The sequence below is a fragment of the Acinetobacter sp. YH12040 genome, from assembly GCF_013420005.1.
In the GTDB taxonomy this organism is placed as follows: Bacteria; Pseudomonadota; Gammaproteobacteria; order Pseudomonadales; family Moraxellaceae; genus Acinetobacter; species Acinetobacter amyesii.
In genome coordinates this window covers 114937-172607 of sequence record NZ_VOZB01000001.1, presented here as the reverse complement: position 1 = coordinate 172607, position 57671 = coordinate 114937, and the positions used below count along the sequence as shown (strand labels likewise).

The 57671-nt window shown below is 40.2% G+C and carries 47 protein-coding genes, 1 tRNA gene and 2 pseudogenes (1 of these 50 running past the window's edge); 34 read left to right on the top strand and 16 right to left on the bottom strand.

The window, feature by feature from the left end:
- The 3 genes from FTT99_RS00820 to FTT99_RS00810 form a co-directional block, all read left to right on the top strand.
- A protein-coding gene (locus FTT99_RS00820) for a DUF58 domain-containing protein (RefSeq protein ID WP_180130352.1) crosses the window boundary here: on the top strand, positions 1 to 632 show its 3' portion. The gene continues 274 nt to the left of window position 1, outside the view; 632 of the gene's 906 nt are visible here — the last part of the coding sequence; its start codon lies off the left edge, out of view; the stop codon is at positions 630 to 632.
- 3 nt (positions 633 to 635) lie between these two features.
- A complete protein-coding gene (locus FTT99_RS00815; protein WP_180130354.1) occupies positions 636 to 2648 on the top strand; it encodes a DUF3488 and transglutaminase-like domain-containing protein in 2013 nt (670 codons plus the stop codon).
- Between the two features lie 31 nt (positions 2649 to 2679).
- Positions 2680 to 2756, top strand: a tRNA-Val gene (locus tag FTT99_RS00810).
- 85 nt (positions 2757 to 2841) lie between these two features.
- On the opposite strand, the gene FTT99_RS00805 is transcribed toward FTT99_RS00810, so the two are convergent.
- Both FTT99_RS00805 and FTT99_RS00800 read right to left on the bottom strand, forming a co-directional pair.
- Positions 2842 to 3589, bottom strand: a protein-coding gene (locus FTT99_RS00805; protein ID WP_180161157.1) for an IS5 family transposase whose coding sequence is annotated in 2 segments (ribosomal slippage) — positions 2842 to 3015 and positions 3017 to 3589 — 747 coding nt in all. Because the reading frame shifts where the segments join, the coding sequence is not laid out codon by codon here.
- 404 nt (positions 3590 to 3993) lie between these two features.
- Complete coding sequence (locus tag FTT99_RS00800) at positions 3994 to 4422, bottom strand: OsmC family protein (protein WP_078191820.1); 429 nt, start codon at positions 4420 to 4422, stop codon at positions 3994 to 3996.
- A gap of 148 nt (positions 4423 to 4570) precedes the next feature.
- Here FTT99_RS00800 and crp point away from each other — a divergent pair, with 148 nt between their 5' ends.
- From crp to FTT99_RS00760, 8 genes are all read left to right on the top strand, one after another.
- A complete protein-coding gene (gene crp, locus FTT99_RS00795) occupies positions 4571 to 5281 on the top strand; it encodes a cAMP-activated global transcriptional regulator CRP (protein ID WP_078191819.1) in 711 nt (236 codons plus the stop codon).
- Positions 5282 to 5484: 203 nt separating this feature from the next.
- Positions 5485 to 6534: an NADP(H)-dependent aldo-keto reductase gene (locus FTT99_RS00790; protein ID WP_180130356.1), complete on the top strand. Its 1050-nt coding sequence runs from the start codon at positions 5485 to 5487 to the stop codon at positions 6532 to 6534.
- Positions 6535 to 6881: 347 nt separating this feature from the next.
- A complete protein-coding gene (clpB, locus tag FTT99_RS00785; protein WP_180023472.1) occupies positions 6882 to 9461 on the top strand; it encodes an ATP-dependent chaperone ClpB in 2580 nt (859 codons plus the stop codon).
- A 225-nt stretch (positions 9462 to 9686) separates the two neighbouring features.
- Complete coding sequence (locus FTT99_RS00780) at positions 9687 to 10523, top strand: hypothetical protein (RefSeq protein ID WP_306441826.1); 837 nt, start codon at positions 9687 to 9689, stop codon at positions 10521 to 10523.
- Positions 10523 to 12073: a GH3 auxin-responsive promoter family protein gene (locus tag FTT99_RS00775; protein WP_180161156.1), complete on the top strand. Its 1551-nt coding sequence runs from the start codon at positions 10523 to 10525 to the stop codon at positions 12071 to 12073. The genes FTT99_RS00780 and FTT99_RS00775 overlap by 1 nt, the downstream gene beginning before the upstream one ends.
- A gap of 1 nt (position 12074) precedes the next feature.
- Positions 12075 to 13241, top strand: a complete 1167-nt coding sequence (locus FTT99_RS00770; RefSeq protein WP_180130360.1) for a GNAT family N-acetyltransferase — start codon at positions 12075 to 12077, stop codon at positions 13239 to 13241.
- Between the two features lie 128 nt (positions 13242 to 13369).
- Entirely contained in the window at positions 13370 to 14671 is a 1302-nt protein-coding gene (locus FTT99_RS00765; RefSeq protein ID WP_180130362.1) for a DUF945 family protein, read from the top strand.
- Positions 14672 to 14860: 189 nt separating this feature from the next.
- Complete coding sequence (locus FTT99_RS00760; RefSeq protein ID WP_180130364.1) at positions 14861 to 15328, top strand: hypothetical protein; 468 nt, start codon at positions 14861 to 14863, stop codon at positions 15326 to 15328.
- A 41-nt stretch (positions 15329 to 15369) separates the two neighbouring features.
- On the opposite strand, the gene rlmKL is transcribed toward FTT99_RS00760, so the two are convergent.
- Positions 15370 to 17574, bottom strand: a complete 2205-nt coding sequence (gene rlmKL, locus FTT99_RS00755) for a bifunctional 23S rRNA (guanine(2069)-N(7))-methyltransferase RlmK/23S rRNA (guanine(2445)-N(2))-methyltransferase RlmL (protein WP_111884254.1) — start codon at positions 17572 to 17574, stop codon at positions 15370 to 15372.
- A 221-nt stretch (positions 17575 to 17795) separates the two neighbouring features.
- Between rlmKL and FTT99_RS00750 the strand changes: the two genes are divergently transcribed.
- The 5 genes from FTT99_RS00750 to FTT99_RS00730 all read left to right on the top strand — a co-directional run bounded on the left by FTT99_RS00750 (position 17796) and on the right by FTT99_RS00730 (position 23628).
- Complete coding sequence (locus tag FTT99_RS00750; RefSeq protein ID WP_180122292.1) at positions 17796 to 18152, top strand: hypothetical protein; 357 nt, start codon at positions 17796 to 17798, stop codon at positions 18150 to 18152.
- 367 nt (positions 18153 to 18519) lie between these two features.
- Entirely contained in the window at positions 18520 to 19536 is a 1017-nt protein-coding gene (locus FTT99_RS00745; RefSeq protein ID WP_180130366.1) for an aspartate carbamoyltransferase catalytic subunit, read from the top strand.
- A 9-nt stretch (positions 19537 to 19545) separates the two neighbouring features.
- Positions 19546 to 20781 carry a dihydroorotase gene (locus FTT99_RS00740; RefSeq protein WP_180035299.1) on the top strand — a complete coding sequence of 412 codons (1236 nt, stop codon included), beginning with the start codon at positions 19546 to 19548 and terminating at the stop codon, positions 20779 to 20781.
- Between the two features lie 221 nt (positions 20782 to 21002).
- A complete protein-coding gene (locus FTT99_RS00735; protein WP_180130368.1) occupies positions 21003 to 22478 on the top strand; it encodes an OmpA family protein in 1476 nt (491 codons plus the stop codon).
- 121 nt (positions 22479 to 22599) lie between these two features.
- The gene (locus tag FTT99_RS00730) at positions 22600 to 23628 is read left to right on the top strand and encodes a DUF1311 domain-containing protein (protein ID WP_180130370.1); all 1029 of its coding nucleotides are present in this window, start codon (positions 22600 to 22602) and stop codon (positions 23626 to 23628) included.
- A 49-nt stretch (positions 23629 to 23677) separates the two neighbouring features.
- Here the strand turns inward: FTT99_RS00730 and FTT99_RS00725 are convergent, their stop codons facing one another.
- Positions 23678 to 24124 (bottom strand): universal stress protein, encoded by a 447-nt coding sequence (locus tag FTT99_RS00725; RefSeq protein ID WP_078188616.1) that lies wholly within the window; start codon positions 24122 to 24124, stop codon positions 23678 to 23680.
- Between the two features lie 141 nt (positions 24125 to 24265).
- Entirely contained in the window at positions 24266 to 24709 is a 444-nt protein-coding gene (locus FTT99_RS00720) for a universal stress protein (RefSeq protein WP_078191806.1), read from the bottom strand.
- A gap of 311 nt (positions 24710 to 25020) precedes the next feature.
- Here FTT99_RS00720 and FTT99_RS00715 point away from each other — a divergent pair, with 311 nt between their 5' ends.
- The 3 genes from FTT99_RS00715 (at position 25021) to FTT99_RS00705 (ending at position 27016) form a co-directional block, all read left to right on the top strand.
- On the top strand, positions 25021 to 26028 hold the full coding sequence (locus FTT99_RS00715; protein WP_180130372.1) for an alpha/beta hydrolase: 1008 nt from the start codon (positions 25021 to 25023) through the stop codon (positions 26026 to 26028).
- Between the two features lie 81 nt (positions 26029 to 26109).
- Positions 26110 to 26454, top strand: coding sequence for an SMR family transporter (locus tag FTT99_RS00710; protein ID WP_078188613.1), 345 nt, complete (start codon positions 26110 to 26112; stop codon positions 26452 to 26454).
- A 1-nt stretch (position 26455) separates the two neighbouring features.
- Positions 26456 to 27016: a TetR/AcrR family transcriptional regulator gene (locus FTT99_RS00705; protein WP_180130375.1), complete on the top strand. Its 561-nt coding sequence runs from the start codon at positions 26456 to 26458 to the stop codon at positions 27014 to 27016.
- A gap of 344 nt (positions 27017 to 27360) precedes the next feature.
- Here FTT99_RS00705 and FTT99_RS00700 read toward each other — a convergent pair whose 3' ends face one another.
- The 4 genes from FTT99_RS00700 to FTT99_RS00685 form a co-directional block, all read right to left on the bottom strand.
- Entirely contained in the window at positions 27361 to 28530 is a 1170-nt protein-coding gene (locus FTT99_RS00700; protein WP_180130377.1) for a benzoate/H(+) symporter BenE family transporter, read from the bottom strand.
- A 256-nt stretch (positions 28531 to 28786) separates the two neighbouring features.
- Positions 28787 to 29437: a leucine efflux protein LeuE gene (gene leuE / locus FTT99_RS00695; RefSeq protein ID WP_180130379.1), complete on the bottom strand. Its 651-nt coding sequence runs from the start codon at positions 29435 to 29437 to the stop codon at positions 28787 to 28789.
- Between the two features lie 73 nt (positions 29438 to 29510).
- Entirely contained in the window at positions 29511 to 30500 is a 990-nt protein-coding gene (tal, locus tag FTT99_RS00690) for a transaldolase (protein ID WP_078191801.1), read from the bottom strand.
- Positions 30501 to 30589: 89 nt separating this feature from the next.
- On the bottom strand, positions 30590 to 31480 hold the full coding sequence (locus FTT99_RS00685) for a LysR family transcriptional regulator (RefSeq protein ID WP_111884264.1): 891 nt from the start codon (positions 31478 to 31480) through the stop codon (positions 30590 to 30592).
- Between the two features lie 115 nt (positions 31481 to 31595).
- Here FTT99_RS00685 and aceI point away from each other — a divergent pair, with 115 nt between their 5' ends.
- Positions 31596 to 32021, top strand: a complete 426-nt coding sequence (aceI, locus tag FTT99_RS00680; protein WP_168377760.1) for a chlorhexidine efflux PACE transporter AceI — start codon at positions 31596 to 31598, stop codon at positions 32019 to 32021.
- 204 nt (positions 32022 to 32225) lie between these two features.
- Positions 32226 to 33370, top strand: a pseudogene (locus FTT99_RS00670) (OmpW family protein).
- A gap of 55 nt (positions 33371 to 33425) precedes the next feature.
- Here FTT99_RS00670 and FTT99_RS00665 read toward each other — a convergent pair.
- Complete coding sequence (locus FTT99_RS00665; RefSeq protein WP_180130384.1) at positions 33426 to 34946, bottom strand: acetyl-CoA C-acetyltransferase; 1521 nt, start codon at positions 34944 to 34946, stop codon at positions 33426 to 33428.
- Positions 34947 to 35187: 241 nt separating this feature from the next.
- Between FTT99_RS00665 and FTT99_RS00660 the strand changes: the two genes are divergently transcribed.
- The 5 genes from FTT99_RS00660 (at position 35188) to dnaX (ending at position 41837) form a co-directional block, all read left to right on the top strand.
- The gene (locus tag FTT99_RS00660) at positions 35188 to 36579 is read left to right on the top strand and encodes a 3-oxoacyl-ACP reductase (protein WP_180130386.1); all 1392 of its coding nucleotides are present in this window, start codon (positions 35188 to 35190) and stop codon (positions 36577 to 36579) included.
- A 153-nt stretch (positions 36580 to 36732) separates the two neighbouring features.
- Complete coding sequence (locus tag FTT99_RS00655; RefSeq protein ID WP_180130388.1) at positions 36733 to 37587, top strand: MaoC/PaaZ C-terminal domain-containing protein; 855 nt, start codon at positions 36733 to 36735, stop codon at positions 37585 to 37587.
- Positions 37588 to 37662: 75 nt separating this feature from the next.
- Complete coding sequence (locus tag FTT99_RS00650; RefSeq protein WP_180161155.1) at positions 37663 to 38949, top strand: serine hydrolase; 1287 nt, start codon at positions 37663 to 37665, stop codon at positions 38947 to 38949.
- Positions 38950 to 39033: 84 nt separating this feature from the next.
- A complete protein-coding gene (locus FTT99_RS00645; protein ID WP_180023492.1) occupies positions 39034 to 39483 on the top strand; it encodes a copper resistance protein NlpE N-terminal domain-containing protein in 450 nt (149 codons plus the stop codon).
- Positions 39484 to 39617: 134 nt separating this feature from the next.
- Complete coding sequence (dnaX, locus tag FTT99_RS00640) at positions 39618 to 41837, top strand: DNA polymerase III subunit gamma/tau (RefSeq protein ID WP_180161154.1); 2220 nt, start codon at positions 39618 to 39620, stop codon at positions 41835 to 41837.
- A 21-nt stretch (positions 41838 to 41858) separates the two neighbouring features.
- On the opposite strand, the gene FTT99_RS00635 is transcribed toward dnaX, so the two are convergent.
- Together FTT99_RS00635 and FTT99_RS00630 are read right to left on the bottom strand one after the other, a co-directional pair.
- Positions 41859 to 42290, bottom strand: a complete 432-nt coding sequence (locus tag FTT99_RS00635) for a thioesterase family protein (protein WP_180161153.1) — start codon at positions 42288 to 42290, stop codon at positions 41859 to 41861.
- 36 nt (positions 42291 to 42326) lie between these two features.
- Entirely contained in the window at positions 42327 to 43487 is a 1161-nt protein-coding gene (locus FTT99_RS00630) for an iron-containing alcohol dehydrogenase (protein WP_180161152.1), read from the bottom strand.
- Between the two features lie 118 nt (positions 43488 to 43605).
- On the opposite strand from FTT99_RS00630, the gene FTT99_RS00625 reads away from it, so the two are divergent.
- From FTT99_RS00625 to FTT99_RS00610, 4 genes are read left to right on the top strand one after another with little or no spacing between them, the layout of a single operon-like run.
- The gene (locus FTT99_RS00625; RefSeq protein WP_111884272.1) at positions 43606 to 44121 is read left to right on the top strand and encodes a low molecular weight protein-tyrosine-phosphatase; all 516 of its coding nucleotides are present in this window, start codon (positions 43606 to 43608) and stop codon (positions 44119 to 44121) included.
- Between the two features lie 9 nt (positions 44122 to 44130).
- Complete coding sequence (gene murB / locus FTT99_RS00620) at positions 44131 to 45165, top strand: UDP-N-acetylmuramate dehydrogenase (RefSeq protein WP_180055182.1); 1035 nt, start codon at positions 44131 to 44133, stop codon at positions 45163 to 45165.
- A 22-nt stretch (positions 45166 to 45187) separates the two neighbouring features.
- Complete coding sequence (locus tag FTT99_RS00615) at positions 45188 to 46327, top strand: YdcF family protein (RefSeq protein ID WP_168377748.1); 1140 nt, start codon at positions 45188 to 45190, stop codon at positions 46325 to 46327.
- On the top strand, positions 46327 to 47370 hold the full coding sequence (locus FTT99_RS00610; protein WP_168377747.1) for an alpha/beta hydrolase: 1044 nt from the start codon (positions 46327 to 46329) through the stop codon (positions 47368 to 47370). The genes FTT99_RS00615 and FTT99_RS00610 overlap by 1 nt, the downstream gene beginning before the upstream one ends.
- A 435-nt stretch (positions 47371 to 47805) precedes the next feature.
- Here the strand turns inward: FTT99_RS00610 and FTT99_RS00605 are convergent, their stop codons facing one another.
- Both FTT99_RS00605 and FTT99_RS00600 read right to left on the bottom strand, forming a co-directional pair.
- The gene (locus FTT99_RS00605) at positions 47806 to 49476 is read right to left on the bottom strand and encodes an FMN-binding glutamate synthase family protein (protein ID WP_078188593.1); all 1671 of its coding nucleotides are present in this window, start codon (positions 49474 to 49476) and stop codon (positions 47806 to 47808) included.
- A gap of 579 nt (positions 49477 to 50055) precedes the next feature.
- Complete coding sequence (locus FTT99_RS00600) at positions 50056 to 51054, bottom strand: YafY family protein (RefSeq protein ID WP_078193976.1); 999 nt, start codon at positions 51052 to 51054, stop codon at positions 50056 to 50058.
- A gap of 374 nt (positions 51055 to 51428) precedes the next feature.
- Here FTT99_RS00600 and FTT99_RS00595 point away from each other — a divergent pair.
- The 4 genes and pseudogenes from FTT99_RS00595 to FTT99_RS00580 all read left to right on the top strand — a co-directional run.
- Positions 51429 to 52862 (top strand): annotated as a pseudogene (locus tag FTT99_RS00595) (circularly permuted type 2 ATP-grasp protein); the annotation flags it as partial.
- A 22-nt stretch (positions 52863 to 52884) separates the two neighbouring features.
- On the top strand, positions 52885 to 53487 hold the full coding sequence (locus FTT99_RS00590) for a hypothetical protein (RefSeq protein ID WP_078193974.1): 603 nt from the start codon (positions 52885 to 52887) through the stop codon (positions 53485 to 53487).
- A complete protein-coding gene (locus tag FTT99_RS00585; RefSeq protein ID WP_180130405.1) occupies positions 53484 to 54263 on the top strand; it encodes a transglutaminase family protein in 780 nt (259 codons plus the stop codon). The genes FTT99_RS00590 and FTT99_RS00585 overlap by 4 nt, the downstream gene beginning before the upstream one ends.
- 17 nt (positions 54264 to 54280) lie before the next feature.
- On the top strand, positions 54281 to 55015 hold the full coding sequence (locus tag FTT99_RS00580; RefSeq protein WP_180130407.1) for a proteasome-type protease: 735 nt from the start codon (positions 54281 to 54283) through the stop codon (positions 55013 to 55015).
- A gap of 94 nt (positions 55016 to 55109) precedes the next feature.
- Here the strand turns inward: FTT99_RS00580 and alr are convergent, their stop codons facing one another.
- Entirely contained in the window at positions 55110 to 56183 is a 1074-nt protein-coding gene (gene alr / locus FTT99_RS00575; protein ID WP_180130409.1) for an alanine racemase, read from the bottom strand.
- A 48-nt stretch (positions 56184 to 56231) separates the two neighbouring features.
- Positions 56232 to 57671, bottom strand: a complete 1440-nt coding sequence (gene dnaB / locus FTT99_RS00570) for a replicative DNA helicase (protein WP_180035272.1) — start codon at positions 57669 to 57671, stop codon at positions 56232 to 56234.

The following is a 57671-nucleotide window of genomic DNA, read 5'->3' as shown; positions in this document are numbered from 1 at the left end:
AAGTAGGTGAATTACTTTCGGTCGATATTTACTTTAAACAAGAGGTCGAACAGGCGCGATATTTGTGGATTAAAACAGAAAATCAATTACATAAATTATTTTTCAATACGCAACAGCATGGCTTTCAATTAAATTTTACAACCAGCCAACGCGGTGTTTTTCAGATTCCACCCATACAAATTTATAGTGTTTATCCCTTTGGCTTAGTGCGGGCCTGGACGTATTTGTACGTACAGCAACCTGCGTGGGTTGCCCCACAAGCCAGTTTGCATTCCGTTGAAAATAAGCAGCAACAGCAAAACTTTGAACCTGATCTTGATGAATTTCGCGAATTACGCAGTTTTCAGACGGGGGATTCACTTCATGCGGTGTCATGGAAACAAGCAGCACGAGGACAAGGCTTATATGTCAAAGTCTTTGAACAATATGAAGATCTAAAGAAATTAGAGATCCATTATCACCATATGCCAGCTCAAAGTCATGAAGAAAAACTTAGCCTTATGATGGGTTTGGTCGAGCAGGCTGAGCAAAATCACGATCAATATGCACTGTATTTACCTAATGCTGAGTTAGTATCAGGCACTGGAACACTGCATTTTTCCGAAGCAAAACGGTTATTGGCGCAGGCTTAAGAGATGATTGAAAATACCATACGCCGCTCCATACTACTCACGTTAGCTTTGGTGCTTATTGCGCAAATGCTTTATATACCAGTGGTGACATCATTAGTATTTTTAGTCATTTGGCTTATGTTATTACACAATACCCGCGCCAGTAAAAAACTATTTTCTAAAATTTTAACCTATGTGCTGACATTGATAGCTTTATTCAGCATTTACATAAGTCATAAAACCTTTATTGGTGTTGATGCAGGGGTTACAGTACTTAGTACATTTTTATTTGCTAAATCTTTAGAAACAAAAACACGTCGTGATGTAATTATTTTATTTAACTTTGCGATGTTTGTGATTGCCACTAGTTTTTTGTTTAGCCAGTCTTTTGCCATGGCATTGGTCATTTTGTTGGCGTTGTTGAGCTGCTTTATTGGATTATACCGTTTACAGACCTTTGGTTTTAGCCAAAACTCAGGCGGTGAAATACAAGCGATTAAACAAGATATTGGGCATGTGGGTAAATTTATTGTCTTAGCTGTTCCATTCTTTATTTTACTGTTTCTCTTTTTTCCACGCCTGCCGCCGCTATGGCATATTCCTATTCCTGAAAATAAAGCCACAACAGGAATCAGTGACAGCATGTCTCCCGGCGATATTGCTGAGTTATCAGAGTCGAGTAGTTTGGCTTTTCGTATAATCGGTGATATTCAAGCCTTGCCACCTCGTACAGAGCTGTATTGGCGGGCGATGGCTTTAGATGAGTATGATGGTTCTAAATGGACAAGTCATTTTTTTAACCAGAACGTTATACAGCTGAATCCAGACGATTTAAAACCCAAGCGGACATTGAATTATCAATATTTGGCTGCCGACCCAACTGTGATGTGGATTATGTCGTTGGAGCAATCCGTTCCCAATGAAGCACGTTTTGCTTTAGGTCAAGATGGTCGAATTACACCCTACCGATTAACAGCACGTACAGAGCCGATTCAACTGAAATGGTTAGGAAGTGCAGAGCCGCCACAAATAAAAAATGTAACTTTACTTGAAAAATTAAACACTCGCTATGTTGAAAACTTGGATGTTCAATCACAACAATTGGCCCAAACTTTATGGCAGCGAAGTCGTCAAAATCCTGAGCGTTATATTGCCGAAGTTTTGCAATGGTATAAACAAAATCGCTTTGCATATACTTTAAGCCCAGGTGTATTGGGGCAAAATCGGATAGATGATTTTTTATTTGGATCAAGACAGGGCTTTTGCGAACATTTTGCTTCAAGTTTTGCAATGTTGATGCGCTATGTTGGCGTACCGTCGCGTATTGTCGTGGGATATCAAGGTGGTCAATTAGCACCAGATGGAAAAAGTTGGGAGGTTCGTCAGCTCGATGCACATGCGTGGACAGAGGTTTATGTCAATCAACATTGGCGTCGTATTGATCCGACGGCCATGATCGCACCGCAGCGTATCGATGGGGGGATGCAGGATTATATGGAACAAGATCGGACAATTTTTGGGAGCCAGCAGTCGACTTGGGCCTATCAACAATTTTCGATGTTGAAAAAAGTCCGTGTATGGAGTGATTATGCGAGTTACCAATGGCAGAGCAAGGTGGTGGGTTATAATGCTGAATCACAACAACAATGGTTTAAAAAGCTCGGTACAAATTCTGCTTATGCAGTTGTTTTAATTCTTATTTTGAGTATTGGTGGCATTGTAGCATTATATTTTATATGGATTTTGTGGAAAAAAAGAAAAAGTTTAAGCCCTCTTGAAAGAGAAATTACCAATTTCGCAAAGAATTTACCCTTGAGCCAGCAAAAATTGACTTCTGAAAGTTTTCGGCATTGGTTACAACGTTTGGCTGAAAATGTACCTGAACATGAAAGGCGTTCATTTGAACAATCCATCAAGTTATTTGAGCAGGAAATTTACGTAGGTACTCCGCTAAGTTCTCAAGATATTCAATGTTTTAAGACTTTGCTTAAAACTTGTACGCAAAGTTTAAAAAACTCAGAAAAGGGCTTGTCATAAAAAATAAAAATGAATATGATGCTTGGACTTCAGGTGTATAGCTCAGTTGGTTAGAGCGCTACGTTGACATCGTAGAGGTCAGCAGTTCGAGTCTGCTTATACCTACCAAATTCAAAAAGCAGAATCAGAATGATTCTGCTTTTTTTATCTGAAATTATTAGGGTCTGTTGACATTTACTTTTCATAATTAACCCTATAAAGGTAGCCATAAAAATATACAGGCTAAAGCAACAGAACTTTGATAATTCCTTTTGAGCTTGTCATATCGAGTAGCTATTCCTCTAAATTGCTTTAATCTACAAAACATATTTTCAACTAAATGCCTGATTTTATATAAATACCAGTCCATATGGTCATTGTTCGATTTTGCTATTCGTTTTCCTTGGTATATTCGCTTTGGTCCTTGTTTTCCTAATCTGTTCACGCAGTGGTTCTGAATCATAGCCTTTATCTGCGCATACCACTTTTGTCTCTTTTAAATCTAATATTGATATTAAATCAGGTGCAACTTTAACATCATGTGTGGTTCCATCGATAATCATGAAATCAATAGGATTGCCATCTGCATCAACAATCAAATGTATTTTTGAGGAGTTTCCTCCTACACTTTTAGAAATAGATTGATTCGCTATGCCGGCAGAATGTTGATGAGCACGTACATGAGAGCCATCAATAAAAATCCACTCCATATAGGGGCATGAGGCTAGTAATTTGAATAATTTAAGTAACTTACCGCTGCTTGACCAACGATTAAAACGCTTGAAAATAGAGTTTGAATGACCAAAACAAGAAGGAATATCTCGCCACGGACAGCCTGTTCTAATTCTATAGAGAATAGCTTCAATAAAATTGCGTAAATTTGAGTTGTGGTGAATGGATAAATTACGCAGAATAACTTTCAACTTTTGCCAGTGTTGATCTGTCAGCATGGTACGAGGCATAGCGAATAGTAAAATTGGGTTTGGCGATTTGATTTTACTACTTCGCTATTTTTTTAAGCTAAAAGTGTCAACACACCCTAATTAAAGTGTTATCAAGAATATAGTTAAATCAAATCTGCTTATATGAAAGGTGTTCATCATGAGTCGTTACCAAACTTAATTTTCTTTTATAGACTCATATGGACTGAGTCGTAAAATCATCATGAGATGGAATTGGGTGTAAATGCATCTATGTGCAAATACATCAATTTGGATATTGGTTGATTAAGTGATTAAGCCAAACTTCTTTGGCTCATATTTCTGCATTTATGACTATATAGTAGTGCTTTATACAATGTATGCTATAGCGGATTATTTGAAACAAAAAAGCCGCATTCTATGCGGCTCTTAATTGAACAAATAAATTATGCATCTTCAGTTTCTAAAATTTCGAAGTCATGGGTAATTTCTACACCACCATCCATCAGCATTTTACTAGCAGAACAGTATTTTTCAGCAGAAAGTTCAACCGCTTTTGCAACTTGCTTTTCCTTCACGCCATGACCAGTGACTACAAAGTGCAAATGAATTTTAGTGAATACAGCAGGAATAGTGTCGGCACGTTCTGCATTTAATTCACAACGAACATCAGTAATGTCTTGGCGTGCTTTCTTTAAAATCGTCACAATATCGAAAGATGCACAACCACCAAGTCCTGTTAAAATCAGTTCCATTGGGCGCGGACCACGGTTTTCACCGCCATATTCTTGTGATCCATCCATCATAACAGTGTGACCACTTTGAGTTTTTGCTTCAAAAGCAACATTCTCTAGCCAATGAACACTAGTTTGCATTGCAAGTCCCTAAAAAAAGCTATAAATTTACGCAGTACCTGTACACTAACATAAATTGAGTTGATAAGGAATTTCAACTCTTACGTGTGACAAGTTCACTTTAGGTCTTGTGCGATCTATAAATTATCCATATTCGGAAACTGTTAGCATGACTTCAAACTTTTCACAACTTAGCACAGATGCGCTATCTCCGGGGCAGTTACCTGAGTCGGTGAAGGCATTATTAAAACGTGCATATATTAATCGTTACCCAAAACGTACAACAATCATTGATGCGGGCTCAGAATCTAAATCTTTGTATTTAATTCTTAAGGGTTCAGTATCTATCATTTTACGCGAAGATGATGAGCGTGAAATTGTGGTTGCGTACTTAAATGCGGGTGACTTTTTTGGGGAAATGGGTCTATTCGAAGCAAATGCACAGCGTACTGCAGAAGTGCGTACGCGAGATGTATGTGAAATTGCTGAGATTACCTATGAAAACTTTCATGAATTAAGTAAACAATACCCAGACTTAAGTTATGCGGTATTTGCACAGCTTGTACGCCGTCTTAAAAATACGACGCGTAAAGTAACTGACCTTGCGTTTATTGACGTATCAGGTCGAATTGCACGTTGCTTAATTGATTTATCTTCACAACCAGAGGCAATGATTTTGCCGAATGGTCGTCAGATTCGTATTACTCGTCAAGAGATTGGTCGTATCGTGGGTTGTTCCCGTGAAATGGTTGGTCGTGTTCTAAAAACACTTGAAGAGCAAGGCATGATTGAAACTGATGGTAAAGCGATTCTAATTTTTGATGCATCGCTTGAAGAGAAAAGCCAATTGGCTTCTGACGATTTCGACGACGAAGAATAATCAGTCTTCCGAATCTAAAAAAAGCAAACTCAGGGGTTTGCTTTTTTTATGTCCATTCATTTCTCACTATTATAGCGGAAGCAACCTTTCTCACATTTTTTGACAAATAAACAGAAAATTATGATTTAAACAAAGCCGATATCTTATGTAAGCTACTTCGTGACTTATATATTGATATTTAAAATAAAGAGGGAATTTGCGGCATGCAATTTAAACCATTGGCACATACAGGCATATTAGTTCCAGAAATTTGTTTAGGCACCATGACGTTTGGTGAACAAAACACCCAAGCAGAAGCTTTCGAGCAACTGGATTATGCTTTAGAGCGTGGTCTTAACTTTTGGGATACTGCAGAAATGTATCCTGTCCCGCCGAAACCTGAAACCCAAGGTTCGACTGAAACTATTATAGGTAACTGGATTGCGGCTCGCGGTGGCCGCGATAAAATAATCTTAGCTTCAAAAATTGCAGGACCGTCACAAGGCGGTAGTCATATTCGTGACGGGCAAACTAAATTTATTGCTTCGGAAATTGAGTCTGCACTGGATCATTCTCTTCAGCGCTTACAAACAGATTATCTTGACTTATACCAGTTGCATTGGCCGCAACGTCCAACCAACTTTTTCGGTAAATTGGGTTATGGCAATGCCGAAGCAAACAGTACGCAAACTATTACCAATTTAGAAGAAACATTAGTTGCTTTAAGTCATGAGGTGAAAAAAGGTCGAATTCGCTCAATTGGACTATCTAATGAAACGCCATGGGGAACGTTGAAATTCCTACAACTTGCAGAAAAGCATGGTTTAGAAAAAATTGTCAGTGTGCAAAATCCATATAGTTTGTTGAATCGTACTTATGAAATCGGTTTATCTGAAATTGCACATTACGAAGGCGTGGGCTTATTGGCATATTCACCTTTAGCATTTGGTTATCTAACAGGTAAATTCCGTCATGGTGCACGTCCTGCCAATGCTCGAGTGACACTATTTTCACGCTTTAGCCGCTATTCAAATGCGGAGAGTGAATGGGCAACAGAACAATATGCACAATTGGCTGAACAGCATGGTTTAACGTTGACACAGTTAGCACTTGCATTTATTAAGCAGCAATTTTTTGTCACCAGTACAATCATTGGTGCGACAAATCTAGATCAGTTGAAAGAAAATATTGATGCGTTTGATGTGAATTTATCAGAAGACATTTTAAAAGGGATTGACGATATTCATCGCCAGCAGCCAAATCCTGCACCTTAAGCTGAACTTTTCAGTGGATTATGTAAAAGCCTGCATGTAAATGTGGGCTTTTTTGACATTTACGTGATTTAAGCTAGTGGAAAATCATTGAATTTTATTGTCAGAAAGTCAGTTGAGTTGACAAGAAAATTGCCTAAAAATACATATGTATTTAAACAACATAATAAAGTACTAAATTCTTCAATAAATGACTTGAAAAGTATTCTATTTATACCAATATTATAATTGAGATTTATCTTTATCTTAAAATTAACTCATTGAAAAATATTTAAAAAATGTATTTGAAATTTTAAATATGACTCCCATATATGCTTCAAGTACAGAATTTGTTGTGAGGAATAACAAGAATGCGATTCGAAAAATTCACAAACCGTTTGCAGCAAGCATTATCCGATGCCCAATCTTTAGCAATGGGGAAAGACCATACAGCCATTGAAGGAATCCATATTCTTTCGACATTGCTTGAAGAGCCGTCGAACCAAAACTTGTTACAACAGGCAGGTGCTAATCTTCCTGAGTTAAAAACCAAGCTTCAGCAAGCCCTACAGGATACTGCCACCATTGCTACGCCTACAGGGGACATCAACCTAAATCCTGAAGCAGTCAAGGCGCTGAATTTAGCCGACAGTTTCGCTCAAAAAGCGGGTGATGAGTTTCTTTCTACAGATTGGGTGATTCTCGGTTTAGCTGAAACGGGTAAAACCAAAACCTTATTAAATAGTGTAGGCGTAACGACAGATAAATTACGCAATGCAATTGAACAAATACGAGGCGGTGAACAAGTCATGAGTAATAACCACGAAGATCAACGTGATTCACTCAACAAATATACCTTAGACCTCAATGCACGTGCATTAGAAGGCAAGTTAGATCCAGTTATTGGTCGTGACGAAGAGATTCGTCGTACCATTCAAGTTTTATCGCGTCGTAGTAAAAACAACCCCGTACTGATTGGTGAGCCGGGTGTGGGTAAAACTGCGATTGTAGAAGGTTTGGCACAGCGTATTGTTAATGGCGAAGTTCCTGAAAGTCTGAAAGGTAAACGTGTACTTTCACTCGACCTTGGTTCATTGCTTGCAGGTGCAAAATACCGCGGTGAATTTGAAGAACGTCTTAAAGCCGTTCTAAAAGATTTAGCCAAATATGATGGCGAGATCATTCTCTTCATTGACGAATTACATACGCTTGTTGGCGCAGGTAAAGGTGATGGTGCAATGGATGCAGGGAATATGCTTAAACCTGCATTAGCGCGTGGTGAGCTACGCTGTGTAGGTGCAACCACTTTAGATGAGTACCGCCAATATATCGAGAAAGATGCGGCTCTAGAGCGTCGTTTCCAAAAAGTGATCGTTGATGAACCGAGTGTGGAAGACACTATTGCGATTTTACGTGGTCTAAAAGACAAATATGCAACCCATCATGGTGTGCAAATTTTAGACTCTGCGATCATTGCTGCGGCAAAAATGTCGCATCGTTACATAACAGACCGTCAGTTGCCAGACAAAGCCATTGATTTGATTGATGAAGCTGCATCACGTATCAAAATGGAAATTGACTCAAAACCTGAGCCACTTGACCGTTTAGACCGCCGCTTAATTCAGTTAAAAATGCAACTTGAAGCGGTGAAAAAAGATGCAGATTCAGTCTCTAAAGCTGAAGTTGAGCACCTAGAGAAACAAATTGCTGAAGTTCAAAAAGAATATAGTGATTTGGAAGAAGTGTGGATTGCGGAAAAACGTCTGGTTGACGGAACGAATCAAGCTCAAATCGAGTTAGATAAAGCGCGTACTGCCTTTGAAAAAGCACAACGTGAAGGTGATTTAGCAGAAGCTAGCCGCTTGCAATATGGTGTTATTCCTGAGTTGCAAAAACGCTTGAATGAAGAAGAAGTTGCCGAGGTGAACGAAGAGCCAAAACTGATTCGTACCAAAGTCACTGAAAATGAAATCGCTGAAGTGGTAAGTGCGGCTACAGGTATTCCTGTTGCGAAAATGCTGCAAGGTGAACGTGAAAAACTCTTACACATGGAGGAGTTCTTACATAACCGTGTAGTTGGTCAAGATGAAGCTGTCGTAGCAGTGTCGAATGCGGTGCGTCGTTCTCGTGCAGGATTATCCGATCCAAACCGCCCAAGTGGTTCATTCTTATTCCTTGGGCCTACAGGTGTAGGTAAAACTGAGTTAACCAAAGCTTTAGGTAATTTCTTATTTGACAGTGATGATGCGATTATTCGTATCGACATGTCAGAGTTTATGGAAAAGCATTCGGTGAGCCGTTTAGTAGGTGCGCCTCCGGGCTATGTGGGTTATGAAGAAGGTGGTGTGTTAACCGAGGCTGTTCGTCGTAAACCTTATAGTGTAGTGTTGTTTGATGAGGTTGAAAAAGCACATCCAGATGTCTTTAACATCTTACTTCAAGTGTTGGATGATGGTCGATTAACAGACTCACAAGGCCGTGTGATTGATTTCAAAAACACCGTGATCGTGATGACCTCGAACTTAGGTTCAACCGATGTTCGTGAATTAGGTGAAAACCCGTCGAAAGACGAAGTTCGCGCTGTGGTTATGGCTGCGGTATCTGAACATTTCCGACCTGAATTTGTGAACCGTATTGATGAGTTGGTGGTTTTCCACTCTTTACAAAAAGCGCAAATTCGTGGTATTGCGGATATTCAGTTGGATCGCTTACGTTCACGTTTGGCAGATAAAGACATGAGTCTGGCGGTTGAAGATAGTGCCTTTGAATTACTTATCGATGCTGGTTTTGACCCTGTGTATGGCGCACGTCCTCTGAAACGTGCTATCCAACAACAAGTTGAAAATACATTGGCACAGAAAATCTTATCAGGTGCTTTCCAACCGGGAGATACGATTGTCGTTCAAGCGGAAGGAGATCATCTAACTTTTGAAAAGTTAAAACTCAACTAAAAAGCACAAATCTGCTACATCCAGTTGTAAAAACAGAAACCCGGTTTAGGCCGGGTTTTTTAATTTTACGCTTGTCGTAATTTTCGTTTAAATACGTAAAGTTCATTGCATTTCATCATTTTCACCCACTAAGATGACGTCCGCACACATCCAACGAGATGACTGTGTTCTGTAAAACAAAAACAATATCGCTCGTTCATCATGAATGAATGGCAACAGGGAATTATGATTATGATGGAATTTAAACTGCTTAGGCAGATCAAAAAAGAACCTTATAGTTTATATAAACGTACAGATGACATCACTGTTCAAGAACTCAAACGCATGTATGGTATTTACCAAAAATATTATGCCAATACCCGTTATGAAATTTTTGAACGCGACTTCTTAGAAAAAACCGGTGTTTTTTTCATTATTGAACCGAAAAATAATCAAATTGTCGGATTCTCGACGGTTATGGAGCGTGACTTTATTGTTGATGGTAAAGCCCGACATGCTTTTTTCAGTGGTGATACCATTATTGAGAAAGAGTATTGGGGGAATCGTGCATTAACTCGAGCAATGTTCCGTTATATTATTAGTTTTAAATTTCGTCATCCAAGAACCCCTGTATATTGGATTTTAATCTCTAAAGGCTTTAAAACTTATCTGCTCTTAGCCAATAACTACTACAGCTACTATCCACATTATGGTGAGAAAAATGCCCATCTCAAAGACTTTGTCGAATCGTACTGTAAAGAATATTTCTCAGAATACTATAACCATGAAACGGGTCTGCTGAATTTTGGCGAAGACTATCAACCACTCAAAGCAGATGTTGCGCCAATCACCCATGAGATGCGCGAAAACAATACCAAGATTGCTTTCTTTGAAGATAAGAACCCAACGTGGGTCGATGGAACTGAACTACCGTGCATTGGTGAATTACGTTGGAGCGATTTATACCGTTATGTAAATCGTTTCTTAACTAAGACCACCAGTGTAAGTAAACATGACAGCAAGTTACGTTATAAGTCACGTACATTACATATTGCGACAGGTTCTGACTCGAAGGTGGCCTAATGGGATTGCTTCTCACCACTGCACATCAAGTTTTGAATATTGCCTGCCGCAAAGCGTTTCAACGCTATACACAGCAGGCAAATCAGCTAGAAAATGTGCAACGTAAAAAATTAAGCCATTTTTTAAAGCAGCACATTTCGCAAAATTTAAGCTATGAGCAATTTGCCAAAAAGTATCCGCTTTCTCGTTATAGCAATTGGAAAAGCCAAATTGAACAATCCAGACAAAGTGGCAAAAATAGTTTGGGGCCTGAAAAAATTGTACGGTTTCAACCGACCAGTGGGTCGAGTGAAGCTATTAAATTCATTCCCTATACTCAGGCTTTTTTAGATGAACTGGATGAGGCTATTGGTTTATGGCTGACTAATTTATATCGGACACACCCACAACTTAAAAACTCAACGCATTATTGGTCGGTTTCATGGTTGCCTGAAAGCCAGAGAAAGCTTTTAGAAAATAGAAATTTGAATGATGACAGTGCGCTGCTTAATCTGTCGAAGCGAGTGTTGAGTAAAATTACTCAATCGGTACCGACTGAAATTGCGATGGCAAATTCAGCCGAAGATGCCATGTTTGCAACCGCGGTGTATCTCGTTGCAGATAAGCATTTAGGCATGATTTCGGTATGGAGTCCTACATTTGCATTGCAATTGCTGGATATTATTCAAGAACATCAAGCTGAAATTGTACAGGTCTTAAAAACTGGACAATGGCAACGTGAGGGTTTGAGTTTTCTGCAAGTTCCTAAATCTTGTCAACAATGCTATCGCTTACAAGACTTGGATTTAACCCAAGCAACGGCGTGGAAAAAACTGTGGCCTAAACTCAGTCTGGTTTCGAGTTGGGATACAGCGAGCGCAGAGCAATGGGCAGTACAGCTACAGCAACGAATTGCAGGGGTGGCATTTGAGGGTAAAGGTTTATGGGCAACTGAAGGCGTAGTGACGATTCCATTTGCAAACCGTTTTACCTTAAGTTATCAGTCACATTTTTATGAATTTATTTTGCAAGACAGCCAAAAAGTGGTGCCATCTTGGCAACTGAAAATAGGCGATATCGTTAGTCCTGTGATTACTACAGGTTCAGGATTAATTCGTTATGTGATTGATGATGAATTAGAAGTCACCGACTTTTATCAGCAAGTGCCATGTTTTAAATTTTTAAGTCGAAAAATGACGGTTGATTTGGTCGGAGAAAAGCTCGACCACAATGCAGCAGTTAAAGTCCTTGCAGAGTTTAAACAAGTGGATTATTTACCAATTAGTATCTTGGGTATCGAACAATGTTCGGTTAAAAAACCGCATTATGTTTTACTCAGTGAAGGCAATGTAGACAAACAACCGTCAGCTCAAGCGCTAGATCGGTTACTAAAACATAATTTTCATTATGAATTGGCACGGGATTTGGGACAACTTGATGAACCAGAAGTGGTTCATGTGCAAGATGCATGGGATTACTACAAAACACTAGCCATGAACAATGGCATGATTGAAGGGAATATTAAGCCTGAGCCGCTTAAGAAAATGAAAACAAAAATAATTGAGTATTGAGATGGATATCGATGTGTTAGATGCACCGTTCGACGAAACGGCGTTATATCATTCAAAGAATGAGACTAAGTTTGCGGTTCGAAATGCGACTGTCGAAGATGATGAGCAACTAATGAAAATTAGTGCAGAGACTATGCCAAGCAATGGCATCACATTATCTCATGCGCGTCACCCCAGTTATTTTGATGCCAGCCACGCACAGTATAATCGTCCAGATTTAAAAGTGGTTGTCCCTGTGGAAGATCCATCTATCGTGATTGCGATGATGAATTTGGGATGGCGTTATTGTTATATCAATGGTCAGCCTGACCTGATGCGTTATGTCGCCGATTTAAGAATGAATCCAGCGTATCGTGGTGCTAAAGTCATGCGCTTATTGATGGACTATCTCCATGATGAAATACCACAAGACACGATTTTTGAAAGTGTGGTTTTAAACGACAATATTGTCGCTGCCAGTATTTTACATCATGAAAGATCTGGATTTCCGCTGCCATATTTTTATGATGAAATTCGAACCTTTACCGTTTCACAGGCCGTGAAACCAAAAACTTTCAATCAATATCAATTTAAAACCCTGACTGCTGAACGTGTAGATGAAGCGAATGATTTCATTTTAAAAATGAAAGACCATTATAATTTTTTACCTAGCTATGATTTTAATGCTTTGGTTGATGGTCAAAATCCATTTTGGGCAGGCTTAAATCTGGACGATTTTTATTTGATTTATGATCAGCACAATCAGTTGGTTGGACTTTATGGCTTATGGAATCAAAAAAGTTTTAAACAAACTCGAGTGATCGATTATTCAAGGTCATTAAAGTTGATGAAGCCTTTTTATAATGCCTATGCCAGTGTGCGTGGTGTATTATCACTGCCAAAAATTCAGGGAACTTTCGATTATTTAATGCTGCATAGTCCACTATGTCATCCTGAACATCTAGATGTATTTGCAAGTTTAGTTTTTCATGCCAAGCAACAGACCAAGCGACGTGGCAAAGAAACCTATTGCATCACTCTGTCAGAGAAGGACCCACGTATAGGATGGATGAAAAATACCACCTCTCACGTGTTAAAAGCCAAGCACTATTTTCATAGTTTTAAAGGCAATCCATATGCCGCGTTTGATCGTAAACGTATAAGTTATTTTGAAGCTGGGCGTATATAGTTAAAGTGATAGCCATCAAAAAATCAATTAAAACTGCCAAATTAATCATTTAAAATCATTCTAATTGTGTACTTATGTAACTGAGTTCTTCAGTATACTGCGCAAAGAATAATCAGAATGAGAAAGACATGTCAAAATTGATGTGGGGAATTGGCAGTTTAGTGGTGCTTTCAGCAGCTGTGGTGGGAGGGAATTTATATGCAGATAAATCTCTTTCCCAATTTTATACACAGAAAAATTGGTCAGCAGCCGTACAAGATGTTGATGTGAAGTACAGCAATTATCAAATGGGCTTGATGGGCGGAACGGTCGATTGGGTATTAACTCTGAAAACAGACCCGTGTAAACCCAAAGAAGTGATCGTGTTGAAGGGTACCGATCAGATTCAACGTGGGTTGAAAGGTTATAACATCAACTCGAACTTTAAGATTGTTCAACAACAAAGTACGTCCGAATATGCCAAGCTTTTTGGTACGGACTTAACGGCAAAAACGTTGGTCAATTGGATTGGTCAAAGTAAAACAGATCTACAGATTCCTGCATTTAAAACGACTGCACAAGGTGCAACGGTACAAGCTGATGCCAGCCAATTGCAAATTCGGATCAGTAGTCTACCGGGGCAAGCCACTAAGGTATCTGAGCTTTCAATCCATTTACCTGTGGTTCGGTTGAGTGAAGGTCCAATGCAAACCATGGTGCAAAATTTTTCGATGAAGACCAATCAAGGTTTAAATCAGAAAAATCTCGAAAATGGTTTTGTTGAAATCCAAGCGGCTTCTATCAAACGTTTAGATCAAAAGTTCTCAGGCGGCATGCGTGGTATGCAATTGCGTTGGGAGATCGAACTAAATAAACATGATGTGGACTTTGAAGGCTACTTAAAAGCTGATGAGATGGATTTCCCAGGTTCACCGGTCACTAAAGATTTCGCACTGAATTTGGCATTGCATAAAGTTAATCTAGATAAAGTTCGTGCATTTAGTGAACTTTTGCATCAGGTGGAAAATTCATGTGATGCAGTGGGTGAATCAAGTGAAGAAATGATTCAAGCTTTCTTAGCTATCGCAAGCCAAGGTTTTGATTTTGAGTCTAAAGATAATTCGATCAGTATTGGTGGAGGTAAAGCCTCTGCAAATGTCGTGGGGAAAGTCATGCCGGGTCACCATGCCTCAATGGAGTCTTTTATTAAAATGGTGCCGAGCTTACTGGATTTTCAAGCAGACTTAAGTTTTGATAAAAATATGATGACTGCAATCATGAATAACTTTTTGCAATTACAGGGAAAAAGTTTGTCAGGACAGGAAGCCGAAGCCATGTTTGCAGGCTTTGAAACATCAGGGCAAGGCAAGCGCGATGGCAATAACATGGTCATGAGTATGCAATATAAGTTCGGTCAAAAGCTTTTTGGTCAAGCCATACAAAAGAAATAAGCAACCAGTAGTGAGTAGTTAAGTTTAAAAAATATAAAACCGTCATAGATTGGCGGTTTTGTATTTTTGGCTACAGAATTATGATTTTCAGTTTATCGGAACACAGCGGCCTAGCCATTGTTGAACAGTTGAAAAGTTGCTAGCGTCAATGGGCAACTAGCCAATGAAAACAACAATAGGAAAGACACCATGTCACACGATTATTTTTTTAGACGGAAACTTGTTCATTCATCCATGCCTAAATGTTCTTGGGTAAAACACAGTCTTGTTAGTAGCATTTTTTTAATTGCTGTTCAGTCTATAGCTTTTGCGGGGACGTCAATTTCAGATCAACGCTTGTCGAATGAAACGCAAGGGAAAAAAAAGTTTAGTGAAGAAACCTTAGATATTATTGAGAGTGAGGCAGCTAAACCCAAAGAAGAGCAGCAGAAAAATTCAAATCATAAATCTAATCGTAATAATAAGATCATTCAAGAGACGCAGCTTGAAGGCTCAACCATGAGTGATTATTTGCTTCAAAAGAAAAGGGCAGCGGATCAGGTCGGGTTAATACAATCTCCAGAAGTCGCACCGATTAACCGTATTGTGCTGCAAGAGCGACATGAAAATATTCGAGTAACGTATCCAGATGGAGTTGTGGTTGAAATGAAGCACTGACGTGCTTCATTTCATAGATCAGGAATTTCTAAAGTCAAACCTTAGATTTGTGGATGAGTGATTTTCCATGCACGGTGAATTTTGGTATTACGTTTAAAGTCTAGGCCAATGGTTTCATTGCTGATTTCTTCAACGTCAAACATTGCCATGATCACATCGTCCATCTCAAAACCACGGTAGTTGTTTGAGAAGTAAAGCGTTCCGTCAGTGGTTAAACGGTTCATGGCACGTTTAAGCAAAGACATATGGTCGCGTTGGACATCAAACGTACCATAGAACTTTTTAGAGTTAGAGAATGTTGGTGGGTCAATAAAGATCAGGTCATATTGCTCGTGACCTTCTTTCAACCATTCAAAACAGTCGCTAGAGAAGAACTGATGTTGTTCATCTGCATGATCTACTGTCAAACCATTCAGTACAAAGTTCTCTTTAGACCAGTTTAGGTAGGTATTTGACAAATCGACACTGGTCGTACTTGCTGCACCGCCAAGCGCTGCATGTAAGCTCGCTGTAGAGGTATAGCTGTATAAGTTGAGGAAGTGTTTACCTTTGGCTTCTTTGGCAATCCGTAGACGCATTTGACGATGGTCAAGGAACAGACCTGTATCGAGGTAGTCTGTTAGGTTCACCAAAATCTTTGCTTTGCCCTCTTGCACGATAAAACGTTTAGACGCAGTACTTTGTTTGGTGTACTGATTTTTACCTTCTTGGCGAGCACGTGTTTTAATGAAAATCGCATCACGACCTAAGCCTGTCACTGCACGAATCGCTTGAAGTGCTAAGTTAAAGCGTTTTTTGGCTTTTTCAGGGTCAATTTTTTTCGGTGGTGCATATTCTTGTACGTGTAAACGATCACCATACAAATCTACCGCGACATTAAAGTCTGGCAAATCGGCATCATATAAACGTAGGCAGAAAATATTTTCTTTAACTGCCCATTTTTTAAGATTCTGCATGTTTTTTTGCAGACGGTTAGTAAAGTCTTCTGCACCTTCAATTTTTTCAAATTGTTGAGGTTCCCAATGCTCGAGGAAAGGCTTTTGAACTGCTGCAGGTTTGACTGTACCAAAACGGACGTAAATTGGGAGCTTACCATTCATCAAACGCAAAATTTGCGGATCATTAAAGGCAAGGACATCGGCCTGTTCAACTTGTGCTGCAATAATTGCAGCTGGCTGATTTGGGAAGTTCTTTTGTAATAATGCTGATAGACCTAAATACAGTGCGCGGTTAGAGGCTTTATCACCTAAACGCTCGCCGTATGGAGGATTAGTGACAACAAAGCTTTTCTTACCTGTTGCTTGGAATTCTGGCCAGTCTGCAAGTGTACGTTCTTCAATTTTAATTTGATCAAGTACAGATTCGAAACCTGCAGCAATAATATTTTGTTTGGTCGCTTTTACCGCTTCCCAGTCTGCATCAAATGCATAGAATTGTGGGAGAGGGTTTTCAAGTGCAGCTTTATGACGCTCAGCCGCTTCGCCTTTAATTGACATCCAAAGTTCATGGTCATGACCATTCCAACCATTAAAACCAAAACGACGAACAAGGCCTGGCGCGCGGTCAGTCAAAATCATTAATGATTCAATGATAAATGTCCCTGAACCACACATTGGGTCCAAAATAATATCGGGTTGATGTTGTTTAAGTTTTGCTTTCTGTAAGATGGCAGCCGCTAGATTTTCTTTAATCGGCGCATCTGTCATGTAGCGACGGTAGCCGCGTTTATGCAGAGAATCACCTGATAAATCTAAGCAATAAGTATGTTCAGTTTTGCCAGCTAATACATACAACGTAATTTCAGGTTGCTTAATGTCAATGCTTGGACGTTTGCCCACAGCTTCCATAAAGGAATCGACCACACCATCTTTGACACGTAAAGTTGCGAACTGAGAATTGACTTTGATGTCACGTTCAATATGTAAACGAACGGCAAATGTACTTTGTGGTGCAAAAATAAGTGACCAATCAAAGTTTATTGCACCTTCATAGAGCTCTTCCGCTACATCACGTGCATCATGCGTGAACTCTAATTCATGTGTATGAATCGGGGTGAGTACACGTGAAGCCAAACGTGACCACATGCAAATACGGTATGCATCTTCAAGTGTGCCTTTGAATACAAGACGACCCGGGAACTGTTCAATATTTTGAACACCTAAACCTTCAATTTCCTCGCGGAGTAAGGTTTCCAGTCCATCTGCACAGGTAACCCAATATGTAGAAAGACGCGGTTTCGAATTCATGTAAATTTCCAAAGGCAAAAAAGCAATCGCATATTTTAACGTATTTTCGGGGATTTGGGCGGACGATATTGCGCTGAAACGGGAGAAATATCGGTAGATTTGAATGACTTTATCAAATTTATTCTGTGTACATTGTGAGAAATATCACTTAATGGTACAAAAATTGCTATAACACTGATCAAAATTCGATCTTTATAATATTGATATCATTGGGGGTATTTATGACAGGGCTGGCAATCAATAGTCAATCAAACGCATTTTCAATCGCAACCTTAATCTATGCGCGTTTACGTCGTGTGTCAGGTCGGGTTATTGACGCATTATATGTAGTTGAAAATGTCGAATATGCACGCTTTGTTTCTAATTTGGCTTTGGCAACGGCTGATCCTGAATTATCTCGTTTAGTTGCACGTTTATATAGTGAGTTGAATTTGCATGAAGTTGCAGTTTCAGTACCAGAAGAATCAATGGTTAACTCAGTATCGCATGAAACAGCAGAAATTTTAATGAGCGAACCGACTGCGGAAGACATTTGTAAAGCACAGGTTGCACATCGTTATATTGGCGCATTGCGTTAATTCAATCCTGCTGTGAGCAGTAGGCATTTTTTCTTGCTGCGCACAGCCTGATGTATAAACCAACTTCCTTATTTCAAGAGTTGTTGAACTGCGCAGAAGGCGGCTGTTTACAGCTGAACTTTATTTTTTGAAAGTATCCAATTCAATTAAAAATAAAGGTGGATTGAAGTTCTGTTTGAAGGCTTTTTGAAAGGGGAAAGGTGAAGTTTAATTTAAAACGTTTAATTTATCTAATTGAAATGATAGATAGGAATTTGAAAATTCATTTTGAATAACATCATGCGTTTGCATTGAACGTTGAAAACTTCAACTGCCATTTGCCAAGATTCTCTGTATAATGCGTTAACTTAACGATAAGGAATCTCTCATGCACTTGGCGGCATTGCATACACCGAGCCAGATTCAACTCAACCAAGATGGTAACTTAAAACATTTCCTCACCATCGAAGGCCTTTCTAAAGAAACTCTCACAAAAATATTGGACACTGCACAGTCCTTTTTTAATGACCAAAATCAGCTGATTACCAACAACCTTTTAGAAGGTCGTACGGTAATGAACCTGTTTTTTGAAAATTCAACACGTACCCGTACCACTTTTGAAGCGGCAGCAAAACGTCTGTCTGCAAACGTATTGAACATTGATATTGCACGTTCAAGTACATCAAAAGGCGAGACACTGCGTGATACCTTGTGGAATTTAGAAGCGATGGCGACCGACATTTTCGTGGTTCGTCATTCATCGTCAGGCGCGCCGCACTTTATTGCCAAAGATGTTTGTCCGCATGTGGCAATCATCAATGCAGGCGATGGCCGTCATGCGCATCCTACGCAAGCCATGTTGGATATGTTGACGATTCGCCGTGAAACCAAAAAGAATTTTGAAGACATTTCCATTGCCATCATTGGCGATATTAAGCATTCGCGTGTTGCCCGTTCAGATGTCGCTGCATTACAAACATTGGGCTGTAAAGATATTCGTGTCATTGCGCCAAATACTTTGCTGCCTTACGGTTTTGATGATTATGGCGAAGGCATTCGTCTGTTCAACAATATGGAAGACGGCATTCAAGACTGCGATGTGATTATTACTTTACGTATTCAAAATGAACGTATTGATTCTCCTGCGCTGTCATCTCAAGCCGAATTCTACAAAATGTACGGTTTGAATAAAGAGCGCTTGGCTTTGGCAACACCTGACTGCATCGTGATGCATCCGGGACCGATGAACCGCGGTGTTGAAATTGACTCGAGTATTGCCGATGGTGCTCAGTCGGTGATTTTACATCAGGTGACCAATGGTATTGCGGTACGTATGGCGGTACTGGCTTTGGCAATGCAAGGTCAGTTGCAAGAAAAAGGTTTAATTGAAGCGATTGCGGTTTAAGGGATAGTCATGAGTATTGTTAAAGTTGAAAATGTACGTGTCTTAGATCCAATCAATCAAACTGACAGCGTACAGACAGTTTATATTGAAAATGGCCGATTGGTTGCCGAAAGCAATGCCGCTGAAACCATTGATGGTCAAGGCAAATGGCTGATGCCAAGTATGGTTGACCTTTGCGCGCGTTTACGAGAGCCGGGTCAGCAGCAGCACGGCACTTTAAAGTCAGAAGGTAAGGCTGCGCGTGCGAATGGTATTTTGCATGTGTTTACCCCGCCTGACTCTAAACCGATTGTGCAAGACAATGGTGCATTGATTCATGGCCTGGTGGAAAAAGCCATGCTGGACGGCGGTATTTATCTGCAGGTGATTGGCGCGCAAACTCAAGGCTTGTTAGGCAAGCAGCCTGCGAATATGGCGGGTTTGAAAAAAGGTGGCTGTACTGCGGTATCGAATGCTAATGCGCCATTTATGGACGATGATGTGGTGATTCGTACCTTGGAATATGCTGCGGGTCTGAACATGACCGTTGTATTCTATGCCGAAGAACCGCAGATTGCCAAAGATGGCTGTGTGCATGAAGGCTTTGTCGCATCTCGTCAAGGTTTACCGATGATCCCTGCATTAGCGGAAACCGTAGCCATTGCAAAATATTTACTGATGATTGAAGCTACTAAAGTGCGTGCGCACTTTGGTCTGTTGTCATCAGGCGCATCTGTTGAATTGATTAAACATGCCAAAGCAAAAGGCTTACCGGTCACTTGCGATGTAGCCATGCACCAATTGCATTTAACTGATCAGTTGATCGACGGCTTTAATTCACTTGCGCATGTGCGTCCGCCGCTGCGTTCTGAGCAAGATAGAGACTTGCTCCGCCAAGCGGTAAAAGACGGTGTGATTGACGCGATTTGTACGCATCATGAGCCACTGAGCAGCTCTGCGAAAATGGCGCCTTTTGCTGAAACACAGCCCGGTTTTACCGCATTTGATACTTATGTGCCTTTTGGTATTCAACTGATTCAAGAAGGCCTATTAAGCCCACTGGAATGGGTTGAAAAAGTCACACTCGCACCTGCTAAAGTAGCCAATATGCAACAACGTTGGGCAGATGAAGCGGGTTGGGTGCTTGTTGATCCAGAGCTTGAGTGGACCATCAATAAAGACACGATTGTGTCAAATGGTAAGAACACACCATTAATTCAGCACACCGTTAAAGGTAAAGTGCTTCAAGCTTTTTATGCCGTTTAAGCTGAAGCTCAATATGGAAAATGTTGAGTCTTAGCATTTTAATTTGATATCTAAAAGTCAGCTTCGGCTGGCTTTTTTTATGAGGATTGAAATTTATAGATTGAAAATAGAAAAGAAATTAACGCGCTGACAAGTCCGAACAAATTATTACATTTGATCAAAAAATAAGCATATAAACTAAAGTACACATGAAAATAATGACAACCGCATGGAGTACAAATATGAATATAGACTTATTAGCGCTGATTAAGCAGCACGTCTCCTCGATTGTGCTGGACGGTGATACACAACACTTAACTGAAAAAAATTCAGCCATTAGCCAGTTTATTCCATTCCTGTTAAATATTTTTCGATCCAAACCTGAATTTATTGATGCCTTTCAAAAACAGTTAAACCCTCGTATTAGTGATATATTTTCAGCAAATCCCACATTAAAAGATCAATTTTTGCAACATCTCGGTGGCGGTACGGCCACAACGTCAGAAATAGAGCAAACCTTAAACCACTCTATAGCTCCAACTTTAGGGGCACTTGAAAATGAAGCGGGTTCATCTGATCCCGTCGCAATCACGCATTTACTTGATAATCATGCAGATAGCATTTTGGCGGCACTACCACAATGGGCAGTGCCTTTACTCGCAGGTTTAGGGGTAAACACTGCAGCTGGCCGTACGTTACACCAAGCGCCTGTTGTTGAACCAACACCTGTTATCGTTGAAGAAAAACGCTCGAATTGGTTATTGCCAATTATTGCGCTGCTTATATTATTGGGTCTGATCGCATTTTGGTTTAAGTCTTGTACTAATAAAGAAGAACCAACCACCTCTGCAACAACGGTTGCACAGCCTGCTGCATCTCAGCCAGCACATTTGCAATTTAGCACCGGTACAGATGGACAGTTAACCAACTGTCAAATTCAAACTGGTGATTCAAATTATCTTGAAATTTTGCAGCAACAAGTCAAACAGATCTTTAACTTTAATACGGGTTGTGGTGCTTCATCTGATGCCAGTTACCATACTCAATTTATTGATCAAGATACCATTCCAACGGTTCTGCAAAAACTTAAAGGTGTGCCAAATACCACTTTAACCTGGACAGAAAATCAGTTATCGATTTTGTCGCAAAATCCTGCGGATGCTCAAAGCCTTGCCAATCAAATTAAGCCTTTAGCAAAAAATATGACGGTATTGGTTCAAGAAGGTGTGAGTGAACAAACTGCAGTAGATAACAGTATTACTGATGCACAAAAAGCATTAGCGAGTATTAACCCTGAACAAGTTCGTGCTCTAGATGTTGCGACTGCGCTGAACTTACAAATTATTAATTTTGCGACAGGTTCATCTGATATTCCTGACGTGAATAAATCGATTTTGGATCAAGCGGCAGCGTTAATGCAGCGCGCTACAGAAGTACATCTGACTGTACAAGGTCATACCGATGCTGTGGGTAATGCGGAAGCGAATAAAGCTTTATCGCAAGAGCGTGCACAAGCTGTGGTGGATTACTTGGTGTCGAAAGGCGTTGATCCTGCACAGCTTCAAGCGGTGGGTTATGGTCAAGAAAAACCGGTAGCAGAAAACAGCACCAAAGAAGGTCAATTCAAAAACCGTCGTATTGAGTTTGAAGTTTTAAATACCGAGAATGGTAAAGTACGAGATGTCACCAGCGAAGGCGTAACTGAAAAGACCAATTAAAACCGTACTAAATGAGATGATATATAAAAAATCCCTGCACATGCGGGGATTTTTCTCGTCAAAGCTCTGTATTTTTGAGTAAAATACGCCCGAAGAATAAAATCATAATGGTACTTATACAATGAAAAAAATAGTCATCACGAGCCTCATGTTGTCTGCGGCATTGATATCCGGCTGTGATAATTTTAAAAATAAAAAAGATACTGAAGCCAAAACGGAAGCGCCTGCTTTGGAAGATTGGAGTTGTACTGCACAAGCCAATATTGACCAATTGCAAGATCATTTAAAAAAAGAATATCTCAAAGAATTAAACAAAGAAATACGTCAGTCAGATTATGAAGCCGATCAGCAACTCATGGATCTGATTGTAAAAAATCTAAAATTTAACATTCAAAATGTCACGACTTTAACTGAAGACCCTAATAAAGCCAAAACATTGGAATGTAGCAGTCAATTGTTGGTGGTTTTCCCGAAAGGATTACAAAAGCGTGCTGAAAACGCCTATGCTGAACGACCATGTAACGAAGGCTGTGAAGAACGTGGTAATTATACTTTGAATGATTCACTCGAAGATGGTGAGTCAGGCTTAAGCATGGACAATGATCAGCTTAAAGGGAACTTTAGCTATAGCATCACTAAAACGGACAAAGATGGTTTAAGTTTAAGTGTCCCAAGTCAAAATGACGTAATTGATAGCGTTGTAACAGTGACACGTCATGCGGTGCTATATGCGGCATATAGTGCTCAAAATAAGCGAGACGAAGAATCCTATCAGCAAGGGATGGAGAGTCAATCTCAAAAAATGAGCCTTGCACAAAAGGCGATGGATATTCGTAAGAAAGAGCTAGATCAGGATAATGCCAAAGTGGTGGACCGTCTCAATCAGACTTGGGATCGTTTTAGTGATGAACAAAAGGCGCAGTTACAGCAAGATCAAGCAGACTGGTTTGAAAAGCGTGATATCGACTGTAAAGTGCTTGCACAAAAAAGTGTTTATTCATTAAATGAAAGTGAAAAAGAGACTTATCAAAAGCATTCGCAATACTGGGATGATGCGATGAATACGCAAAATCAAGAGTTGCAATATACCAAATGTTTTAATCAGAAAACTACAGAACGAATTGTGTATTTAAATAACGTGTTTAATTGATCTAAAAGAAGAAAAGCCCTCAATTGAGGGCTTTTTTATGAATCTTAGTTTACTGCTTGATGATCAAAACAGGAATTGGGCACTGCGTTAAAATATTTTGTGCTACGCTGCCCAGCATGGCTTTTTTTAAACCTGTGCGTCCATGCGAACCCATGATGATTAAATCCGCAGAGATTTCATCAGCCACTTGTAAAATCCCTTCAGTTGGCGATACACCATGAATCAAACGAGTTTTAACTTCGATACCATCACGTACAAAGGTTTGTTTGATATCTTCTAAACGCAGCTGAGCACTTTTTTCAGCTTGCATAAAATATTCAGTGATTGCAGGTGCAACAGCATAGAAATCGACACCAACGAATGGATCAACAGCAACAACACTGACAATGGTCACTTGTGCATTTTGACTTTTAGCCAAGCTGAGCGCATGTTCAACAGCAGAATATGAAATTGGAGATTCATCCACAGGGACTAAAATTTGTTGATATTGACTCATATCTGCTTCCTTAATATTTTAAATGTTATCAATCTAATCTTGCTCTATTCACGATATTGTATGAATTAGACAAAAGGGTAAGCCTATGGGTGAAGGGTGTGCTGAATAGAAAAAAGCCCACATGATGTGGGCTTAGTCATCTTAAGCTTTTACAACCAACACAGGTAATTCAGTATTACTGAGTACATCTTGTGCGAAGCTGCCGAGTAGCATTTTCTTAAAGCCTTTACGACCATGTGAACCCATCACAATCAAATCGGCTTTGACTTCATTGGCTGCTTCTACCACACCTTCAGCAGAAACTTGGCCTTTAATGATTTTACTTTGTGCTTCTACACCCACTTCAGTTGTAATTTGCACAGCTTCTTTCAAAGCAGATTCAGCATTTGCATAAGCTTGTACGAAATATTCTTTCATGATTGATGAAGAATAATAGAAGTCTGCATCGGTAAATGGGTCTTCAGCAACAAGGCTGATTAAAGTGAGTTGGCTGTTAAACGCCTTGGCAATAATTGCAGCTTTTTTAACTGCAGAAAACGAGATTTCTGAACCATCGACAGGTACTAAAATGTTTTGATATGACATGGAACAATCTCCTGTAATTTTGCTTTTAAACCCTATAGATTATTGATAACACATTGTCGTGCATGGTTCAATTTATTAATCTAAAAAATATTGTAAATTCATAAAATTACATAAATTAATGTCGATAAGTCGTCAAATAAATCTGAGCGGAAAACTCGGACTTTGCTCAAAAAATATTAAAATAAAATCGACCAATTTTCTCGGATTTTGAGCTTAAAAGATCAATTTGAACTTTATGAAAATAAGCCTAAACTATATACAGTTTTAAATCTAAGATTTATAACAAAATTGATGCGATTGGATAGTTTGATATGTCATATAAAGCAGGGTTGGTTGTACTTAGCATGTGTTCAGTATTGCATTTGTCTGGTTGTCAAAACACGCAAAGTAGTACCAAAGTGATTGCAGGTGCTTTTAATTTATCGACACAAGTTCAAAAGACCTTCATCAACCTACATGCTCCTGACAATGTTATTGTGCAGTCAAATATTCAATATCTACAAAATCCAAATTTAAACTTGGATATCTATCAACCTGAAACTAGTATGGCGATTGCACCAAGACCAACGATTGTTTGGATCCACGGGGGCGGTTGGGTCTCAGGTTCAAAAGAGCATGCAGGTGGATATTTTAAACGGCTCGCAGCCCAAGGCTATAACGTGGTTTCTGTTCAATATCAGTTTGCACCTGAAGCCATTTATCCTGCACAGCTCAACCAAATAGATGCAGCACTGACGTTTTTGAATCTACATGCGGCACAATATGGCATTGATTCGCAAAATATGTATTTGGCAGGGGATTCTGCAGGTGCAAATATGGCCAGTCATTATGCAACTTTGGTTACAAATCCAGATTTTGCGCAAGCGTCAAAGATTCAACCTGTATTAAAGCCTTCACAGCTTAAAGGGCTGATTTTACATTGTGGTATTTATGATTTAAACAGCTTTGTAAATACTGCACCCGACGAGATTGGACTGATCGAGTGGGGCGTCTATAACTTGGTTCAGGCGTATACCGGAGACAAAAAAGATGATGCCGAGTTTTTAACGCGTATTTCAACGGCCTCAAATATTAATGCAAATTATCCGCCAGTATTTATCAGCGGTGGCAATAAAGATTTTTTAACCAAAACGCAATCTGAGCCTTTTGTAGAAAAATTGAAGGCAAATAATGTACCTGTGACGGCGGTATTTTATCCAGATTCGAAAGAATATTTGGTACATGAATATCAATTTATGATGAGTAAAAAGGCCAGCCAGCAGACCTTTGATCGCACTTTAGAATTTTTGCAACAACACGTACAGTCCGTTAAAAATTAAAAATAGGCTTAAAATGCTTGCAGAATAATCTCTAACTTAATAACATACCTACCAGTTGGTATGTTTATTTTGGAATGATTAATGAATTCGGTCACTTTAGCTTATGGCTTACTATCATTGGCGATTATCTCAGAAGTAATTGGTTCGACATTTTTGGTGAAGTCAGAAGGCTTTACCAAACTTGCGCCTTCATTGGCTGTCGCAGTTTTATTCTGTTTGGCATTTTATTTATTGTCTCAGGTGATTAAAGTCATACCACTTGGTATTGCTTATGCCATTTGGGCAGGCGTTGGTATTGTTTTAACTGCACTAATTGGCTACTTTATCTTTCGTCAAAGTTTAGACCTCCCAGCCATGTTAGGGATAGGCCTGATTGTTTCAGGTGTGGTCGTGATCAACCTGTTTTCAACTTCAGCTGGACACTAGTATGGATAATCCGCATCAGCGTAAGAAAGAGCCTCAACTGATACGCCAGAGTATTTTGCAGCATGCAATCCTTCTTGCTGCTGATAAAGGTGTTAATGGGGTGTCGATTCAAGCCGTTGCGGATTTAGTTGGGGTTACAAAAGGTGGTGTATTTCATCATTTTTCAAATAAGCAAAAGCTCTTAGAGTCCATGATTGTGATGCTTTTGGCTCAATTAGACAAGGTCGTTGACCGTTTAGTTGAAGAAGACCCTGAGCCGTACGGTCGCTTTACCCGAGCCTATATTGAAATTACTTTAGAAAAACAAATCATGGGTTTGCAACAGTCTTGGTCCGCGATTTCGATGACCATGCTGACCGATAAAACATTTAATGAATATTGGATCGACTGGATGAACTCACGTCTAGAGCGTCATCATCAGACCGATTCGGATATAGAACTGAAAATTGTTCGTTATGCAGCCGATGGTATTTGGCTCACCGCTTTTACAGAAGTGGAAGATGAGAGCGAAACCCAATTATTAAAACAAGAACTGATCGCCCGAACGTATCGAGCGAAATAGATTAAATAACTGATTTTACATACGTAAAAGTAATTACGCATTTTTAAAATGATTTTTAAGTCTATTCGACAGAGTCTTACATCTAGGGATTGAATAAAGGGATTAGCCTTCGGCTGGAGGTAGTCTTGAAATGTTGTTTCTCATTCGGCAAAATGAGAAGCGTGCTACGTAAGGAAACCATCTTGCGGAGCATTGCTCCTCACCGCAAAACTTGTTCACTAGTGTCTAATTATTCAAAGTACCGCAAAAACATTTTTGATTAGAAATAGTCCTATATCAAACACTTGCGTATGACCTTACCGCGTATCATTCTTTTATTTGAAGCAAATTATTTTACTGAGGGCTTAATTTCTTTTATATTTGAAAATAGCATGCACGACTAAACCAAAGACCAACCCCCAAAACGCGGAACCAATACCAAAAAATTGTACGCCCGATGCACTAAACAAGAAGGTGAGTAGAGCGGCGTCACGTTCACTCGCTTCTTGGAAAGCAATGACGATGTTGTGTCCAATGGTGCCTAGTAGGGCAATGCCTGCTAAAGCGGTAATAAACACCAATGGGAAAGCGGTTAAGAAACTCACCAAAGTGGCTGCAAACAGGCCCATCAAAATATAAAAGACGCCACAGGTCATACCTGCGATATAGCGCTTTTTCTCATCGGGGTGGGCTTGGTCATCTAGACTGATTGCCGCACTAATCGCAGCAATATTGACACTAAAACATCCAAATGGCGCGAGTAGTGTTTGGGCTGTCCCAGTCCAACCGATCAGTTGATTAACGTGGGGTTGATAACCATAACTTTTAATCATGGCTAAACCTGGTAAGTACTGAGAGGCCATATTGATTACAAAGAGTGGTAGCGCCAAACCCAGTATTGCTGAGATCGAAAATTCAGGTGTGACCCAAACCGGCTGTGCGAGTTCTAAATTAAGCGCCGGTAATTGAAAGCCAAGTAACAATGGACAAAGCATAATGCCAATGATCACCGTAATGACAATGCTATAACGTGGTAACAGTCGTTTACTGATGACATAAGCCGCGAGTAAACCCAGAACGAATGCCCATTCATTTTGTAAACTGACAAATAGCTCAATACCAAATTTAAGGAGTACACCCGCCAACATTGCACTAGTTAGACTTTGCGGGATATAGCGTAGTATTTTTTCAAAAATGCCTAAAAATCCAAGTATTGCTGTCAATAAGCCACAGACCAAGAAAGCACCTAGGGCGGCATTTATGCTGTAACCATTTGCAGTCGCTAAAATCAGTGCTAGTCCTGCAGTGGACCATGAAGTCGCAACGGGATATTTAAATTTCCAAGACAGAATCAGCCCGCTTAAGCCGATACCCAAACCTAGAGCCCAAAACCAAGAAGTTATTTCTGCAGTGTTGGCACCGAGCATTTGTGCAGATTGGATCACCAAAACAGCCGAGACACTGATCCCGACTAAGAACGTAATAAAACCTGCAAAAGCAGCTGGAATGGAGAAGTCTTGTAGTAGTTTTTGCATAATGATCGAGCTATGACTATTGTTGGCGCAGATTTAAGATGACATTTTTCAGGATGATACGCTCAAGTCCTGTACAGTAAAAGTGCTCATCGAGATATTATGGAAATACTTTATTTATACACAAATGACACTTTAACAAACGGCACTTTAATAGTACGAACCGACAACCTAGATTGTGGATGTTTCATCCATTCAAAATTTAAAAGCATTGTAAATTTTTATAATTTAAAAAATTGAACTATGTCTCACATGTCATTTACAACGTAGATGTCGCAAGTTTTAGACCAAATCCACAAAATAGAAGACCAACCGCTGCCACGCAGCATGCCGTAAATTTATAGCGATGGCTAAAATAGGTAGCCAGTTTTGCACCCGAAAAGATCAAAATCGTTAAATAGCTCATACTGATAATTTGCAATACGATCGCGAGTACGGTGAATGTAATCGCAGGATATGGATATGCAGGATCGACGAATTGTACAAAGAACGATAAGTAAAAAAGAATGGCTTTAGGGTTTAAAATACTGATGGTTAATGCAGTCTTAAACGGTTTCAGTTCGCTCAAACTCAGTTGTTTGGTGTCGAGTTGTTCTGGCGTTTGAACGGCATTCCAAGTTTGGTAGGCAGCCTTGAAAAGTTTGATACCTAAATAACTTAAATACAGCGCACCCACAATTTTTAATAATAAGAATAACCAAGGGAAGGCATGAAGTAAGGATGCAGCACCGAGAGCAGTGAGTAAGATTAAGATCAAATCGCCAGTATAGACACCAAAAGCGCCTAAATAGCCGACCTTAATGCCATAGCGAGAAGCAACAGACATGACATAAAGTGAATTTGGCCCGGGTAAAATCACAATTAATATCGTACCAATAATAAAGGTCGTTAAGTCTGTGATTCCAAACACTGAAGACACTCAAATAAAAAACCGAAGCTGTAGTATACAACTTCGGTTCTAGATGAAACTGAAAATTTCTAATTTATGCTTTTATTTCAGCATCTAAGCCAAAAGTTTGACGCAGTAAGCTACTCAGCTGCTCACGGGCTTTAATAAAACCATCAATACCGCCTTGTAATAGTTGGAAAGACATTAAGTCTTTTTCAACTTCAGCTTTGAAAGTTTGCTTGTCGAGCACTTGTACATCGTGTTGACAGTGTGCATGCGCATGATGATTAGACAATTGCACTTCCACGGTACGCTGATCTTTTTCCAGTTCTGCCAATAAATTCGGTGAAACCGTCAATAAATCACAACCTGCTAAACCAAGCACTTGATCAATACTACGGAAGCTAGCACCCATAATTTCAGTTTTGATGTCATGTTGTTTGTAGTAGTGGTAAATCTGCTTCACTGATAACACGCCCGGATCTTTCTCAATCGGGTAGCTATCCACATTTTCAGCTTTTTTGTACCAATCTAAAATACGACCAACAAATGGCGAAATCAGCGTGACTTGAGCATCTGCACAGGCTTGAGCTTGATGCAAACCAAACAACAGAGTCAGATTACAGTGAATGCCTTCAGCTTCAAGGGCTTTAGCGGCTTGAATACCTTCCCACGTTGAGGCAATTTTAATTAAGATACGGTTTTGATCGATACCATACTGTGCATATAAAGCCAATAACTCTTTAGCTTTTGCAATGGTGGCATCAGTATCATAGGACAAGGCTGCATCGACTTCTGTAGAGACACGTCCTTCGATCAATTTTAAAATTTCTACACCAAATTTGACCGTAAGAATATCGATGGTGCGCTCAACCAGCTCATCATTTTGATAACCTTCTTTACGCGCTTGTTCAAAAGCACTTTCAATCAGTTCTTTATTTTCAGGTTGATTTGCCGCTGCTGTAATTAAAGATGGATTTGTGGTCGCATCCAATGGACGGAATGTATTAATCGCAGCTAAATCACTGCTGTCAGCAACAATCGTTGTTAGGCTTTTTAATTGGTTTAACGCATTTTGAGTCATTTGAAATCTAGTTCTTAATGTTCTTGGTGTACATACTTTTATAACACAATCTGTTTAGAACCCAACCAAAAAACGCCTAATTAGGCAGTCTAAATCGTAGTTTTTCGTGAATTTCGGATGTGATTAATCAAAAAATGAGCAGCCGAGCCGAGAGGTTTTTCACGGTTCCAGACCAAGTCGACGAAATATTCAAATTTGGGTGTGAAATCTTGAAAGCTTAAAATTTTGAGTTGATCTTTGAGCGTCGGATTTTCATTAAACATCTCGAGGGGAAGCACACCCCAACCCAGACCTTGAATAATCATAGAACAGGCAGAGTGGTGATTATCTGTACGCCAACTGTGTTTGGAAAATAACAACTCTGGTTTGATGCTTTTATCACGACTCGCGACCACGATTTGTCGACTTTGCAAAATTTGCTCAAAACTGACTTGCTTAAATTTCGACAGGGCATGTTTTGTCGCAGCAACAGGAACCAATGCTTCACGCTTCAATTCGACAAATTGTTCATAGCTCTCAAGCTGTTCACGTTCAAACATTAGAGCAAGCTGCGCTTGACCTTGTAATAGCATCTTTTGGGCATCTTCTTGAGGCGCAGAAAAAATATTGATTTGCAAAGATGGAAAATGAGTTTCTAGCAAAGAGATATAGTCGGTCCACTGCGTATGAAGCAGTTCTGATACCACCACGATATTCAGTGAAGACTCTAAACCATGACTCAGCGCAATCGCATGCTGTTTCCACTGATTGATTTCTATCAATAATTGTTCAGTTTTTTCGTATAGGTTAAGCGCTTGAGCGGTGGGCACAGGTTCACGACCAACGCGCTCAAACAGTTTAAGGTTGAGATCAATTTCGAAATTCGCAATGGACATGCTGACTGCCGATGGCACTTTGCCGAGTTGTCTGGCGGCTGCGGAAAATGATCCTGTTTCCATGACTGTTTTAAAAATCATCAGTTGTTCTTGATTAATATTCATGTGCATATAAAAAATAAAGGAATACAACCTTTCAATAATATTGAAAGAACCTAACTCGATTAATCAATAATATAAAAATAAAATGTGATTTTTACAAATGATAGAGTGTTTCAAAATGACGATTTCCAAGAGAAGGATTATCCATGCGCTAAGCTATGAGATCATCCTATTGGTGATCATTGCTATTGCGTTAAGTTTTATTTTTAAAGTTCCGATGGAGGTGACAGGTACGCTCGGTATTGCAATGGCGGTCACTTCTGTGATTTGGAACATGATTTTTAATCATTATTTTGAAAAATTTGAAGCAAAAAGAAAGTTAAAAAGAACCTTTGGTGTACGTGTTTTACATGCAATTGGATTTGAGGGCGGTTTAATGCTTGCAACCATCCCAATGGTGGCTTATGCCATGCATATGACCTTATGGCAGGCGATTTTGCTCGATTTTAGTATGACCATGTGTATTTTAGTCTATACATTTATTTTCCAATGGTGCTATGACCAGATTGAGGCGCACTTGGGTTACCAACCACAATATCGTTAAATTTCAATAAGAAAATTACATTGGCCTGTATTGATAAGTACAGGCCTTTTTTGCTTTAAAATAGGGCAGAAGTTAACAAATAACAATATATAAAAACATAATATAACTATAAAAAATTATACTAATTACATAACTTTTAAATATAAAAACAAAGAATGTTTTTATAAGTTGATTAAAAAAATATGCAAGACAAGGAGTTAGCATATGAAATTGATAAAAATTGTCACACCTGTTGTTTTGCTTGGGCTTACACAATTTACATTTGCAGATGGTAACTTTAAACGTTTTTCTGTATCTGCGGGTTGGATGCATGTGATGCCGCAAGGGAAAGCAAATCCATTTAATATTCGTACTGCTGTATCTCCAGTGACTATAATTCCTGTTGGTACTATTCTCTAGGTTCATTACTCGGATCAATAGATGGGGATGCACAAGTTCCAGGTTTACCAGAGGGTATGACAGGCAAAGACATATTATTTCCAGTATTTGAGGAAATGCTAGACCAGCCTGATGATTGGTATGCACTGGGTTTTTTGGATGAGGATGGTAATCTAGTTGCTACAGAATCAGGAGATGCTGAAATTAGAGGGCTTGATCAATGGACTAATCAGGGTACAGGCTTAGAAGCAGATGATGTAGATACTTTAGGTTTAACATTTAATTATTATATTAATGATAATGTTTCATTACAAATGATTGGCGGGATTCCACCTAAAGTCGATATTAAAGGTGTGGGTATTATTAATGCACCATTATCTGGAATTGCAATATTGCCACCAACTTCTATATTACAGATAGCGGGTATATCTGAGTTTGAATTAGCACAAGCTATTGAAATTACCAATCTTGGGGCACGTAAAAAAGCTTCTACAGCGCGTGCTTGGACACCGGCGCTTGAAGTTCAGTATCAATTCGGAAAATCAGGTGTGAATAAGTTCCGTCCATATGTAGGGGCGGGCATTATGTATGCTTACTTTAACGAAATTAAATTAGATAAAGGCATTGAGGCAGATCTACAAGTGGCGGGTCATATGATCCAAAATATGTTAGATGGAAAAGGTGGCGCAGCTCTAGATCGTAAAGTGAGTACTGATGCGAATGGTGATGCCTATCGCATGAAAGTTGATGTAGATACCGATACGGCTATCGCACCAATTGTAACCGCTGGTTTTACCTATGACATTACGCCTAGCTGGTATGGTGTTGCATCAGTGTCATATGCAAAACTTAATAATCAGGCAACGATTAAAGTTTTGAATGAAACGACTGGGCAACAGATGATTCATTCATCTACAAAAGTGGATATTGATCCATTAATTACTTATTTGGGTGTGGGTTACCGCTTCTAATGTATAGGTATAAAAAAACCGCTCATATGAGCGGTTTTTTTATAGTGCAGATTAATTATTTTTCAATAATTGCGGTTACACCTTGACCGCCAGCAGCACAAATCGATACAAGTACACGGCCTGAACCTTTTTGGTTCAGCAATTTTGCAGCAGTTGCGATAATACGACCGCCAGTTGCAGCAAATGGGTGACCTGCAGCAAGTGACGAGCCTTTCACGTTCAATTTAGAACGATCAATTGAACCCAATGGTGCATCTAAACCTAAACGTTCTTTACAGAATTTAGGATCTTCCCATGCTTTTAGTGTAGATAATACTTGAGAAGCAAATGCTTCATGAATTTCATAGTAATCGAAATCTTGTAGCGTAATACCTGCACGTTCAAGCATACGAGGCACTGCATACGCAGGCGCCATCAATAAGCCTTCTTTTTTCTCTACAAAGTCAACCGCCGCTGTTTCTTGGAAGGTTAAATAAGCAAGCACTTCGTGACCGTTTGCTTTTGCCCATTCTTCAGAGGCAAGAAGGACACATGACGCACCATCAGTTAGTGGAGTCGAGTTACCCGCAGTCATCGTACGCGCATCGCCTTTACCAAACGCTGGTTTTAACTTCGCAAGTTTTTCTACTGATGAGTCTGCACGTAAGTTGTTGTCACGCTCTAAACCAAGGAATGGCGTAATCAGGTCATCGAAGAAACCTTCTTCGTAAGCAGCTGCCATTTTTTGATGTGAAGATGCAGCAAGTTCATCTTGCGCTTCACGTGAAATACCCCATTCAAGTGTCGTAATGGCTTGATGATCACCCATAGAAAGACCTGTACGTGGCTCACCGTTTTTCGGTGCATCCATCAAATCTTTAACATTAATTTTAGTTAATGCTTTTAGGCGGTCTTTACCCGTTTTAGCAATGTTCAATTCAAGTAAAGCTTTACGTAAACCATCACCAAAAGCGATCGGTGCATCAGAGGTTGTGTCTACACCGCCAGCAACACCCACTTCGATTTGACCCAAAGCAATTTTATTAGCAACCAAGAAAGCAGCTTGTAAACCTGTACCACATGCTTGTTGAATATCGTAAGCAGGTGTTTCAGGAGCAAGTTCGGTATTGAGTACACACTCACGGGTCATGTTAAAGTCACGACTGTGTTTTAACACGGCGCCAGCAACAACTTCACCAAGGCGTTGACCTTGAAGGTTGAAACGTTCAACAAGACCATTTAATGCAGCGGTGAACATATCGCTGTTTGATGCAGTGAAGTAAGCGCCGTTAGAACGAGCGAAAGGAATACGATTACCACCGATAATAGCAACGCGGCGAACTGTGTTTTGACTCATGGTATTATCCTGTTGAACAGACGTTTGAGTTGTTGATTTTGAAGCTGTTTTAGGGTTTGAAGCGGGTGTCTTAGTACGTGTAGATGCACGACGAGGACGGCTCGTTTTAGCGGCATCACTTGTAGACTTGGTTGCTGTGCCCGTACTTTTAGCGGTACGTGGTGTACTCTTTGATGTATTTGACACAGTTTCCGTGGTCGGAGTTTCGACTGCTGGATTTTCTTGAGTTGTTTTGCTCATAAGGCTTTTCCAAGCATGTGGATGATCTTCTTGTTGGGTACATTAGCATATTCACCAAATGGGTAAATTGACTAAAATGACATTCGCTAAAGCATTCAGGTCAAGCCATCTGCGGTTTAACTCAAGTATGATTCCATGGAAACTGATGGAACTATTGAAATATAAGTATCTGACATCATCTTGAAGTTAAAGGGATATCTTCAGATCCATCAAAAATTAATCTGTATGAGAGATAATAAACATGACTGATCAATACCAAACATTTGCAAAATCTCCTATTGGTAAATTTGTCATCAAAAATTTAGGTTTACCATCACCGACTTTTTTAGAGCGTTTTGAGTCTGCAACACCTGTAGTTAAAGGTGCGGTTTTATTCGGTGCAGCGCCTGCTTCAACATTATCTGGTGCTATTGCACAAGTCTTGGCAAATATTCATGCCAATAGCTATGCAGGCAATAATGCTGAATTACAACAAGCTGCGGCAAAATCAGGTCTAAACTTAAGCGCATTCAACGAAGGCGATAAAGAGTCTAAGTTTAAAGTTGTGGTGTTTGATGCTTCAGGTATTCAAAACTCAGAACAATTGCATGCCTTATATGCCTTTTTTAACCCAATCGCACGTCAAATTCAGGCGTCTGGTCGCGTTGTCGTTGTTGGTACAACACCAGAGACTGCGAAAACTGTGAAACAAGCCATTGCACAACGTGCATTAGAAGGTTTTGTAAAATCAGTGGGTAAAGAGTTTAAGAAAGGGATTGCAGCACAATTAGTTTATGTGGACGAAGGTGCTGAAGCAAACTTAGAATCTGCATTACGTTTTGTGATTTCACCACGTTCAGCTTATGTATCGGGTCAGGTGATTCGTGTATCTAAAGCAGATGTTGTGGATGTTGACTGGAATAAACCGCTTGCAGGCAAAACAGCTGTAGTAACAGGTGCAAGCCGTGGTATTGGTGAAGCAATTGCACATGTATTGTCACGTGATGGCGCGCATGTGATTTGTTTAGACGTTCCACAGCAGCAAGCAGACCTTGACCGTGTTGCAGGTGAAATTGGCGGTTCTACGCTAGCGATTGATATTACTGCAAGCGATGCCGGTGAAAAAATTAAAGCGGCTGCAGCTGCTCAAGGTGGTTTGGATATCATCGTGCACAACGCAGGGATTACCCGTGACAAAACTTTGGCCAATATGAAGCCTGAGCTTTGGGATTTGGTGATTAACATTAACTTGTCTGCGATTGAGCGTGTAAATGATTACCTTCTTGAAAATGATGGCTTCAATGCAAATGGTCGTATTGTTTGCGTATCTTCTATTTCAGGTATTGCAGGTAACTTAGGTCAAACCAACTATGCGGCATCGAAAGCAGGTGTGATTGGTGTAGTGAAATTCACAGCACCATTACTTAAAAATGGTGTAACCATTAATGCTGTTGCTCCAGGCTTTATTGAAACGCAAATGACTGCTGTGATTCCATTTGCAATCCGTGAAGCAGGTCGTCGTATGAACTCGATGAGTCAAGGTGGTTTACCTGTAGACGTTGCAGAAACGATTGCGATGTTTGCTTCAACTGCGTCGACTGGCTTGAACGGTAACGTGGTACGTGTGTGTGGTCAAAGCTTGTTAGGGGCTTAATGTAATCCCTCCTTTTGTAAAAGGGAGGAGAAGAGTCCCCATTTACCAAAGGGGGATTAAAATTCATTGGGAAAGTTAACCTCTCCCTAACCCTCTCCTTTAAGGAGAGGGAATTGCTTTTAAATAGATATATTTATAATTAAAAGGTTCAGTATGAATACTCGCCATTTTAGTCAACTTCCAAAGCCTTATTTAGCCTATCCAAAAGTGATTCAAGGCTTGATTTTTAAAAAGCCAAAAGGTGAAAAAGTTCTGCCGCAAGTTGAATATGTGGTGGATTCATTTAAGGTCGATCAAAAACATTTAAAAGCCTATAACGAAGTGTGTGGCTTTAAAAACAATGGTTATATCCCAGCGATTTATTTGGCTGTGCTTTCTCAAAGTTTGCAAATGCATATGATGACTACGGAAGCTTTTCCATTTGCGATCTTAGGTTTGGTACATATTCGTAACCAAGTGAAGCAATATCGCAAAGTTGGTGTGAATGAAACACTGTCATTGTCATGCAAATTTGGTGAATTACAGCCACATGATAAAGGCGTGCAATTTGACTTTATTACCACTGCAAAAGTGGGTGATGAAGTGGTTGTAGAATCATTAACCACGTATTTAGCACGTCAAAAAACAGAGAACAAAGCTGCGGCAAAATCTACCGAAACAAAGTCAGCTGAGTTGCAAGTTCAAGCTGAATGGAATGTTTCTGAAAATACCGGTCGCCGTTATGCGTTGACTTCTGGTGACTTTAACTTGATTCATATTCATGCTGTAACCGCTAAAGCGTTTGGTTTTAAACAAGCCATTGCACATGGTATGTGGAGTAAAGCCAAAGCTTTGTCGAGCTTAACTTTGCCAGATGCCTATGAAGCAGATGTATGGTTTAAATTACCAATGTACTTACCTTCGCAAGTCGAGTTCCTTACTGCACAAACGGGTAAAGATACAGAGTTTGCTATTCGAAATAGTAAGAACAAAAAGCCGCATGTCGCGGGAAGTGTAAAGGCACTTTAAGACTTAAGCCTAAATCGATATCGGTTTAGGCTTTTTTGTTTTAATCTCAAGCGATTCATATTCAAAGGAATGATGATGCAGGCGCTCAAAGAATATCTATTTGCACAGAAGAATAATTATCAAGGTACGGTTGACGAGGCGTTTCAAGATTTGGCGGCGCAATTTAGCCGTATGCAGGATGCTCGAACCCACTTAGGCGGAGCCGCCTTAGTGGTGTATTTTAAAGGTCAAAAAGTCGTGGATATTTGGACCGGTAAAAAGTCAGCCGAAGAAGCTTGGCAGTCCAATACGCCCTCGGTCTGTTATTCCACAGGTAAAGGTGTACTTGCAACGCTTGCACATATCTTAGTGAGCGAAGGCTTTCTAGATTACGATACTCCCGTTGCCGTATATTGGCCGGAGTTTGCTCAAAATGGTAAGTCGGATATCACATTAAGGCACATGCTGAGTCATCAGAGTGGTTTATACGATATCCGTAATATCATTCAAACAGCATCTGAAATGGCTGATTGGCCACATATGCTTAAAGTCATCGAACAAGCTAAGCCACGTTTTGAGCCATCAACTGATGCAGCATATCAACCGTTAACCTTCGGTTGGCAAGTCGGTGGTGTACTTGAAAAGGCCACAGGTCGACCGCTTACAGAATTGATGCAACAGTATTTGGTTGAGCCTTTGGCATTGGATCATGCATTTTTTGGCGTACCAGAGCATCAACTTAGTGAGGTTGCACGCTTGATTCCGAAAAAGAAAAAAGAAGAACGCACTATAGATGCTTCTGTTCAAGATAATACTCAAGTACAAAACCCGAAAAAAAAGACTGATACACGAAAACCATCAATCTTTGATCAGCTCCTGCAAATTTCAGGACAAAATTTGCAAGACTTTCAAGATGGTATGATTCCAAAAGGGATGCGCAAGTTTTCATTTTTTAGTGATGAGGGTTTGCAAGCCATTATTCCTGCGGCAACAGGCGTATTTAGTGCCAATAGTTTAGCGAAAATCTATGCAATGCTAGCCAATCATGGCCAGTGGCAAGGACAGACCTTAATCACAACACAAGTTTTTGATTCTTTAAGTGAAATTCAATATAAAAAACGTGATCGTATTATGCCTTTACCGATGAATTGGCGTTTGGGATATCATCGAATTTTGACTTTAGGCAAATCGAGTCAAGGTTTTGGACATATTGGTTTTAATGGTTCTGGGGCCTGGTGTGATCCGCAGCGTGATTTAAGTTTTGCGTATACACATAACTTTGCGACAGGTTCAATCACGGGCGATTATCGCTTATGGGGCCTAACTCAAGAAACTTTACGCTGTGCAGACAAAGCACTTAAAGGACGTAAGGGCTGGCTTTAAGATACTTCGGGATAGAACAGAAATTGGGAAAATGTGAAAAATATGCTATTTTCCCACGCAGTTTTAGACTGCTGTGATATCCCTATGAAAAAAGTTGTTTTGATTCCCTTAGTAGCAACATCGGCAATGTTGGGTTGTCAGGATTCAACTCAAACGAAAGCAAAAGAGATAGAAGCGATTACTGCCGAAAAACAGCAAGCTGCATGGGTCGGTGATTTTAAAGGTACCACGCCGTGTATGGGCTGTCTTTCTCGTTGTGAAGATTGTCCTGGCATGGCTGTGGCTCTAGAGCTACATGAAGACCAAACCTATACACTCACTCGTGAAAGTCTAAGTGGTCATAACGAAGTAGAAGTGCTAAAAGGTGTAATTCGTTTTAAAGATGAATCAAAGCAGCAGCTAGAACTTATGAATGTGCAAACGCGCAATCTATTGTATGTAGATTTGGATCAGCAATTGCTAGAAATTCGTGAAGACCAGACGGCGAAACGCTATCAAATGCAGAGTGATTTCCTTTTAAATAAAGCAGTTTAAGCATTCGTAATTTATATTAAATTTGCCTGATCATTGGGAGAGCCCAAGATCGGATTTTTATTGTCCAAACTCTGCCATTTATTTCACTATTAGACAAAAAAACAGTATGCTTACACCTGTAAAAAGGAGCATACATGTATCAAGTACTTGCACGAAAATACCGTCCACGAAATTTCATTGAACTCGTGGGGCAAAACCATGTGTCACGCGCACTTACCAGTGCCTTAGAACGTGGTCGGTTACATCATGCGTATTTATTTACAGGTACTCGTGGCGTGGGTAAAACCACCATTGCCCGTATTTTGGCAAAATGTCTGAACTGTGAAACAGGTGTAACCTCAACGCCTTGTGAAGTCTGCCCAACGTGTAAAGCAGTAAATGAAGGTCGTTTTATTGATTTAATTGAAATCGATGCGGCATCACGGACCAAAGTTGAAGATACCCGAGAACTTCTCGACAACGTTCCTTATGCACCAACGCAAGGTCGCTTCAAGGTTTATCTAATCGATGAAGTACATATGCTCTCTACGCATTCATTTAATGCGTTATTAAAGACTCTCGAAGAACCGCCAGAGCATGTGAAGTTCTTATTTGCAACCACAGATCCACAAAAATTACCGATTACTGTCATTTCACGTTGCTTGCAATTTACTTTGCGTCCTTTAGCCGTGGATGAAATCACATCGCATTTGACAGATATCTTACAAAAAGAACAAATTCAAGCAGAGCAAGATGCGATTTGGCAAATTGCTGAGTCGGCACAAGGCTCACTGCGTGATGCTTTGTCACTGACCGATCAGGCCATTGCCTATGGTCAAGGTTCAATTCAGCACCAAGATGTTAAAGACATGTTGGGCCTAATTGACCGTACGATCATTTATGATTTGATTTTAGCCATTCATCAAAATCAGCGTGAACGCGTGAGTGCTTTACTCATGCAATTCCGTCAACAAGCGCTGGATGTTTCGCTGGTATTAGATCAGTTGATTTCAACGTTACATGAACTGGCATTATTACAATACTTGCCAGACTTAGCGTTGAAATATAGCGCTGAGATCAATCAAAAAATTATGCAATTGTCGCAGTTGATTTCAGCTCAAGATTTGCAGTTGTATTATCAAGTCACATGCAAAGGTCGGGCAGACTTGCAGTTGGCAGTCACGCAAGAGCAAGGTTTTGAGATGTGTGTGCTACGTCTATTAGCATTCCGACCATTACAGCCAAACGAAATGTTGGTCTCTGCCGTACAGCAAGAGTCAGCCGCACAGCCACAGCTTGCTCAAAATCAGGCCGAAACAGTTCAGCCGACTCAAACACAGTCTTTGCAGAAACCCAATACCGTTGTTGAGTCTGCTGCACAGGTTGCCACTGTTGAGCAGCCTGAAGCTGTACCCGCTGTAGACACATCGCCAGCTTTCGATGATTTTGATGATTCACATTATGATGACGATGATGGCTATGTTTCTGCACCTGCAGTCGATGAACCTTCATCTGATGATTTTTTAGATGATCCTGAAGAAGACGCAATAAGCCAAACTTCTACAGCATCTACAGCAAATGGCACTCTAGATACGCAAGAGGTTGCACCGGTTGAGTCTGTATCGACACAGCAAAATGACACGCTTGTTATGGATGCCGTGGCAGAAGACACATTATTTGATTTAGATCCGACGCCGAGTACTGAAACTGAAGAAGTTGATGTGAGCGCTATAAATTTTGAAGATATTGCACCTTTAGAACCAACAGCTTTAGAGTCAAAAAGTGTAGAGCCTGAAACAGCTCAGCCACATTTGATAAATGCCATTGAACCACAACATGTGGTGAATGAATCAGTTTCGGGTGCTCAAGGCGACAATGGTTTTGATCTAGCATCACCACAAGTTACGCAAAGTTCCGTTTCTTCGGATGCTGTTCAAACGGGTTCATCTTCTACCTTGATGCCACAAGATATTTTGACTTTACAGCCTCAAAACCTAGAAGGTGAGTGGACGGTCGAAAAGTGGGAGTATTGGTTCCGTAATAGTCAACTTTCACCTGCGGTACAAGAGTTGGCGCAGCATGGAATTATGCGCGGTACGATTGACGGTGAATCGACTTTCCATATTCCAAAGCGGTACGAAGCTTTAGTGACTCAATTACAGCATGTATTGGAACAAGCGATTCATACGCAATGGTCAAAATGTCGTTTCCATATCAGCTTTGAAGATGTCGAAGAAACCACACCATATGCTTTACAACATGTCCGCAAGGAAAAGGCCTTTGCACGTGCAAATGAGTTATTACATGCAGAGCCTGTTGTGAAAGACTTACTCAAAAGCTTTGATGGTGAGTTGCAAAATATCCAGCTCAAATAAGTTTTAAGCTGGATATAAAAATTAAAGTAAAAACTGAGTTAAAGCATCTCGCATTTCATCGGGTATCGAGGTGCTTTTTCGTGTTTGGCGGTCGACAAACACATGTACGAAATGTCCTTGGGCTGCAGCCTCATTTTGTCCTTGTTTAAAAATAGCCAAGTCATAGCGCAGTGAAGAATTACCAATTTTTTCAATCGCAACTCCAACTTCAATGATTTCAGGATAGGACAGTTCCTGTAAAAAGCTGCAGGCTGAATCGACCACTAAACCGATGATCGGGGTCTTTTGCAAATCAAAACCAGCATGTTGAATCAAGAGTGCATTTGCAGCGGTATCAAAATAGCTGTAATAGGTGACATTATTGACATGGCCATACATATCGTTGTCTGCCCAACGCGTTTGGATTGGAAATAAAAATCGATAGTTTTGGTGGCGTTTAGTTTCAGGTTTCATCGTTGGTATTTTCTTTATTTCAAAAATGAGTGAACTTTAGGCATAAATTGATTGGTAAATCTGGCGAGCGTCTTCAAACTGCAGTTTTCGCGGATTATTTTGTAATAGTCGCGTTTGTAATAACGCGTCTTCTGCTAAACGATCGAGCATATTTTCAGGCACATTCAGTTGGCTGAGTTTTAGCACCAAACCACTCTGATCTAAATGATTTTGCATATGATCAATAAATAAATCACATAAACCATCGGTACAGCCCGTACTGTATGGATCTAGCCAACTCATAAGTTCTGCATAATGCTGTTTGGCCTGAGGTGCATTAAACTTTAACACTTCAGCGAGAACCAGTGCATTGGTATGACCATGCGAGAGATGAAAGTGTCCACCGAGTGGATAGGCGAGTGCATGCACCGCTGCAACTGGTGCATTAGCAAAGGCCTGACCTGCAAGCATTGAACCGACTAGCATGTGCTGACGCGCTTCGAGGTTATGTCCATCTTGTAAAACCAGTGCTAAGTTTTTATTTAATAAACGCAAAGCTTGTTTGGCGAGCATATCCGCATACGGATTTTTTTTGATTTTTGATGTATAGGCTTCAATGGCATGCACCATGGCATCGATACCGGTCGCTGCGGTAATGTGTGCGGGAAGATTTAATGTAAAGTTCGCATCGAGGATGCAGACATCGGCATACAGTACAGGGGAGACGATACCAGTTTTGGTGGTTTCACCTGTAGTGACGATAGAGATTGGTGTGACTTCAGAGCCGGTCCCTGCCGTTGTCGGGATCAAAATGAGCGGTAAGCGTGGTCGTTTTGCATTAGCAACACCATATAAATCACTGATCTGTTGTGTTTGCTTAGGATGAGCCAAGATCGCAATAATTTTAGCCACATCCATTGAACTGCCACCGCCAAAACCAATAATCAAATCCACTTTTTCATTCTTGGCAAATTGAACTGCATCCAAAACTATATGTTCTGCAGGGTCAGCTTGAATACTGGAATAAATCACATAATCTTGATGGATACTTTCTAAAATATCCAAAATGGGTAAATGTAATTGTTGTTGCAACATACCGGGGTCGGTCACAAGCATGACACGTTTGGCTTGAAAGTCGTCTAGGACCTCTCTCAGTTGGGAAATAGAGCCTAAGCCTGAAATAATATTGCTGACGGTTTGAAACTGAAATTGACTCATTGGCTTATCCCTAATTTTTTATATCCAAATAAACATTATTCTTGAGTGTTGATATAGGATTCATCCTGTAAATAACTTAACATAAGACGCTTGAAATAAAAGTAGTCTTGAGGTTGTTATGTCATCCAGCACGCCATATAAGGTGTTGTGTGTTTGTTTAGGAAATATTTGCCGTTCACCTACGGCTGAAGTGGTTCTCAGACATTTTTGTGATGAAGCGCAACTCAATATTCACGTCGACTCTGCGGGTACGAGCAATTATCATCCGGGCAAAGCGCCTGATCTTCGTAGCCAACAGCATGCAAAATTACGAGGCTATAACTTATCTGCATTACGCGCACGTCAGTTAACGGTTCATGATTTTATTGAATTTGATTTGATTTTGGCCATGGACTACGAAAATTTAGACAATATTCAAAACCTCATGCAAAAGGCGCAGCAACAATTCGGTCAACTACGTGCACAAGTGTCTTTGATGAGTCAACATGATCACCAATATCCGCAACAAGAAGTACCAGATCCGTACTATGGTGGTGATGCAGGGTTTGAACATGTATTAGATCAATGCGAATCTAGCAGTCAGGCTTGGGTCAATTATTTAAAAACTCAGTTACAAGCACAGCAAAAAAATTAAGGTTTAAGAATGCAAATTCAAACACAGGTTCAGCTTAAGCCATTTAATACATTAAGCCTCGATGCTGTAGCATCTCATTATGTACGTGTTCAATCGGTAGAAGATATCCAAGCAGCGCTCGACTTTGCCAAAGCTGAGCAATTAAATGTATTGGTACTTTCAGGAGGCAGTAATATGCTGTTGCCTGAGCAAATACATGCTTTAGTGATGCACATGGATATTCAAGGGATTGAATATGTACAAGACGATGCCGATACACAGACTTTAAAAGTGGGTGCAGGGCAAGTGTGGCATGACTTTGTGCTATGGACGACGGCACACCAGTTTTATGGCTTACAAAATTTAGCATTGATACCCGGTTTAGTCGGTGCTTCACCTGTGCAAAATATTGGAGCTTATGGTGTTGAGGCGGGTGAATTTATTGAATCTGTGCAGGTCTATGACCGAGTAACAGAACAGCAAAGTAGTATTAGCGCTGCCGATTGTCATTTTTCATATCGCCATAGTATTTTTAAAGATGAGCCAGAGCGTTTTATTATTACGCATGTGACTTTTAAACTTTTAAAACATGCCGATTTAAAATTAAATTATGGTGATTTAAAGCAGGCGGTAGGCGAAGACTTAAGTGCAGAAAACCTACAACAGCAAGTCATTCATATCCGTCAAACCAAACTTCCAGATCCGAAAGAATTTCCAAATGTCGGAAGTTTCTTTAAAAATCCTGTGATTAGCCAGCAAGCCTTTGACCAAATTGCGCTGCAATTTCCAAATTTACCCCATTATCCACAACCGAATAATGCGGTAAAACTGGCAGCTGGCTGGTTGATTGATCAAGCGGGTTGGAAAGGGAAATCTGTGGGTTCAGTGGGTATGTTCCATAAGCAAGCTTTGGTGTTGGTCAATTATCAGGACGCCACGCTGCAAGATGTACGTACAACTTACAAAGCTGTACAACATGATGTTTTTGAAAAATTTAATATTGAACTACATCCTGAGCCTGTATTATTTGATACAAATGGCTTGATTCGATCTCACGCAGATTAATAAAAACATAGGTTTTAGATTTATGCATAAAACACATTGGATGGTTCGCTTAGTACAAATTGCCGCAGTGCTATTTGTACTTTTGGGCTGTCTGATGATTTTTATCTATACGCCGTTTTATTCTAAATTGATCGTTAAAAGTTTAAATTATTTCGTTCCTGTAGAAGTCAATCAGCTCGCAGCGCAAAGTCAAAAACTCGGTGCTTTGAGTGATGATGATAATTATGAGCCGGGTTCTGACTTATGGATCGCGCGCCAAGCGTATTTAAAACTCATGGAGCAAGCCATACAGTCTGATGAGCCTCAAGACTTGACCCTTATACAAGCGCGTTATAAGGCTTTACAGCAGCTCATTGAAGAAGAACATGAAAAAGAAATAAGTGATAATCAAAAGGACATACCGAAAGTTCCTTTGCTGAATCCTTCTGCATCCGAGGCGGCATCCTCTGAAGCAATGGCGGAAAATCCTGCTCAAAAAATGAAAGAGCTGCTCGAACTCAATAGTGCGGAAAATAAAGGACTCATGACGCAATATACAGAGTTCTTAAAAACTCATGAAATTGAACAAGCTGCTTCAGAAGCGGAACCGATCGATGATGAAACCTATCTTGATCTAGCCAAAATGAAAGATAAAACCCTGAAGCAGCCAACCGCAGATCCGTATGCGATCGTGGTGTTAGGTGGTGGCTTAACTTTAGATAAAAATGATAAAGATATCGTGGTGAATGACTACACACGACTTCGACTGGAAAAAACACTCGATGTCGAACGCACACATAAGCTACCGATTGTACTGAGTGGTGTGGAAGCACCGTATATGCAAGCTTGGTTAAAGCAATATGATGTCGATGCGAAATTGCTTGAAAACCGGAGTATGAATACTTGCGAAAATTCACGCTTTAGTTCGTTACTTTTACAGAAAAAAGGCGGCGCACCGACGGTTATTTTAATCACCGACCAATATCATATGCCTCGAACACGGCGTTTATTTGCATTAAATGGTATCGAAACCGTTCCTGTTGTTGCACCTATGCCAACGACATTAACCACATGGCGACCAAGTGAAAAAAATTATGACCATAGTCGTCGTGCCAATTATGAATTATTAGCTACCTTACGTGACGTTTGGTTTGGCTCAAGTGACTGTCGGGAGGTCCCATAATGTCAGATATCCCATTTCTTAATCCTTCGATCCTTAAACAATTAGATCTTCCTGTTCCAAGTCGAGAATTAACCCCACAATTATTAGAACCGCTAAATTTAAATCGGCCGTTTGAGCCTAGTGTCGAAATACAATCTTATCGACGACTCTACGGCTTAGATGCCTTGAACTGCGAACATTGGCAAGGCTATGTAGAAATGCCTTTGTTCAAACTACATGTACAAGTGTTTCAACCGAAACTAAAGGCTGAAACAGATGTCATTAAAGGCACTGTATTTTTATTACATGGTTATTTAGAGCATAGTGGAATATATCAGCCGATTATTCGTGAGCTCTTAGATCAAGGTTTTAGTGTTTTGACCTATGATTTACCGGGGCATGGTCTAAGCAATGGCTCGCCAGCCAGTATTCAAAACTTTGACCATTACCAACAAGTTTTGGAAGCGGTATATCGTTATGTGAAACATGCAGCTCAATTACCGACACCGTGGTTAGGGATTGGGCAGAGTACGGGTGGTGCGATTTGGCTGCATCATCTGTTAGATTTTGCTGAACATCGCAAAAACCCTTATGTCGAACGGGTTTTATTATTATCTCCGCTGATTCGTCCTGCAAAAACGGCATGGTGGCATAACTCGGTTGGATTAGGCATTATTCGTCGTATTAAACGTGAAGTGCCACGTCATTTTAGACGGAATAATCACAACCCTGAGTTTTTACGTTTTGTACGTTTAAAGGATCCTCTACAACCTCGAATGATGGGGATGGATTGGATTTTGGCCATGTCAAAATGGATGCAGGAAATGGAAGAACGACCTGCGTGTCGTATTCCAGTGTGGTTAGCTCAAGGCGCACAGGATCAAACGGTGGATTGGCGTTATAACATTGAGTTTATACGTCGTAAATTCCGTTTACAGACGCTTCTCATGCTTGAAGAAGGTTCACATCAGCTGATTAATGAACGTGCCGATATTCGTGCTGCATTAACAGGTTTGATCCCGGCATTCTTGCATGCTCAATCGAATAGTAAGTCTTATTACTAACTGATGTTACGCACTAACATCAGGAGCGTAATTTGATTCAAATAAAAGTACGATACGCGGGAAGTTCATCCGCAAGTGTTTGAGACAGGACTACTTCTAATCAAAAATGTTTTTGCAATACTTTGAATAATTTGACGCTAGTGAACGAGTTTTGTCGGTGAGGTGCATTGCACCGCAAGATGGTTTCCTTGCGAAGCTTTGCTTCTCATTTTGCCGAAACAAAAGTACCTCCAGCCGAAGGGTAATCCCTTTATTTAAGCCCTAGATGTAAGACTCCGTCGAATAGGCTTAGAAATTATTTTAAAAATGCGTATTTACTTTTACGCGCGTAACATCAGTTACTAATTGACGATTGAGCACAGCCTACCTTAATCAGTGTGATGGATCTAGACGAAAAAAAGAGGCGTGGACGCCTCTTTTTTTTGGGTGGAGGAATCAGAACTTTTCTAGATGGGCCATATTCCACATACGGAAATAGAAGTTTTCTTCATCTTTATTTTCACAACTGAGCAGCTCCCCATCTTTTAACCAAAAATGTAGCTGTGCATAGTTTTTAATTTCACGGTTATTAATCCGCTGCGCTAGATGGTGCGCACGGATATCTGATGGATGTTGTAAACCTGCTGAGGCAATAAGTTCAGATAAGCCATGCAAGGTATTTTTGTGGAAATTAAAAACACGTTCTGCTTTGGTCGGAACATGGATGGCTTTTTGACGGTCTTTGTCCTGCGTTGCAACGCCAACTGGACATTGGTTGGTATGACAGCTTTGAGCTTGAATACACCCGACTGCAAACATAAAGCCACGAGCTGAGTTGACCCAATCTGCGCCAATCGCCATGGTACTGGCAATATCAAAAGCACTAATAATTTTACCACTGGCACCGACTTTAATTTTTGAACGCAAGCCTGCACCAATCAGGGTGTTATTGACAAAGAGTAGGCCTTCACGCAGTGGTGTCCCCATATTATCAATCAGTTCTATAGGTGCAGCGCCAGTCCCACCTTCAGAACCATCCACCACGATAAAATCAGGTGTGATCCCCGTATGTAACATGGCTTTTACGATACTCATAAATTGCCACGGTTGCCCGATACACAGTTTAAAACCCACAGGTTTGCCTTCTGACAGTTCGCGCAATTGCTGAATAAATTGCATCATTTCTATAGGGGTGCTAAAGGCAGGATGGCTAGATGGCGAGATACAGTCATGTTCACGGCTGACACCACGGATTTGAGCAATCTCTTCGGAAATTTTGTCTTTAGGTAAAATGCCACCATGGCCTGGTTTTGCACCTTGAGATAATTTGATCTCAATCATTTTGACTTGAGGGTGCTTGGCTTGTTCAGCAAAACGTACAGGGTCGAATTGACCATCAATCGTACGGCAGCCAAAGTAACCACTACCGAGTTCCCAGACAATGTCGCCACCATTTTCCAAGTGATACGGACTAATACTGCCTTCACCGGTGTCATGGTAGAAATTGCCCATTTTTGCGCCTAAGTTTAAGGCACGAATGGCATTGGCACTTAAACTACCAAAGCTCATCGCAGAAATGTTTAATATCGATGCGCTATACGGTTGCTTGCATTGTTCATTGCCAATGTTAATACGGAATGTTTCAGGAATGGCAGGAATGCAAGGTGACAAGGAGTGATTAATAAAGCGGTAATCATTTTGGTAAACATCAACAATTGAACCAAATGGTTTATCTGCATTTTGGTTTTTTGCACGTTGATAGACCAAACTACGCTGCATACGAGAAAAGGGCAGAGCATCTTGATCAGATTCAATAAAATATTGGCGAATTTCAGGTCGAAATTCTTCAAATAGAAAACGAAAGTGCCCCATGATGGGGTAATTTTTTAAGATCGAATGTTTGTTTTGTATGACGTCATACAAACCCAATAAGCTTAAAAGCCCAGTAATGACCCAGATACTATTCAATAAGGTTTGTGGAATAAAATATTGAATATAACGAGGGGAATAACCTAAATGAAAACTCGAAATGAGTAGGAAGATAAAAATACAAGCAAACCAAATTGAATGCCGAGAAAAAAAAGTATTTAGTAGCTTGTGGCGAATAGTTTGCGCTGGACTGGCCATATTTTGAAAAATCTTATTCAGCTCATTTGCTCATAATTTGCCGAGTTTATGCACAATGCTCAAGCTTTAATTTGTTGATTCAGTGTAGCATTTATAAAAAACAACATTGAAGTTGGATGAATTTTTCATTTAAAGCCAAATCAGATAAGAAAAGCAGGAATGTTCTTTAAGAAAATTTGTGAAAAGCAGCGCGGTTCTTGTTATTTCACAGTACGCAAAATGGAGGTTAAAGTGAGATTTTACTTTCTAAACACGAGGTGCTGAATATGACTATGAAATCTATTCGTTATAATAATGCCGACCTAGCCTGCCTATGTCAGTAATTGATTATAGCCATGAGAAATTAGCGCTATGGCATAAGGTATTCAGCAGATACTTATGCTGTAGTTCCTTTGACCTAAACAACTAAAATTACAAAAATATTCTAAGAAATTATCCAGTCCCAGCGTTGGGACTTTTTTATGTGTTGATAATTTAAGTGAAAATCTAAGCAAAAAATTATGTGCTAAATATTTATTATGAAATAAAAGTTGCTACCTCAAATTTAACATTTCAGGTAGCAGAAAGTCTGAGATCGGTTTAGTCATTGCGTTGTTGTACAACCATAGCGACTTCTTCTGGTTCGATTTTCTGAATCTTTTTACCAAAACTACGCAGCCACCAAGTTAACTGAGAGGTAAATGGTACTGTTGCACTGACTTCAACCCAGCCATCTTCGGTTTTTTGAATCACTTGATCTTTACTTAGCTGACTTTCTTCAAAATAAACCGCCTCTGCTTCAGACATGGTTAATTTGAGCTGAATCATTTCAGTCGGTTTATTAAAGTCTACACGGAAGCCAAGCGCTCCAGAGTCAATATAGGCATCGATATCAAAATCGACAGGGTGTAATGCACGTGAATTTAAGACCGTAGCTGATTTAAATCGATGTAAAGCAAAGGTTTGGATGTCTGTTTTGTCATGACGTGTGCACACCAAATAAATAATTGCACCTTTTTGGACCAAAGCGAGTGGATTTAAAATATAGGTCTTTTCTTCGCTTTGTTGTCCACGACCTTGATACAGGCATTCAAGTTGTTTGTCTTGTAGTAAGCCTTCATAAATCGATTGTTGTGCGGCTTTTTCAACTACAGGAGGAATCAATGGCTGAGTTGCTGGCACGATTCGCACTCGGTTAATCCACTGACGGACATTATTTTGCGACGACAGACTTCGACGTGCGAGGTCAAACCAAGGATTCATTTCTTCAATTAAGCTTGGTGGAAGCAAATGTTTTAGGTGTTCCTCAACCATCATAAAGGTGACCGCCTGCGAGCTGGTCATATGTGGCAAGCTTTGAATCGGTGCATCAGAACGCCAACGCCAGCCTTGCGGCGTTGTTTTACTGCTCTCAATTGGGAAACGTAGAGAAATTTGGTTTAAGTCACGCTGAATTGTGCGTAGGCTGATATCAATGCCTTCACGGTTCAGTATTTCTTGTAATTCACGCGTACCCATCCACTTACCTGTGGACAGTCGTGAAAGAATTTGCCACTGACGATAGAGGCTGTTCGACGTTTCTTTTTCTTGTGAAGACATAATCTAGTGCTTGAACTTGGACTTAAATGAATAAAATGATGCTGTGGGACACAATAAGAAATCTTCCTGCGTTAAGCAAGTCTTCATCTGAAAAAACTAAGATGATTTTAATAACGCAATTTGACACAACTTGAGCAGTTACATGCTGTACCACTTTGCAAAAATGATGCATAAATAATCAAAGAGAAGCAACATATTTATTGATGGCATATATATTGCATTATATAGTTCATAAAACATGACAAAAACATGGAGTTGCTATGCTGAAAGAAAATCGTAATACAACTTCAAATGGAATTGAGGGTTATGAGGCAAAGTTGGTCAATACTTCTGTCTCTACATTAAAAAATTTACCTCTTGCTCGAGGACATGCGCTGTTTAATCAATTTAATTCGGATTTTTTTAATGAAATGCGCGACAGCAAAACGGTAGCTAAAGAATCATGCCAACGGATAGAGCAGTGGTTATCACAGCATACACTTGATGAATTGAAGCAGCTGAATCAGGTTGCAAAACAACATTTTCTCTATGAAGGTATTACCTTTACAGTGTATGGCGAAGATGAGGGCATTGAACGCACTATTCCTTATGATCTTATTCCTCGTGTGATTGCACGAAAGGAATGGAATAATTTATCACTGGGCTGCACACAGCGCGTGAAAGCTCTCAATCTGTTTTTACATGATGTCTATCATCAACAAGATATTTTAAAAGCAGGAATTATTCCTGAACTGCAAGTCTTAATCCATGAAGCCTATTTGCCACAAATGTATATGCATGGGCTAAAAGGTAAAATTTATAGCCAAATCAGTGGCATTGATATCATACGTGATCAATCAGGCGAATTTTACGTCCTTGAGGACAATCTTAGAACACCGTCTGGTGTGTCGTATATGCTGGAAAGCCGTAAGATCAGTCAAAAACTGATGCCTGAACTTTGCCAGCAAAGCAACATCATGGGGATTGAGCAATATCCGCAGCTCTTACGTGAAATTCTTGCAGAAAATGCCTACGTCGATAACCCATTTATTGTGGTCTTAACCCCAGGGCGTTTTAACAGTGCGTATTATGAACATGCCTTTTTGGCAAGGGAGATGGATGTACCCTTAGTGACATCACGTGACCTTTATGTAGAAAACGATAAGGTTTATGTGAAAACCATCAAAGGTCGACAACAGGTTGATGTAATTTATCGTCGTGTGGATGATGCTTTCCTCGATCCATTATGTTTCAAACCTGACAGTACTTTGGGCGTAGCAGGGCTCATGTCAGCGTATATGCAACATAATGTGGTCATTGCAAATGCACCGGGAACAGGCGTAGCAGATGATAAATCGATTTATCCTTATGTGGATAAAATGATTCATTTCTACTTAGGCGAACAAGCGATTCTGAAAAATGTGCCGACCTATCAATGTCGTGAGCAGAACGACTTAGACTATGTGCTGTCGAATATCGAAAAATTGGTGGTCAAAGAAGCACAGGGTTCAGGTGGATACGGCATGTTGATCGGTCCGCAAGCCTCTTTACAAGAATTAAATAGTTTTAAAGATAAGGTGGCCGCAGCACCACATTTATATATTGCACAGCCGACTTTAAATTTATCTGTTAGCCCCACTCTAAGTGAGGCAAGTGTTTCGGAACGCCATATTGATCTGCGTCCATTTGTACTGAGCTCTCCATATCGAACTGAGATTGTACCGGGTGGCTTAACTCGTGTTGCAATGCAAGCAGGTTCATTGGTGGTGAATTCTTCGCAAGGCGGCGGGATTAAAGATACATGGGTTGTAGACGATTTACGCTCATAGCACTTCAGTGAAGGAGCAAAACATGATTTTATTAAACAGTAATGCAGAACATATTTTTTGGTTGGGACGTTATTTAGCACGCACTCAATATTTATGCAGTATTTTTCCATTTCAAGATGTCGATATGGCATTGAACTATGCACATGCTTTTTGTTTACCAGCCTTCGATGTCGACTCAATGAATGAATTGGTCTTAAATGCAGAGCAACCGGCGTCATTTTACAGCCAATTTAAATATGCGCAAAGTAATATACAGGACTTAAGGGGTGTACTTTCAGCAAAAAGTTATGCAGAACTCAGCCGTTTAATTCGCAATGCGAGTGATAACCCGGGTTATATCTGTGACGTGGTAACAGATTGCCAAGATGTTTTAGAGTCCGAATCTGAAGATGTATTTTTATTTTTTAGTTTAGGACAAGCCATAGAGCAGCTTGATCGCCAGTTACGCATGCAGCAGGAGATTCAATACACCCTAGCGAAGATTGAACATATCGTAATCGCTTTGGTTCAGTTTGGCTGGGAAAGCGTGCAAGAGGCATGGCAGGCACTAAAGCAACAACCGAATAGCCAAAATTTTTACCATTTCAGTGATCATATCCAAAATATGTTTGAGGTGGCTGTATGAGGCTCATGATCAACCATCAGACCCATTATGTTTACACTGATGTGGTTAGCAGAAGCATTCAATATATCAAAATGACCCCGTCCACCAATGCGCATCAACAGGTGCAAAATTGGGATGTGAGTGTGCCGGGGCAACGTGATATGCAATTGGATACTTTTGGTAATGTGTGGTTGACCACAACGCAGCGCGAACCGTATCTGCAAATGACCATTATGGCGCAGGGCATCGTAGAGATGAATTTGAGATCAACAGATTCAAATGCAGATGATTTAAACCCAAAATTGTTTTTACAGCCAACGCAGAGTACGCAGTGCGATATTCACATGAAAAGTTTTGCCGACTGTTATGTCCCTCGTATCAATCGTGCCAATCTGATTCGTTTGGCTGAAGCGATCTTGGCGCATATTCCCTATGTTTCTAATCAGACATCTGTACGTACTTCTGCAATAGATGCTTTTCATTATAAGCAAGGGGTATGTCAGGATCATAGTCATGTCATGATCGCAATGTGTCGCTATTTGGGTATTCCTGCACGATATATTTCTGGGTATTTATTTGTACCGAATAGTAGCCACCTTTCCAGTCACGCTTGGGTAGAAGTCTATATCGAAAATAAATGGTATTGTTTTGATGTCAGTAATCAGTTATTTACACCACAATCACATATTTATGTCGCGATTGGGCGGGATTACTGGGATGTAGCTCCTGTTCGAGGGGTTCGTGATAAAGGTGGTACTGAGTCAATGAGCTCAATTGTACAAGTGTTGAGTTGTTAATCATTTGAGGGATAAAAATGACCTATTGTTGTGCATTACGATTAAAAGATGGCATGGTGTTTATCAGTGATACACGTACAAATGCAGGAGTTGACCATATTTCAGTTTTTCGTAAACTTTATACCTTTGGTGTTGCGGGTGAGCGATTTATTACCATCCAAACCTCTGGGAATTTAGCTACTACACAAGCGGTCATCGGGCATTTACAAAACAGACTAGAAGTCAAACAAGAGCCGAATCTATATAGTGTAAATACGATGTTTGAAGTGGCAGAACTGGTCGGACATACCTTAAAAAAAGTTATCTCTGATGTCACCTCAGATATTTTAGAACAAAGTAATTATTACTGTAGTTTATTAGTAGGTGGTCAAATTGGTAGCGCTGATATGCAGCTATATAATATCTATCCGCAAGGTAATTTTATATGTGCAACACCGGATACCCCATATTTTCAAATTGGTGAAAGTAAATATGGTAAGCCGATACTTGACCGAACTTTGCGTTACGATATGCCGCTCGATGAAGCAATGCGCTGCAGTTTAATTTCTTTTGATTCAACGATACGCTCAAATGTGTCTGTAGGTATGCCATTAGATGCTTTGGTTTATAAAAAAGACAGTTTAGAAATACCTACTGGTAAACGCATTTATGAAGAAGACCCATACTTCACCATGATCAGTAAAGGCTGGTCAGAAGCATTGCGTCAGGGCTTAATCGAATTGGCAAAACCAACAGCTGACTATTTTCAATGACGATTTGATCAAAGAATAGATCAATTTAAAAAGCGAATAAAAAAGCGAGATAAAAGAAAGCCCAGATTTGATCTGGGCTTTGTAATTTGGCTAATTAAGCTAATTTACGTACAGGGCGCGCACTCATACGGCATAATAATTCATAACCAATGGTTCCGTTCGCTTCTGCAACGTCATCAACCAGACGATCTTTACCCCAAAGCTCGACTTCTGTGCCTATGGGTGCATTTATACCAGTGATATCAATCGCAATCATATCCATGGCAACACGACCAATCACACGTGTTTTCTGTCCTTGAATAGATACATAGTTTTGTTTAGGGAAGGCACGTGGATAACCGTCACCATAACCAATCGACACAATCGCAAGATCCATTTCTTGTTCTGCAACGAAAGTCGATCCATAACCCACAGATTCACCAGCTTGAATGGTATTTAAAGCAATCACTTCAGCGGTAAAGGTCATCACCGGTTTAAGATCTAAGGCTTCTACAGAACGGTCTGCGAAAGGTGTCGCGCCATATAGCATGATGCCTGGACGAACAAAATCAAAATTCAGTTCTGGCCATTTGAAAATCGCTGCTGAGTTACAGCACGAACCCATGATTGGCGCACAAGCTTCTTTTACGTGTAAAAATTGTTCACGTTGTTGGTCATTTAGTGGATGATTTTCTGCGTCTGCATTGGCAAAGTGCATCGCCAGTACGCAAGTAAAACCTTCTGCCTTTAAAGCATTAATGACATCAATAATTTCAGGCACTTTAAAACCTAAACGGTTCATACCGCTGTTGAGTTTGACCCAAACTTTTAGACCTTGAGCGATATAGGCATCTTTATGCGCACGTAACCAATCTAGTTGTTGCTGATGATGCACCACACATTCAATTTTTTTATCGATGATAATTTGCATTTCATCATCTGAAAAAATCCCTTCAATGAGTGTAATTGGCTGTTCATAACCCAGTTCACGAATTTCTAAGGCTTCTTCTAGGCAGGCAACACCAAAGGCATCACTGTCTTTTAAGGCTGCTAAGCAGTCTTTAACTCCATGTCCATAAGCATTAGCTTTCACCATACTTACAATTTTAGCGGTTGGGGCAAGTTGTTTGACACGGTTTAAATTATATTGAAGTGCTTGTTGATCAATATAAACTGTAGCTTGGCGCACCCTAAATACTCCTACAGGGTCGATGAATTAATGGATGATAAAGAGTCTTTACTCTTCATCATCATACTGAGCATAAAACTCAGGGGAGAGGTTACTAAATTTGGTGTATTGACCTTCGAAGGCAAGACGCACAGTACCAATTGGACCGTTACGCTGTTTACCAATAATAATTTCTGCAGTACCTGCTTCTTTAGACTCTTTGTTATAAACCTCGTCGCGGTAAATAAACATGATCAAATCGGCATCCTGCTCGATCGCACCCGATTCACGTAAGTCGGACATCACTGGGCGTTTATTAGGACGGTTTTCCAGTGATCGGTTCAACTGTGACAGTGCAATTACTGGGCAGTGCATTTCTTTAGCCAGTGCTTTTAAGCTTCGGGAAATTTCCGAGATCTCGCCAACACGGTTATCGCCCATACCGGGTACTTTCATAAGCTGCAAGTAATCGACCATGATACAGCCAAGTTTACCGCCGTGCATTTTGGCAATTCGGCGCGCACGGGCACGTACTTCAGTTGGAGGTAGTGCAGATGAGTCATCGATATACAAATTCTTTTCTTGTAGATGCACAATAGTACTGGTCACTTTTGACCATTCATCAGCATCCATTTTACCTGAACGTAAATGTCCTTGGTGTACACGACCGAATGATGAAATCAAACGCATCGCAATCGAGTCCGCGGGCATCTCCATAGAGTAAACTAGAGCGGGCAGGTTATTATTAAACAGTACACTTTCAACCAAGTTCATGGCAAAAGTGGTTTTACCCATCGATGGACGGGCCGCTACAATAATTAAATCGCCTGCTTGCATACCTGAGGTTTTATTATCAAGTTCTACAAATCCAGTGGTTAAACCCGTGATACTGCCTTCAGTTTGTGAAAGTTCATTCAACTTATCAAAAACACTAGCAACGACAGAGTTAATGGCTTTAGGGCCTTGTGCTTTGGCGTTGTTGTTGTGTTGCTCGGCAATCGAGAAAATATTGGTTTCTGCGAGATCTAAAATTTCACTGACCGTACGACCTTTGGTGTCATAGGCATTTTGTAAAATTTCTGAGCTGACTTTAATCATGCTGCGTAAAGTGGAAAATTCTTTAATTTTTGCAGCATAAGTTTCAAGGTTATAGAAACTTGAAGGTGAATCTGACATGAGTTGCATCAGATATTCTTCGCCACCAGCAGCATCGAGCAAGTTTTGTTTAATTAGCCAGTCATTGACTAAGACCGCATCATAAGGTGAGCTATCTTTTGATAGTTGATCGATTGCACGGAAAATATATTTATGACGGGTCGCATAAAAATCAGCTTCAGTCAGTACATCACCCACTTGCTCAAATGATTCTGCAACGGTCATCAGTGCAGCAAGCACAGCTTGTTCAATCGCAAGGTTATGGGGTGGGGTACGAAACTCTTTCAACGAACTTTGTTCTGTGGTTTTTGCTGTTGGCGTAGAGTTTGGCTTGATGGCATTCGCCTGTGACAT

Bases quoted from the DNA above. Each gene is read 5' to 3' on its own strand.
- FTT99_RS00700 (WP_180130377.1), bottom strand. From the start codon at position 28,530: ATGCAAAAACTACTACAAGACTTCTCCATTCCAGCTGCTTTTGCAGGT.
- FTT99_RS00725 (WP_078188616.1), bottom strand. From the start codon at position 24,124: ATGAGTCAATATCAACAAATTTTAGTCCCTGTGGATGAATCTCCAATT.
- FTT99_RS00660 (WP_180130386.1), top strand. From the start codon at position 35,188: ATGACTGATCAATACCAAACATTTGCAAAATCTCCTATTGGTAAATTT.
- FTT99_RS00600 (WP_078193976.1), bottom strand. From the start codon at position 51,054: ATGTCTTCACAAGAAAAAGAAACGTCGAACAGCCTCTATCGTCAGTGG.
- tal (WP_078191801.1), bottom strand. From the start codon at position 30,500: ATGACTCAAAATGCGTTAAACCAATTAAAAAGCCTAACAACGATTGTT.
- FTT99_RS00735 (WP_180130368.1), top strand. From the start codon at position 21,003: ATGAATATAGACTTATTAGCGCTGATTAAGCAGCACGTCTCCTCGATT.
- clpB (WP_180023472.1), top strand. From the start codon at position 6,882: ATGCGATTCGAAAAATTCACAAACCGTTTGCAGCAAGCATTATCCGAT.
- dnaB (WP_180035272.1), bottom strand. From the start codon at position 57,671: ATGTCACAGGCGAATGCCATCAAGCCAAACTCTACGCCAACAGCAAAA.
- FTT99_RS00740 (WP_180035299.1), top strand. From the start codon at position 19,546: ATGAGTATTGTTAAAGTTGAAAATGTACGTGTCTTAGATCCAATCAAT.
- dnaX (WP_180161154.1), top strand. From the start codon at position 39,618: ATGTATCAAGTACTTGCACGAAAATACCGTCCACGAAATTTCATTGAA.
- FTT99_RS00760 (WP_180130364.1), top strand. From the start codon at position 14,861: ATGTCACACGATTATTTTTTTAGACGGAAACTTGTTCATTCATCCATG.
- FTT99_RS00765 (WP_180130362.1), top strand. From the start codon at position 13,370: ATGTCAAAATTGATGTGGGGAATTGGCAGTTTAGTGGTGCTTTCAGCA.
- FTT99_RS00815 (WP_180130354.1), top strand. From the start codon at position 636: ATGATTGAAAATACCATACGCCGCTCCATACTACTCACGTTAGCTTTG.
- FTT99_RS00655 (WP_180130388.1), top strand. From the start codon at position 36,733: ATGAATACTCGCCATTTTAGTCAACTTCCAAAGCCTTATTTAGCCTAT.
- FTT99_RS00780 (WP_306441826.1), top strand. From the start codon at position 9,687: ATGATTATGATGGAATTTAAACTGCTTAGGCAGATCAAAAAAGAACCT.
- aceI (WP_168377760.1), top strand. From the start codon at position 31,596: ATGACGATTTCCAAGAGAAGGATTATCCATGCGCTAAGCTATGAGATC.
- FTT99_RS00800 (WP_078191820.1), bottom strand. From the start codon at position 4,422: ATGCAAACTAGTGTTCATTGGCTAGAGAATGTTGCTTTTGAAGCAAAA.
- crp (WP_078191819.1), top strand. From the start codon at position 4,571: ATGACTTCAAACTTTTCACAACTTAGCACAGATGCGCTATCTCCGGGG.
- FTT99_RS00645 (WP_180023492.1), top strand. From the start codon at position 39,034: ATGAAAAAAGTTGTTTTGATTCCCTTAGTAGCAACATCGGCAATGTTG.
- FTT99_RS00625 (WP_111884272.1), top strand. From the start codon at position 43,606: ATGTCATCCAGCACGCCATATAAGGTGTTGTGTGTTTGTTTAGGAAAT.
- rlmKL (WP_111884254.1), bottom strand. From the start codon at position 17,574: ATGAATTCGAAACCGCGTCTTTCTACATATTGGGTTACCTGTGCAGAT.
- FTT99_RS00685 (WP_111884264.1), bottom strand. From the start codon at position 31,480: ATGAATATTAATCAAGAACAACTGATGATTTTTAAAACAGTCATGGAA.
- FTT99_RS00630 (WP_180161152.1), bottom strand. From the start codon at position 43,487: ATGAGTCAATTTCAGTTTCAAACCGTCAGCAATATTATTTCAGGCTTA.
- FTT99_RS00590 (WP_078193974.1), top strand. From the start codon at position 52,885: ATGATTTTATTAAACAGTAATGCAGAACATATTTTTTGGTTGGGACGT.
- FTT99_RS00750 (WP_180122292.1), top strand. From the start codon at position 17,796: ATGACAGGGCTGGCAATCAATAGTCAATCAAACGCATTTTCAATCGCA.
- FTT99_RS00705 (WP_180130375.1), top strand. From the start codon at position 26,456: ATGGATAATCCGCATCAGCGTAAGAAAGAGCCTCAACTGATACGCCAG.
- FTT99_RS00710 (WP_078188613.1), top strand. From the start codon at position 26,110: ATGAATTCGGTCACTTTAGCTTATGGCTTACTATCATTGGCGATTATC.
- FTT99_RS00745 (WP_180130366.1), top strand. From the start codon at position 18,520: ATGCACTTGGCGGCATTGCATACACCGAGCCAGATTCAACTCAACCAA.
- FTT99_RS00730 (WP_180130370.1), top strand. From the start codon at position 22,600: ATGAAAAAAATAGTCATCACGAGCCTCATGTTGTCTGCGGCATTGATA.
- FTT99_RS00790 (WP_180130356.1), top strand. From the start codon at position 5,485: ATGCAATTTAAACCATTGGCACATACAGGCATATTAGTTCCAGAAATT.
- FTT99_RS00665 (WP_180130384.1), bottom strand. From the start codon at position 34,946: ATGAGCAAAACAACTCAAGAAAATCCAGCAGTCGAAACTCCGACCACG.
- FTT99_RS00715 (WP_180130372.1), top strand. From the start codon at position 25,021: ATGTCATATAAAGCAGGGTTGGTTGTACTTAGCATGTGTTCAGTATTG.
- FTT99_RS00605 (WP_078188593.1), bottom strand. From the start codon at position 49,476: ATGGCCAGTCCAGCGCAAACTATTCGCCACAAGCTACTAAATACTTTT.
- FTT99_RS00775 (WP_180161156.1), top strand. From the start codon at position 10,523: ATGGGATTGCTTCTCACCACTGCACATCAAGTTTTGAATATTGCCTGC.
- FTT99_RS00635 (WP_180161153.1), bottom strand. From the start codon at position 42,290: ATGAAACCTGAAACTAAACGCCACCAAAACTATCGATTTTTATTTCCA.
- FTT99_RS00650 (WP_180161155.1), top strand. From the start codon at position 37,663: ATGCAGGCGCTCAAAGAATATCTATTTGCACAGAAGAATAATTATCAA.
- FTT99_RS00585 (WP_180130405.1), top strand. From the start codon at position 53,484: ATGAGGCTCATGATCAACCATCAGACCCATTATGTTTACACTGATGTG.
- FTT99_RS00615 (WP_168377748.1), top strand. From the start codon at position 45,188: ATGCATAAAACACATTGGATGGTTCGCTTAGTACAAATTGCCGCAGTG.
- FTT99_RS00770 (WP_180130360.1), top strand. From the start codon at position 12,075: ATGGATATCGATGTGTTAGATGCACCGTTCGACGAAACGGCGTTATAT.
- FTT99_RS00610 (WP_168377747.1), top strand. From the start codon at position 46,327: ATGTCAGATATCCCATTTCTTAATCCTTCGATCCTTAAACAATTAGAT.
- FTT99_RS00720 (WP_078191806.1), bottom strand. From the start codon at position 24,709: ATGTCATATCAAAACATTTTAGTACCTGTCGATGGTTCAGAAATCTCG.
- FTT99_RS00580 (WP_180130407.1), top strand. From the start codon at position 54,281: ATGACCTATTGTTGTGCATTACGATTAAAAGATGGCATGGTGTTTATC.
- murB (WP_180055182.1), top strand. From the start codon at position 44,131: ATGCAAATTCAAACACAGGTTCAGCTTAAGCCATTTAATACATTAAGC.